Here is a 57,671-nt window from a genome sequence, read left to right on the forward strand (position 1 = left end):
GCGCCGATGGTACTGCACTCGACAGGGTGTGGGAGAGTAGGACACCGCCGAACACCCGTTGTAAGAAGGGGACCCACTTGGTGGGTCCCCTTTTTGCGTTTGTACCCGAAAATCCGAAAGGACGCCCGTGTCGGAAGACAACAACGATCGTCGCCCCTCCCGAGCAGAAGGTGGCAATCGCCCCAACGAGTCCCGAGATCGCAACCCCCGCGCTCAGGACCGTCGCGCCGACCCGCGTCGTTCGGACGGTCCTCCCCGCAGGCGTGGTGGTGAAGGTGGGTTCTCCGGCGATCGTCGCGGTAACAGCGCGTCGTCCGACCGTCGACCCCCGCGGCCCGACGAGCCGGATCTGCCCGACGAGGTCGAAGCCGGCCAGCTCGAGCCGGCGGTGCGTCGGGATCTGCTGAGCTTGGACAAGAACAATGCCACTGCTGTGGCCCGTCACCTCGTGATGACCAGCCGGCTGCTCGACGACGATCCGCAGTTGGCGCTGCTGCACGCGCGCGCTGCTCGTCAGCGAGCCGGCCGCATTGCCGTCGTACGTGAGACGGCCGGAATCGCGGCGTATCACGCGGGCGAATGGGCCGAGGCTCTGTCGGAACTGCGGGCGGCACGTCGAATGGCCGGCGGACCCGGCCTCATCGCGGTCATGGCCGACTGCGAACGCGGACTGGGACGCCCCGAGCGGGCCATCGAACTGGGTCGCAGCGACGAAGCGCGAGAGCTTACCGGCGAGGAAGCGTCGGAGCTCCGTATCGTCGTGGCCGGTGCCCGTATGGATCTCAACCAGTACGACCAGGCCGTCGTCACCCTCCAGACCCCGGACCTCGACGCATCTCGCTCGGGTACAGCGGCGGCTCGTCTGTTCTACGTCTATGCCGATGCGCTCGTTGCTGCCGGTCGCGTCGACGAAGGTGTGAAGTGGTTCCTCAACGCTGCCGCGGCAGATGTCGATGGAGAAACCGACGCAGAAGAGCGGGTCGAGGAGTTGTCCGGGGGCAGTCGGTGACATTGCTCCGCGACGCCCACGACGTTCTGCTGCTCGACCTCGACGGCACCGTCTACGCAGGCAAGGACCCCATTCCGGGTGCAGTGGAAGCGCTCTCGGGTGGTTCCGAGAAGCAGTACTTCGTCACCAACAACGCCAGTCGCGCACCGATCGATGTAGCCGAGCATCTCCGCGAACTCGGTTTCGACACCACAGCAGAATTTGTCGTCACCAGTTCCGAAGCAGCAGCCCGAGTACTCGCGGACAGACTCGATCCCGGCTCACGCGTTCTCGTCGTCGGTACCGACGCCTTGTCGCACGAGATCGAGAAGGTCGGATTGACGCCCGTGCGCTCTGCCGACGACCAGCCGGTTGCGGTGGTTCAGGGCCATTCGGTCGATACGGGGTGGCCCATGTTGGCCGAGGCGGTGCTGGCGGTGCGTGCGGGCGCACTGTGGGTGGCGACCAACGTCGATGCGACTCTTCCGACCGAGCGCGGCCTCGTTCTCGGCAACGGTTCGATGGTGGCGGCAGTGCGCAATGCCACCGACGTCGAGCCCCTCGTTGCAGGCAAGCCCGCGGCTCCCATCATGCGTGATGCCGTCGAGCGAAGTGGTGCCAATTCGGCGCTCGTGGTCGGAGACCGGCTCGATACCGACATAGCAGGCGCGAACGAAGCTGCCCTCCCGTCGTTGCTGGTCCTCACGGGTGTCAGTACCACTCCCGAGTTGCTTCGTGCTCCGAAGCACCTGCGACCCACGCACATCGGTATCGATCTCGGGGTGCTGAACAAAGACGAGTCGGCGTCCGAGGTCGCCGGCAAGGATGGCTGGACGGTCGGCATCGACGACGAGGTCCTGACCGTGCGGTTCGAGGGTGCTGCCGAGATTGATTCCTTCGAGGGTCTGCTCGCCGTCCTCGATGTTGCGTGGTCGGGTTCGGAATTCTCGGACGTTCGCTTCGACGGGGATGGACTCGCTGATCTGCGCTCGCTGTTGGGTTGCTGACACGGGTTCGTGCAGGCGGCCGCGGGCGGGCGTCCGTCGGACCCATCCGATAGCGTGAGAGGCGATGAGCGCGTCGATTCCACTCCCAGGACAACACCGGCCGAACGCGGCCGGCGATGAGTCGTCCGCAGATCCGGACAGCATCAGAGCCGAGGTGTCGTCGCTGCTTGCGCAGCTCACCATCGGGTCGGAGGCGGACCTCGAGTCCGAGGCCGTCGAGTCGGACGCCCTGGCGCGTGATGCGAGTGTGCTGGACCGGGCCCATGAAGTGCTGGTTCGGGCCTTGACCACCGTCGACAAGACCTGACGTGGCCCGTCGCGCACGTGTCGACGCAGAACTGGTCCGTCGCGGACTGGCCAGATCTCGCGAACACGCCTCCGAACTCATCGAGGCAGGCCGGGTGAAGATTGCCGGCACCGTGGCCTCCAAGCCTGCCACCGCCGTCGAGCCGGGCACTCCGCTGTTGGTGGCCGAGGAAGACAACGAAATCAGCTGGGCATCCCGCGGCGCACACAAACTGCTCGGTGCTCTCGACGCGTTCGAGCCACTCGGTCTGACCGTCGACAACGCGCGGTGTCTCGACGCCGGTGCCTCCACGGGAGGCTTCACCGACGTTCTGCTCAGTCGCGGTGTGCGTGAGGTCGTTGCGGTCGACGTGGGTTACGGCCAGCTCGTATGGCGACTGCAATCCGACGAACGCGTACACGTCATAGATCGCACCAATGTGCGCTCGATAGATGCCGACACGATCGGCGGCCCTGTCGACGTCATCGTTGCAGACCTGTCGTTCATCTCCCTGAAGCTCGTTCTTCCCGCGTTCGTCGCATGCTCAACGTCGGGCACCGACATGGTGTTGATGGTCAAGCCTCAATTCGAGGTAGGCAAGGATCGGGTCGGTTCCGGCGGCGTCGTGCGAGACCCGGCGCTGAGGGCAGAAGCCGTGGAGGACGTCGCGAACGCCGCGCTTGCGTTGAACCTGCGCGTCGAGGCGGTCGCCGCAAGCCCACTGCCGGGACCTTCGGGCAACGTCGAGTACTTTTTGTGGCTGAAGGCGGGCGCAGGTGACGGTTCGCCGCGTACCGACGTAGACGTCGCCGAGTTGGTCCGTCACGCGATCGAGGAAGGACCACAGTGACTCCGTCCCATGCAGCACCGACACAGGAGTCCGTTCGGGAGATTCTTCTCGTCGCACACCCCGGCCGGCCGGACATTGCCGAGACCGCGCGTCGAGTGGGCAAAGTGTTCGACGAAGCGGGCATCTGTCTGCGGGTTCTCGTCGACGAAGTGGAACCGTCCAGGATCGAGGCCTCGGACACCGAGGAACACGACCATGTGTTCGTGGCGGACATGAGGCTCAACGTCGTCGAGTTCGGTCCCGATGCGGCCGCCGGGTGCGAGATGGTTCTGGTTCTCGGTGGTGACGGAACGTTCCTGCGAGCGGCCGAGCTCGCGCAAGCGGCCGACATCCCGGTTCTCGGTATCAACCTCGGCCATGTGGGGTTTCTCGCCGAGGCCGAGGCCGACCATCTCGAGGACGCTCTGGCTCGGGTCATGGCCGGCGACTACCGCATCGAGCAGCGGATGACATTGGACATTGCCATCCGAGTAGGCGACCAAGTCGTCGAACGTGGATGGGCCCTGAACGAGGCGAGCATCGAGAACGGATCCAGGCTCGGGGTCCTCGAGGTCGTTCTCGAAGTGGACGGGCGCCCGGTCTCCGCGTTCGGCTGTGACGGAGTGCTCGTGTCGACACCCACCGGGTCGACGGCATATGCGTTCTCTGCCGGCGGGCCGGTGGTGTGGCCGGAACTCGAAGCCATACTGGTCATTCCGAGCAACGCCCACGCCCTCTTCGCGCGTCCGCTCGTCACCAGCCCCGAGTCGATCATCGCCGTCGAGATCGATGCCGGCGGCCACGATGGTTTCGTGTTCTGCGACGGCCGCCGCACGTTGGGCTTGCCGGCCGGCGCACGTGTCGAGGTCGTACGGGGAGCACTCCCGATAAAGTGGGTTCGCCTCGATTCGGCACCGTTCGCCGATCGCATGGTCAAGAAATTCGAACTGCCCGTGACCGGGTGGCGGGGGAGAGCGAGGTAGGGATGCTCGAAGAGATTCGGATCGACAGCCTCGGAGTCATCTCCGGTGCCAGCGCACAGTTTCACGAGGGGTTGACGGTCCTCACCGGCGAGACCGGTGCAGGCAAGACGATGGTGGTCACCAGCTTGCATTTGCTGTCGGGTGCACGCGCCGATGCAGGCCGGGTGCGCCTCGGTGCCCAGCGCGCGGTGGTCGAGGGTCGATTCAGCACCGACACCGCCTCGGAACAGGTGATCGAGGACGTCGAGAAGGTGCTCGAATCCTCGGGAGGTCAACGCGACGAAGACAATTCGATCATCGCCGTGCGAACGGTCAATTCGGATGGCCGCTCGCGTGCGCATCTGGGTGGGCGAAGCGTGCCCGCATCGGTGCTGTCGAACTTCACCGATTCGCTGCTGACAGTCCACGGTCAGAACGACCAGTTGCGGTTGCTGCGCCCCGATCAGCAGCTCGGGGCTCTCGACAGATTCGCCGGTGATTCGGTGGCCACCCTGCTGGGCAAGTATCGCGCCGCTCGTAGGACGTGGCTCGACGCACGCAACGAACTGATCGACCGCACCGAACGCAGCCGTGAACTGGCACAGGAAGCAGACCGCCTGCAATTCGGCCTGCAAGAAATCGATTCGCTTGCCCCGGAACCGGGCGAGGATCGTGCCGTCGCCGAGGATGTGCGCAGGCTCGGCGACCTCGATTCGCTGCGGGAAACCGCCGAGGGTGCCGCGGCGGCTCTCGTCGGGAGTACCGAGGAGGCGTCGGACACCACGTCTGCGCTGTATCTGTTGGGCGAGGCGCGATCGCGTCTCGAACATGCCGACGATGCTGCGCTCACAGAACTGCTGCCCCGGTTGAACGACGCGATGGCCGTCGTCGGCGACATCGGTGCCGATCTGACCTCGTATCTGTCGGACCTCCCGTCGGATCCGGGAGCTCTCGACGCAATTCTGAACAGGCAGGCCGAGCTCAAGTCCCTGACGCGCAAGTATGCCGCCGACGTCGACGGTGTCATCGCATGGGCCGAGGATGCTCGCGAACGTTTGTCTCGGATCGATACCTCTGCCGACGCGCTCGCGGAGCTGAGCGCGCGTGTCGAGTCGGCAGCGGTCGACGTCGCGGCGGCGGCGTCCAAGCTCAGCGCTGCCCGGTCGAAAGCGGCGACCAAGCTGTCCAAAGCCGTCAGCGTCGAGCTGGCCGGACTGGCGATGGGAAAAGCCAAGCTGCAGATAGATGTTCGATCGCTGCCGGCCGGACCGTCGGACTCGGCACCGATCGTCGTCGACGGCGCGGAGTTGCATGCGGGTAGCACCGGCGTCGACGAGGTCGAGTTCCGGTTGTCCGCGCACGACGGAGCCCAGGCGTTGCCGATCAGCAAGAGCGCCTCGGGCGGTGAGCTGTCGCGGGTCATGTTGGCGCTCGAGGTGGTGCTGGCGGGCTCGGACAAGGGAGCGACAATGGTGTTCGACGAGGTCGACGCCGGAGTCGGTGGTCGTGCGGCCGTCGAGGTCGGTCGTCGGCTCGGTCGGCTGGCTCGTACCCATCAGGTCATCGTCGTCACCCACCTGCCGCAGGTAGCCGCGTTCGCGGACACGCATCTGGTGGTGGACAAGACCGACGCCAAGAAGGGCGCGGCGAACAGCGGAGTCCGGACGCTGTCGTCCTCGGAACGCGTCGTCGAACTGGCCCGGATGCTCGCGGGGCTCGACGACACCGAGACCGGTCGGGCGCACGCCGAGGAGCTGCTGGCCACCGCAAACGCAGATAGAGCCGCCCTGTAATTTTTGGTGCTGATGTGATCAGTGTGGTAGTTGTTTCGGCGCGCCTCCATGGCCGGGCTTGTCGATCGGGTCATCATGGTGGGCATGAAGATGCCGGCACTGCTGTCACGTAGCCAGGATTCGCTGCCCGGAATCACCGGGATCGCGCGAGTCGATCGCAACACGGCCAAGCTGCTCAAGCGGGTCGGCCCCGGCGACATCGTCGTTCTGGACGAGCTCGATCTGGACCGGTTGACGGCGGATGCGCTCGTCGAGGCCGGGGTGCTCGCGGTCGTCAACGCTTCGCCGTCGATCTCCGGCCGCTATCCCAACCTCGGCCCCGAGGTGATCGTCGCCAACGGGATCACCTTGATCGACTCGGCCGGCACCGAGATCTTCAAGAAGATCAAGGACGGCACCAAGATCCGGCTCAACGACGGTGGCGTCTACACCGGCGATCGTCGGCTCGCCAAGGGCGAGGAGCAGAGCGAAGCCGAGATCTCGGACAAGATGATCGAGGCCAAGACCGGGCTGGTGGACCATCTGGAAGCGTTCTCGGGCAACACGATCGAGTTCATTCGGACCGAGAGTCCGTTGCTGATCGACGGCGTCGGGGTGCCGGACATCGACATCGACCTCAAGGGTCGTCACGTCGTGATCGTTGCCGACGGGCCGGGGCACGCGGAGGACCTGAAGAATCTGAAGCCGTTCATCAAGGAGTACTCGCCCGTCATCATCGGCGTCGGTGCTGGCGCGGACACAGCGATGAAAGCGGGACACCGCCCGGATCTGATCGTCGGCGACCCCGAGGACGTCACGGCGCAGACACTCAAATGTGGTGCAGAAGTGGTACTTCCGGCCGATTCGGACGGCCACGCCCAAGGTCTCGAACGCATCCAGGATCTCGGTATCGGTGCCATGACCTTCCCGGCGACCGGTGCTGCTGCGGACCTCGCACTACTGTTGGCCGACCACCACGGTGCGTCGCTGATCGTGTCGGTCGGTAGCCCGGCCAGCCTGGACGAATTCTTCGATCGCGGACGACGCAACACCAACCCGGCCGCGTTCATGACGCGTCTGAAAGTCGGGGCCAAGTTGGTCGACGCCAAGGCGGTGGCGACGCTGTATCGAAGCCGCGTGTCGGGCGGTGCAATTGCCCTGCTCATTCTCGCTGCGCTCGTTGCGGTGATCGTGGCGTTGGCAGTTTCCAACATCGGCGGCGAATCCTTGGATTGGGCGATCGATCTGTGGAATCGATTCGCACTGTGGTTCCAGGGGTTGCTTTCGTGATTTCGCTTCGCCAACATGCCATTTCGTTGGCCGCCGTGTTCGTTGCGCTGGCCATCGGCATCGTCCTCGGCTCGGGTCTGCTGTCCAGCGGACTGGTCTCGGGTCTGCGAGACGACAAGACGGGCCTCGAGAATCAGGTCGACGATTTGCAGTCGACCAACAACCAGCTCGGCGAGCAGCTGAACTCGGCCGACGGTTTCGATGCGGCGGTGTCGGGTCGAGTACTTCGGGACACCCTCGTCGATCGCAGTGTCGTGGTCATCACCACACCCGACGCAGATCCCGGCGATGTCGACGGCGTCACGCGGTCGATCGGAGCGTCCGGGGCCACGGTCACGGGTCGGGTATCGCTCACGGATTCGTTCGTGTCCGCGGCGAACGGCGACGATCTGCGCACCCGACTGACCAATGTCATTCCGGCCGGGGTGCAGTTGCGGACCGGGGCGGTCGACCAGGGCAGTCTGGCGGGCGACCTGCTGGGTTCGGTGTTGCTGCTCAATGCGCAGACGGCACAGCCGCAATCGACCCCCGAGGAGCTGTCTCTCGCTCTCGAGACGTTGCGCAGCGGCGGATTCATCGCTTATGACAACGGGGCGGTCGCACCGGCGCAGTTGGCCGTGGTGGTCACCGGTTCGGGTGCCTCGGATGTCGAGGACGGCAACCGAGGTGCCATCGTCGCTCGCTTCGCAGGAGCTCTCGATTCACGCGGAGCAGGTGCGGTATTGGCAGGTCGTTCCGGCGCGGCAGAGGGCAACGGCTCGATCGCAGTGGTGCGAGCCGACTCGGCGTTGTCGTCGGCGCTCAGCACGGTGGACAACGTCGACCGTGAAGCTGGCCGGATCACCACGGTTCTTGCCCTGGCGGAGCAGCTGGACGGTGCTTCGGGCCGCTACGGCACCGGAGCGAACGCGAACGCCGTCACCGTCGGAGCGCCGGTGAGTTGATCGGCGCTCGCGTCGAATACGCGTGTCGTTGGCGGTGAGGTACGTACTGGTGTTACCGTGAAGTCCCGTGGGTAGCAGGCCCAATTTTCACGCTTTACCTCTCTTATCAGCCCCCTGATAGGAGCAAGCCCTGCAGACTCGTCACGGGAGCCTCATTGTCACGCCTTCAGTCGCGTTCCGACACCAAGCACATCTTCGTCAGCGGAGGCGTCGCGTCTTCGCTCGGAAAAGGTCTGACGGCGTCCAGCCTCGGCCAGCTACTGACCGCACGCGGTTTGCGCGTGACCATGCAGAAGCTCGATCCGTATCTCAACGTCGATCCCGGCACGATGAACCCGTTCCAGCACGGTGAAGTCTTCGTCACCGAGGACGGCTCGGAAACAGACCTCGACGTCGGCCATTACGAGCGCTTCCTCGACCGTGATCTGTCCGGATTCGCCAATGTGACCACCGGCCAGGTCTATTCGACGGTCATCGCCAAGGAGCGTCGCGGCGAGTACCTCGGCGACACCGTGCAGGTCATTCCGCACATCACCGACGAGATCAAACGTCGCATCCTGGCCATGAACGGTCCCGACCTCCAGGGCCACCAGCCTGATGTCGTCATCACCGAAATCGGTGGCACCGTCGGCGATATCGAATCGCAGCCGTTCCTCGAAGCGGCGCGGCAGGTCCGCCACGACGTCGGCCGAAACAACGTCTTCTTCCTGCACGTGTCGTTGGTTCCGTTCCTGGCGCCGTCCGGTGAACTCAAGACCAAGCCCACCCAGCACTCAGTCGCAGCACTGCGCAGCATCGGCATTCAGCCCGACGCGTTGATCCTGCGGTGCGACCGCGACGTGCCGCCGGGGCTCAAGAACAAGATCGCGCTGATGTGCGACGTCGACGTCGACGGCTGCATCTCCACACCCGACGCCCCGTCGATCTACGACATCCCCAAGGTGCTGCACAAGGAAGGCCTCGACGCCTACGTCGTCCGGCAGCTCGGTCTGCCGTTCCGTGACGTCGACTGGACCATCTGGGGCGGACTGCTCGAGCGCGTCCACCAGCCCCGCGAAACCGTGCGCGTCGGCCTCGTCGGCAAGTACGTGGACCTGCCCGACGCCTACCTCTCGGTCACCGAGGCGCTGCGTGCGGGCGGATTCGCTCATCGCGCCAAGGTCGAGATCAAGTGGGTTCCGTCCGACGAGTGCTCGACGCCCGCGGGGGCTCAGGCTGCGCTCGGCGATGTCGATGCCGTGCTCATTCCCGGCGGATTCGGCATTCGCGGTATCGAAGGCAAGCTCGGTGCCATCGAGTTCGCGCGTACCCGCAAGATTCCACTGTTGGGGTTGTGTCTCGGTTTGCAGTGCGTCGTCATCGAGGCGGCTCGTTCGGTCGGACTGACCGATGCCAATTCCGCCGAGTTCGATCCGGATACCAAGGATCCGGTGATCTCCACGATGGCCGACCAGGAGGACGCCGTCGCCGGCGATGCCGACCTCGGAGGCACGATGCGTCTCGGTGCCTACCCAGCGACGCTGCAGAAGGGTTCGGTCGTCGCTGCGTCGTACGGCACCGAGAACGTCTCGGAGCGTCACCGTCACCGCTACGAGGTCAACAATGTCTACCGCGATCGAATTGCCAAGAGCGGCTTGGTCTTCAGCGGTACGTCCCCGGACGGTCATCTGGTCGAGTTCGTGGAGTTGCCGGCATCGGTGCACCCGTTCTTCGTTGCTACCCAGGCGCATCCGGAGCTCAAGAGCCGACCGACCCGTCCGCATCCGCTGTTCGCATCACTGATCAACGCGGCGTTGAAGTACAAGGCTGCCGAGCGGCTGCCGGTCGACATTCACGGTGACACCGCTGCGGCTGAAAAATCGGACGCCGAGGCCGAGACCGTCGGATGAGCGAGAACTCCAGACACGAATTCACCACGCTCGGTTCGACGGTTCCGTACTCCGGCGCGATTCTCGCGTTGCGGCTCGATCAGGTGGCGATGCCGAACGGGCGTCGCGCCGAGCGAGAGGTGATCGAACATCACGGCGCAGTCGGCATTCTTGCCGTCGACGATCAGGACCGCGTGGCGATGATCGAGCAGTACCGGCACCCCATCGGACGTCGTCTCTGGGAGCTGCCCGCAGGTCTGCTCGACGAGCCGGGGGAGCAGCCCGTGCTGGCGGCGCAGCGCGAACTGGCCGAGGAGACCGGTCTCGCGGCCGCCAAATGGTCGGTGTTGGTGGACGTGTTGGCCTCGCCCGGATTCACCGACGAAGCGGTCCGCATTTTCCTCGCCGAGGATCTGAGTGAGGTCGATCGCCCGGAGGCACACGACGAGGAAGCAGACATCGAGCTGTCCTTCGTGCCGATGGACGAGGCCGTCCGTCGTGCGTTGGCCGGGGAGATCGTCAACGCCTCCGCCGTGTCGGGAGTGCTCGCGTTGGCGGCAGCTCGTGCCACCGGTACCGAGTTGCGTCCGGCCGACGCCCCGTGGGCGGATCGACCCACGGCATTCGAGTCTCGGAAGAGTTCACGAAAGTAGCCACCGTGATCGTCGATCAGATTGCGACGTATCTCGATCATCTGGTGGTCGAGCGCGGTTCGGCACCGAACACGGTGTCGTCGTACCGTCGCGATCTGGTGCGGTACGAGCGGTTTCTCAGCGGGTACGGAATCACCGATCTGGCCAAGGTGACCGAGAACGACATCACCGAGTTCGTGCTGTATCTCCGGCGCGGCGACGACGAATTCCCGGCTCTCGCAGCCAGTTCGGCGGCTCGAACGTTGATCGCCGTGCGTGGTCTGCACCGCTTTGCCCTGGCCGAGGGCATGGTGGAGCGCAACGTCGCGAGCGAGGTGAAGCCGCCGCAGCCGGCCAAACGACTACCGAAGTCGCTGCCCGTCGACCAGGTCGTGGCGCTGCTGGAATCGGCGTCCATCGCCGGTCCCGATGCGCCGCGTGGTCTGCGAGATCGGGCACTGCTCGAACTGCTCTACTCCACCGGTGCGCGCATCTCCGAGGCCGTCGGTCTGGATGTGGACGACATCGACACCGAGGCTCGCTCGGTGCTCCTGCGCGGTAAGGGCGGGAAACATCGAGTCGTCCCGGTGGGGAGGCCGGCCATCGAGGCGGTCGACGCATACCTCGTGCGCGGTCGGCCGGGCCTCGTCGCCCGCTCGAATCCGGCGCTGTTCCTCAATGTGCGCGGTGGTCGACTGTCGCGGCAGAGCGCCTGGCAAGTGCTGCAGGACTCCGCGCAGCGGGCCGGAATCACGGCCGGGGTCTCGCCGCACGTGCTCCGGCACTCGTTTGCGACGCACCTGCTCGACGGCGGTGCCGACGTTCGTGTCGTACAGGAGTTGCTCGGCCACGCGTCGGTGACCACGACACAGATCTACACCCTCGTCACCGTCACGACGTTGCGTGAAGTGTGGGCGGGTGCGCACCCGCGAGCGCGCTAGCACGCGGTCGGCAATCGTGTGTCAGCGTGTCCGACGACAATGCCGTCGCGTCAAGCGGTAGCGTTTGCGTGAACTACTCGAAGACGAACGGGACAGGGGAGCGCTGGAACGTGTCGACACCGCAGCCGCCAGCGGCGGAGTCAGCCTCGGAACCGTCGTGGGGCGTGCAGCCCGCCGTCACCCCCGATACCGGCGAAACGCATCCGTCTCATCCGCACAGCGATGGCGCTCTTTTCCATACACGTCAACCGGAATCCAGTCGGGAGACACGCGACATCATTCCTGCTCCGAACGAGCTCGGGCCCACCGGTCGCAAGACGAGGCCGGTTCCCGATCCGCAGCCGCTGGCCAGTCACGGCCCGGCCAAGATCATCGCGATGTGCAACCAGAAGGGCGGCGTCGGCAAGACGACGTCGACCATCAATCTCGGTGCCTCGCTGGCCGGTTACGGCCGTCGCGTGCTGCTCGTCGACCTGGACCCGCAGGGCGCACTGTCCGCGGGATTGGGCGTCGCACATCACGAACTCGATCTGACGGTCTACAACCTCCTCGTGGAGGCGAAGGTGTCGGCCGACGACATCATCATGCGGACTCGCGTCGACAATCTCGATCTGATGCCGAGCAACATCGATCTCTCAGCCGCCGAGATACAGCTGGTCACCGAGGTGGGGCGTGAGCAGACGCTCGGACGGGTACTGCACCCCATTCTCGACCGCTACGACTACGTGCTCATCGACTGCCAGCCCTCGCTCGGCCTGCTGACGGTCAATGCGCTGACGTGCGCCGACGAAGTCCTCATTCCAATGGAGTGCGAGTACTTCAGTCTGCGCGGTTTGGCATTGCTCAACGACACCGTCGAGAAGGTCCGCGACCGCCTCAATCCGCGGCTGAAGTTGGCGGGCATCGTGGTCACGATGTTCGACGCTCGGACGCTGCACTCGCGCGAAGTGATGACGCGGGTGGTCGAGGTGTTCGGCGACGTCGTCTACGACACCGTGATCACACGCACGGTTCGGTTCCCCGAGACCAGCGTTGCCGGTGAGCCGATCACAACGTGGGCTCCCAAATCCGGCGGCGCGCAGGCGTACCGCGCTCTTGCGCGCGAGGTGATCTACCGGTCGGGTCCGTGACGGTCGACGCTGCCGACGAGGCCCCGATCGAGGTTCCCGCCGACGCGGACCCGGCGAAATTTCGGGTTCGGTTGCTCAACTTCGAGGGCCCGTTCGATCTGCTGCTGTCGCTGATCAGTCAGCACCGCATGGATGTCACCGAGGTGGCGCTGCACACCGTCACCGACGATTTCATCTCGTTCACCAAATCGCTCGGGGCCGATGTCGGACTCGATCAGACGACGGAGTTTCTCGTCGTGGCGGCGACGTTGCTCGATCTGAAGGCGGCTCGTCTGCTGCCGTCGGGTGATGTGGAGGACGCCGAGGATCTCGCGTTGCTCGAGGTGCGCGATCTCCTGTTCGCCCGGTTGCTGCAGTACCGCGCGTACAAGCAGGTGGCCCTGCTGTTCGGTGAGCTGGAAGCTGCTGCGCTGCGGCGTTATCCGCGCTCGGTGTCGGTGGAAGATCGATTCGCCGATCTGATTCCCGAGGTGTTGTTGGGTGTTGACCCGGCCAGATTCGCAGACATCGCGGCAGCAGCGTTTCGGCCCAAGCCGATCCCGCAAGTGGGTCTGGACCACATTCACCAGCATGCGGTCTCGATTCCCGAGCAGGCAGAGTGGTTGCTCGAGAACCTGCAGGGCCGGGGACTCAACGAGTGGGCGTCGTTCTCGGAACTCGTGCAGGACTGTGAGGTGCAGGTCGAAATAATTGCGCGCTTCCTCGCGTTGCTGGAACTGTTCCGGCAACAAGTGATCGCCTTCGAGCAACCCGAACCGCTCGGCGATCTTCGAGTGAGCTGGACCGGCAAGGACGAAGGACCCATCGTGGTCACGGAAGAGGACTACGCATGAACGCCGACCCGGAACTCGAGCTCGAGGATGTCGACGAGTCAGGCGAACTCGACGACGCCACGCTCGCGTCGGCACTCGAGGCGGTTCTGCTCATCGTCGACACTCCGGCCTCCGACGAGCAACTGGCATCGGCCGTCGGTTCTTCGGTGGCCCGCGTACGTGCCGCGCTGAAGCGGATGGCCGCGGAACTGACAGAACGCCGCAGCGGAATCGACCTCCGCTACGCCGGTGACGGGTGGCGTTTCTACACCCGAACCGCCTATGCGCCGTACGTCGAACGGCTGCTTCTCGACGGCGCTCGGTCCAAGCTCACACGCGCAGCATTGGAAACCCTGGCCGTGATCGCCTATCGTCAACCGTTGACCCGCGCACGAGTCAGCGCCGTACGTGGAGTCAATGTCGATGGAGTGATGCGTACGTTGCTCGCCCGTGGACTGATCTCCGAAGCAGGAACGGACCCGGAGACGAACGGCACGATGTACTGCACCACCGAGCTGTTCCTCGAACGGCTCGGGCTCGCATCGCTCGGTGATCTACCCGAACTGGCACCGCTGTTGCCGGGAGTGGACCTGATCGACGAGATCAGTGACAGCATGGACACCGACCCCAGAACGACCCGCTCCACCAAGAACCGCGGATCGAAACCCGATCCGGCAGCCGAGCTCGACTCGGACGACTGATAGGTAAGACAAGTGAACAAGCCCGCTCGCCGTGATGGCACACCGGACCGTAACAAGAGACAAGACCCACGCAGGAAGCCCACCGCAGGTCGGTCGGACACCCCGCGTGACGCACGCCGCGGAGATCGCACCCGCGACGCCGCACCCCGGGACGGCGCTCCCCGCGCTGGTGCACCCCGAACCGGTGCCCCTCGCACCGGGGGACCACGCGCAGGCGCTCCCCGCACCGGTGGCCGACCGGCCCCGCGCAGAGGCGTCGAGCAGGGGGAATCGTTCGAGAACAAGCCCGTCGAGACGGGCATCAACGACCGCAGCAACGACGCGGTGCCCCGCAAGAAGCCGTCGCGCCCCAAGCCGCCGAAGCCGCAGAAGAAGCAGGCTCCGGCAACCACCATCAGCAACGCCAAGCCGGCGAAGCATCAGTACACCGATTCGTCCCCGCGCAAGCACGTGCCTGCCGGTGAGGGTGTTCGGTTGCAGAAGGTGCTCGCGCAGGCCGGGGTCGCGTCGCGTCGGGCCGCGGAGGAGCTGATCGCCGACGGCCGCGTCGAGGTGGACGGACGCATCGTCACCGAGCAGGGCATCCGCATCGACCCGAACATCGCCGTCGTTCGCGTCGACGGCACCCGCGTCGTCGTGAAGGAAGAACTGGTTCATCTGGCGATGAACAAGCCGCGCGGATGGCAGTGCACCATGTCGGACGATCTGGGTCGTCCGTGCGTCGGCGATATCGTCGCCGAGCGCGTGCAGGCGGGCCAGCGACTGTTCCACGTCGGGCGACTCGATGCCGACACCGAGGGACTGTTGTTGTTCACCAACGACGGTGACCTTGCTCACCGGCTGATGCACCCGTCGTACGAGGTGTCCAAGACCTATCTCGCGACTCTGTTCGGCACCATTCCCCGCACGCTCGGCAAGCAGCTGCGCGAAGGCGTCACCCTCGACGACGGCCCGGTGAAGGTCGACGGCTTCCAGCTGCTCGATATCTCGGACGGTAAGTCGCTCGTCAAGGTGACGTTGCACGAGGGCCGCAAGCACATCGTGCGCCGGTTGTTCGACAAGGTCGGATTTCCGGTGGGACGCCTCGTGCGTACCGACGTCGGCAACATCGTGCTCGGCGATCAGCGCCCCGGAACACTGCGTGTTCTCGGCCGCGGCGAGATCGGCAAGCTCTACGAATCCGTAGGCCTGTGATGAGTGCGCTCGTCGTGGCGATGGACGGGCCGTCGGGCACCGGTAAGTCGTCGGTATCGCGCCGGCTCGCATCGGCACTCGAAGCAAGCTACCTCGACACCGGTGCGATGTACCGCGTCGCAACGGTATGGGTGCTGCGTTCGGGCGTCGAGCCCACCGATGCAGACGCAGTCGCGAAAGCTGTTGCAGCCCTTCCCCTCGAGATCGGGAAGGATCCACTGTCGGAGACCGTCTTGCTCGACGGAGAGGACGTCAGCGGCGAAATCCGCGGCGACGCAGTGACCAAAGCCGTCTCGGCTGTGTCCGCGGTGCCTGCGGTGCGTGAGCTCTTGGTGCAGATGCAGCGCGACCTCGCCAGCTCGTCGACGCGAATTGTGGTGGAGGGTCGCGACATCGGCACCGTCGTACTTCCCGACGCCGACGTGAAGGTGTTCCTGACGGCCTCACCGGAGGCGCGCGCGGAACGGCGGAACAAACAGAACATCGAACAAGGTCGCGGCGACGACTACGAATCCGTGCTCGCGGACGTGCAACGCCGCGATCACGCAGATTCGACGAGGGCAGTGTCACCGCTTCGTCCCGCCGAGGATTCGGTGATCGTCGATACCAGCGAGCTGGATCTCGACGGCGTGATCGAGCGTTTGCTGCTCGTGGTGAACGACAGAAGTGGAGCAGTCCAGTGAGTGAAGAATTCTTCTCCGGCGCAGCGGAAACCGCGGGCGACGGAACGTGGAGCGATGAGGGCGAGTGGGAGTACGTCGACCTCAACGAGGGTGAGGACGGCGAAGATGCCGTTGCCGTACCGACTCTCGCCGTGGTGGGCCGCCCGAACGTCGGTAAATCGACGCTCGTCAACCGCATCATCGGACGACGTGAGGCCGTGGTCGAGGACGTCCCGGGCGTCACTCGCGATCGCGTGTCGTACGAGGCGAACTGGAGTGGTCGTCGCTTCCTGGTGCAGGACACCGGCGGTTGGGAGCCCGACGCCAAGGGTCTGCAACAGTCCGTTGCGCGCCAGGCCGAGTTGGCAATGAACACCGCCGACGCGATCCTGTTGGTCGTCGATGCCCGCGTTGGTTCGACGACGACGGACGAGGCAGTGGCACGAGTGCTGCGTCGGTCGAAGACTCCGGTTCTGTTGGTGGCCAACAAGGTCGACGACGGTCGCACCGAGTCCGAGGTCGCCGCACTGTGGTCTCTGGGTCTGGGGGAACCGTTGTCGGTGTCCGCCACCCACGGCCGCGGTACCGGTGATCTGCTCGACCGTGTGCTCGAGGCCCTGCCGGAGACTCCGCGCGAAGGTATCCCCGGTGGGGGACCGAGACGTGTCGCTCTGGTCGGTAAGCCGAATGTCGGCAAGTCGTCCCTGATCAACAAGCTCTCGGGTGACGAGCGTTCGGTGGTGCACGATGTTGCCGGCACCACCGTCGACCCGGTCGACTCGTTGGTCGAATTGGGCGGCAAGACATGGCGATTCGTCGATACCGCTGGACTGCGCAAGCGCGTGAGCCATGCCAGCGGCGCCGAGTTCTATGCGTCGCTGCGCACCAAGTCCGCGATCGAGGCAGCGGAGGTTGCGGTTCTGCTTCTCGATGCCTCACAGGTGATCTCGGAGCAGGATCTGCGCGTGCTCAGCATGGTCTCCGATGCCGGCCGCGCATTGGTGTTGGCGTTCAACAAGTGGGATCTGGTGGACGACGACCGTCGTCAGCAGCTCGAGAAAGAGATCGACCGCGATCTCGCGCGCGTGCCGTGGGCCCAGCGGGTGAACATCTCGGCGCACACCGGCCGTGCTGTGCAGAAGCTGGTTCCCGCACTGGAAACGGCTCTCGAGTCGTGGGACAAGCGTGTCCCCACCGGACGCCTCAACACGTGGCTCAAAGAGGTCGTGGCGGCCACTCCGCCGCCGATGCGAGGCGGACGCCTGCCGCGCATCATGTTCGCGACGCAGGCCAGCACACGGCCGCCGACGTTCGTACTGTTCACCACCGGCTTCCTCGAGGCCGGCTACCGCCGATTCATCGAGCGGCGTCTGCGTGAAGAGTTCAACTTCGACGGCAGCCCCGTGCGCGTCTCGGTACGTATCCGCGAGAAGCGGGAACGGCCGGGCAAGGGCAACAACCGCTGACCTAGTTCAACCCCGCCCCTGAGCAGGCGATTTCCTCTCAGGGGTAGGGCTGGGGTAATCTCAGCAAGCGCCTTTCGAGGTGCGGCGGGCTGTGGCGCAGCTTGGTAGCGCACTTGACTGGGGGTCAAGTGGTCGCAGGTTCAAATCCTGTCAGCCCGACACAGAGCAGTTCAAAGACGGTTCCGGAGCAATTCGGAGCCGTCTTTTCCGTTCGAAAACAGGGCTCCGTGTCGCTCAGTGTCACTACTCGTTCCCTGGTGACTTCGGAGTCCACAGACGTCCGCCTCGACCGCCATAGCTGAGTCGAAGATGCGGACAGTTCTATAGCGCGAGTCTGGCATGCCGGATCAATCACTCGTAAGTATCGATCGAGCCCTGGCAGCGGTCAGCCAGGCGCGTCCGCACCAGCGATCCAGACGCTAAAGTCGAGTAATTCAGTCGGCAGGGCGATGGCTGATGTCAACCCTGCAAATCGCATGCTTCGCAGGCCAAGACGGGTCGCATCGATGACGCTCGACCAGTGAAGCGCGTCATCGAATGTTCACCAATGCAGTCGGGCTGGCGTAGCGACTGCGACGGTGAACTGCGTTGTCTCGAGTTTCTCGCGTGTGATTCGGATACCGGTGAGTCGTTCCGCGAGTGCGAACGATCCCGCTACGTGGTGGAATTCTCTTCCTTGCGTCTCGTCGAGATCGATTCCGCCCACCTCACCTATGAGGGCGATGATCTGGGCGCGTGCATCAGGTGCCTGGCGGTCGGCGAGTACTCCGACGAGGTCCGACTGCGGCAACAGTGGCTCGAACGTGATTCTCTTGACACCCCGCGACCACCACTCGAATCTGTCCGCCCCGTGGCACACCACGTCGTGGGTCGTGACGATCTCGGACATAGCCGCCGAGATGACGAGGCTCAGCGAAATTCCCCAACCGCGCTCACCGAAATTCCCCACTCGTGAGCGGTCTTCACTGTAGTGGTTGGCGGGTTCCGGTGGTGGCTTTGCGGAGCTTCTCCGATCTGGCGTTGTGGTCCCGTAACCGGTAGGAATCGCCGTCGAGGTTGAGCACGACGGAGCGATGCAGGAGCCGGTCGAGCATGGCTGCGGCGACGGTGTTGTCACCGAGCACTTCACCCCAGGATCCGACACCGCGGTTGGTGGTCATCACGATCGATGTCTTCATATACCGTTGCGAGACAACCTGAAACAGCGCCGACGCTGCCTCACCGGGTAGCGGTAGGTAGCCGAGCTCGTCGATCACCAGCAGCGTCGGGCCGGCATAGAACCGCATCGTCGTGGCCCACCGACCCTCCAGTGCTGCCCGGTGGCAGCGGGCAGCGAGATCGGCAGCGGTGGTGAAATACGTTCGATACCCGGCATGCGCCGCCGCCCTCGCGAGCCCGACCGACAGATGCGTCTTGCCGACCCCGGGAGGGCCGATGAGCAGCACATTCGTCGCCGTCTCCAAGTAGCGGCAGGTCGCGAGCTCGTCGATGAGCTTGCGGTCGATACCGGCCGCGGCGTCGTAGTCGAAGTCCTCGAGCGATGCCGGCGTCGGCAAACACGCGAACCGCAACCTGCCGGTCAAACGGCGTGCCTCGGTGGCCTCGACTTCGATCGAGAGCAGCCGATCCAACGCGGCGGTCATCGTCAGCTCCTCGGCCGCTGCTTGGTCGAGGACCGAGGGCAACGCTTCGGCGGCGTCGTGGAGTTTGAGGACCGCGAGATGCCCACGCAGGCGTTGATAGAGACTGGCCGCTTCGGTCGTGTTCGGTGCCGGCATCCGGTCACCTGTTTTCTTGTCGGCCATCAGAGGGTGTTCCTTCCGTGTGCGGCCCGTTCGTAGATCGACAGGTCGTAGATGACCGCGCCGGTGTCAGCGGATTTTGTTGCATGACTGCCGATTTCGCGCTGACCATCCCCGGAGGACAGTGTCGATTCGGCCGAAGCTCGGAGCTTCTCGGCGGCAGCGAGAGCGTCGGGTCCGGGTGGGATCCGTTCTTTGCGGCGGTGCGGGCGACCGGTGTTCGCACCCGACATCGCTGCTTGTTCGAGGGCGTAGATGTGTCCGTGGTCGCGGACCATCGCCCCGGTGCCATCGGCTGCGAGATTGTGTCGGGCGATGGTGATGCCGGATGGGGTGACGATGTCGATGACATCGGTGCCCAGAACGTGGGTCACTGTCACTGCGGTACAGGCAAGTTCGGGTGGCACCGAGTACCGGTTACCGCGATAGGACACCAACGCTTGGCGGGAGACGACCCGGTCGGTGGTCAGGATCGCTGGATACGCAGCCGTCGGCATCGGATGCAACCCTTCGGTGGTGGCGATCGTCGCCACCGACGTCTTCCCGTTTCTGGTGGGCCGCAGCCGGGTGTCGCCGCGCAGGCTGCAGAACCGGTCGAGGCTTGCTTGGGCTTGTTCGACGGTCAGGTCATCGGCGACTGTGCGCCACTACCGTTGCGCTGCAGTGTGATTGGACTTCTCCACCGCGCCTTTGCGGTTGCCTCGGCGGGGTGGGCAGATGGCGACCGAGACACCGTAATATTTCGCGACGCCGGCGAAGCTGGCCGTGACCCGGCCCGACTCGGGGTGGCAGACTGTCGCCATCCGATCGAACCGCCACACCCGGCTGACGCCGCCGAGGCCTCGGCAGATGCGGTCGAGTCCGTCGACGACATGGGGTTGGGTCATGTCCGGGGCGAGGACCCCGCGCCATTTGCCCGAACAGGCCAGCGTTCCGACGAACAGGTGCGCCATCGAGCCCCACCCCCAGGAGTCGGGTGGGTTCGGTAGATCGACCCAATCCCATTGTGTCTCTTCACCGGGCGGGTGATCGATGACTGCGTTCGGCCGTTCGGTTGCGGTGAGGCAGGCTTTGCAGATCGGGCGAAGTTTCAGTTCTCGGATCTTGCGGTGCAACGTTTGGTACGACATCGAATATCCGAGGTCTTCGAGCTCGTCGCACAGGGTACGGACCCACAGGTGCGGGTCTTCGGACAGGCGTGCGGTGACGTAGGCGAGGAACACCTCGAAGGGGTCCGGGATGCTGCGTTTACGCACTCCGGGTGTGGTGGTCCCGTTGAGGTAGGACCGGATGGTCTTGCGGTCGCGGCCGGTGTGCCGTGCGATGTCGGCGATCTTCCAGCCTCGTTGATGCAGGGCGTGTATTTCCACGTCTTCCTCCCGTGTAAGCATGAGGAGCGGGTCTCCTTCGGGTAGCTGGTGTGTGGTCAGAGACCATCAGCATCCGGGGAGACCCGCCCTCGTTGGCGGTGCCACACGGGTGGGGAATTTCAGTGAGCGTCAGTGGGGAATTTCGATGAGCGCCGTCAGAGTCGCCGAGGTCAGCAAGGCCACTGGTTTACGCGTCGCACATACACCCTGCGAACACGGCTTCCTGATCAAGATGGAAGCGAACAAGCGTTATCGTGTGGGGCCGGCGGCGATATCGGTGGGACTGGCAACAGTTGCATCCATGACCCTGCCGTCGATCGCAGAACCATTCCTCACCCGACTCCGGGACATCACCGGGGAGACTGTGCAGCTGGCCGTACCGGACGGGGACGATGTGGTCATCGTCGGAAGAACCCCGTCGCGACAGTTCCCACCGAACACCATCTACATCGGCCATCGAGTACCGATTCATGCCGGATCACTGGGACGTGCGATGTTGTCCACGCTCACCCCGAAAGAGTTGTCGACGCTTCTCGCACGCATCTACATCAACGGTGCGACGCAGCGTTCCCGAACGACGGTGGACGAGATCGCAGCGTCGGTCGCAGACGCGGCGAAACGAGGCTGGGCACTCAACGACCAGGAGACCACCCTCGAACACCGATCCCTTGCCGCGCCTGTGTGTACCCCCTCAGGCCGCGCAGTTGGCGCAATCAATATCACCGTCTCGGCCCAGCGTCTGTCCGCACGCGAACTGGCCCGCAAACACGCCGCGACTGTCGTAGGCATCGCGCAGGAGGTCACGGCTTTGCTGCCCGACACCTTCGCGGGGCGTCAATACGTTATGTGACCCAATAACCAAATACCCTGTCCGGCAACGATTCCTTCGTCGGTCATGACCTCTGCCTGAATACCTTCACCCGACTGGAGTACTCCCATGCTCACGCTCATCACAGTTCTCATGCTGGCGGTGTTCCTCGCCGTCATCCTGAGCAAGAAGACATCCGTCCTCGTTGCGCTCGTCCTTGTACCGATCATCTTCGCGGTCATCGCCGGATTCGGCGGGTCGATCGATACGATCGTGACCGAGGGCATCGCCAAAGTTGCGCCGACCGCGGCTTTGATCTTCTTCGCGATACTTTTTTCGCGGTGTTGCTCGACGCGGGAATTTTCGATCCTCTGATCAATCTGCTCCGCAGGATCATGAAGGCGGATCCACTTCGAATCGTGGTCTGTACCGCGGTACTGACGCTCTTGGTTGCCATCGATGGTGACGGCTCGTCGACATACATCATCGTCGTCTCCGCGTTGCTGGGTGTCTACCGCAAGTTCGGCTTGCGGCTCGAGGTTCTGGCCACTGTCGCGGTGATGTCCGCGGAAACATCGACGTTGCTGCCGTGGGGCGGACCGGTCATCAAGGCTGCAGTGTCGTTGGATGTCGACGTCAGTGAGTTGTACTTTCCTCTCATTGTGCCTCAGCTCGCCGGAGTGGCCGCTGTGATCGGGTTCAGCTATCTCCTGGGCCGCTCCGAACGCAAACGCCTCGGCGGCAAGGTAGCCACGGAAATCGAAGGCGTCGAGCACGACGGTCTCGACACCGACGATCAAAGCTTGAAGCGTCCGAAGTTGTTCTGGATCAACGTGGTTCTCGCACTCGCGGTGATGGTTCCTCTGGTCGCAGGCTGGGTTGCGCCTGTGTTCCTGTTCATCACCGGCGCAGCTGTGGCACTTGTTCTCAATTACCCAAATCTCGCAATCCAGCGTGATCTCCTCGCACGCCACGCGCCGAACATGATTCCTGTGACCTCGCTGATCTTTGCCGCCGGCGTCTTCACCGGTGTCCTCGCCCAGACCGGAATGGCCGAAAGTCTTGCACTGAGCATGACCTCGTTGGTGCCCGAGAGTGCAGGAAGTTTCATTCCGCTGGCCACCGCGCTGCTCGCGTTCCCGCTCACATTCATCATTCAGCAGGACACCTTCTATTTCGCAGTGTTGCCGGTGCTGTCCAGCGCCGCAGCAGAGTTCGGTATCGCACCGGAAGCGATTGCGCGAGCGTCGGTCGTCGCGCAACCCCTGCATGCGTTCAGTCCCACGGTTGCCGCACTGTTCGTACTACTGGGCCTGATGCGCATGGACTACGGCGTCATATTCAGATACGGAGCAAAATATGGTTTCGGGGTATCGGTGGTGATTCTGTTGACTGCACTGGCGACGGGTGCCGTTCCGCTCTGACACCAGAGAAGGCAGCTCGTGTTCGCGACCCACTCGAGTTCCCTCGAGGCTTCGACCGGACAATGCTCGACCACGTGGATGCGTCGTTCTTCCGCTGCGGGTAACTGCATCTTCGCCGATGGGGGTAATGGGCCGATTGCAGTGAGCAGGTACGCGCGCGACGTTCTCCACCGAGAGGGAGGTAACCGATGACATCTTCTACAGCGGTCTTACCGTCGATGAACTAGTTTCTGCCACAACGACTCTCATCGAGCAGACTCACTCGCGGTATCGCAATTGTCGGTGCAACGCTGATCCCACGTGGACGTCCGGCTCCCACATCGCCCACATTCACCGCTCGTACGGACGGACCGTCTTGAACTCGCCACCGCCGCAGAAGAATCACTCAGGTCGTTCAGCGGTGCGACGTTCTGCGTCGGTGCCTGTCGAACCGTAGAGCCGTCTGATGATGAGCGGTGCGCCGAGGCCGTGTAGGAGCAGGCTGCTCAGGACGATGATGCAGGTCGCGGCGAGGACGGCCTCACCGTCGGCGCTGGGCAGCGCGTTGTAGGCAATCAGACCGAACACGATCGACGCGAGGCCGCGCGGGCCCATGACCGCCATGAAAACGCGATCTCGTCGGTCGGTCTCGGTACCGACGAGTGAGATCAGCACGGGCACGATCCGTCCGATCGTGACCACGAACGCGGCGAGGAACAGCGCAGACCACCAATTGAAATGTCCAACGACCACGATGACGCCGGCGATGCCGAAGACGAGCCACAGGATCAGGTTGACCAGCTCCGCGATGTCCTGCGCGAAAGAGAACTGGGTGGGGGGCTCGTGGCGGTCGGGGTCGCCCTTCGCGGCCAGAGCGATGCGGAACGCAACCCCACAGACGAACGCGGCGACGAACCCGTTGCCGTGCAGCGCAAGTGCGACGGCGAAGGTGAACAACGGGAGGACTGCGATCCCAACCCGTGTCCCGTGTGTGTCCGTCCACGACGCCGGTCAGCTTGTCGAAAGAGCCATCCGGCCGCGAACCCGACTACGGCTCCGGTGCCAACCGCGATGATCCCGGCCGGGGCCGCTTTTCCGAATGCTGCGAGCGCGTGCTCGCCGGGGTCGCCGCTGGTGGTGGCCAGCGCGATGGAGGCGAGCAGAAGGGGGGCGACCAGTCCGTCGTTGTATCCGCTCTCCACGGCAAGCCAATGCCGAACCCGCTCGGCAATACGGCGATCACGGATGATCGAAAGCTCGGGAGAGAAGTCGACCGGCACCGCGAGACAGGTGATCGCGAGGACCGCGACCACCGACAGGCCCATCGGTAGGGCGAGACCGACCGAAAAGACCTGGATCAGCGAGAGCGGAAGCGCCACAGCGAGCAGCCGGACGGGAATCTTCGTCGCGTGCGAGCCCAGCGATCCCCGTAGTTCGACTGCGTCGACGAACAGCAGCACTGCCAGGATGACCTCGGCCAGCTGTAGTGCGAGCTCCGAGTCGAAGAAGATGGTGGTCTCATCGGTGATGAACCACCCGACAACCGCACCGGCGGCGACCATCAGCAGCGGGCCGGTGACCGACAGCCGTTGAACCACCTGATGGCACAGTGCCCACAGCAGGATCGGACCCGCCATGACTATCAGAACCGCGGTCATCTCTTCTGGATGCTCCTCGTTTGCCGACGCGGTCGCGACGACGACCCCGATTGTTCAACCCCCGCACCGTACGTACTGCCAGGACGTCCGAAATGACTCACTGACCCGTCAGTAGCGTGACCGACCGCCGTACGCGGCCGATCTTGTATCCGGGACTACGAGTCTGTGGTGGAAATACCGTTCCAGATGATTTCCGCAGAGCGGATCGCATCCGCCCGACGTGCGGTGTCTACACCCGCCAGCGACAGGGCGATGTCTGCCGCAATCGTTGCGGTGATCGTGCCGTCGACTCTGTGGGTGTCGTCGAGCAGCGCGAGGGAGGCCGCTTCGGACACTGCGACGATCGTGTCTGCAGTCACGCGGCGGTTGAACAGTGCTCGGGCTTGGCCGCGTTCGACCACGTCGAGGGTCAATTGCCTTGCTCCGGAGATCATGTCGAGTATGCGTTGGTCGCCCAGCTCGCGCCGCCCTACTCCAAGTAGCGCGCGATATCGATCGCCCACCGGCCAATTGCACAGTTCCAGGAGCGCGAGCGCGACATCCGGCTCGTCTGGAATGTCCTCCGGTGAGGGGAGTGCGTCGATCAATTCCTGGGCCGCACGTTCGACGATGCCGATGATCAGATCGTGTCGAGTGGGGAAGTGTCCGTAGACAGTTCGGCGCACGATGCCTGCGGCTTCGGCTATCTCGGCCACTGTTGCCTCGGGGTTGACGGCGAACGCCGCGATGGCCGCGTCGGTGATCTTGTCGCGGTTGAGGTTCTTGGTCTTGCTCCCAGTGTGTACCACGACACAATTATTGCACGTCAATGTGCAAAAGGCTAGATTTGCACACGAACGTGAAAATATTGAGGAGGTTCGAATGTCCCTGGTACTCGACAGGCCCGTCTCGGAAATGACAGGCCCTTATCGCTACCGCTGGTACGCATTGACGGTTTTGTGCGCCAGTCTCCTGGTCGTCGTTATGGCCAATACGTCACTGATCGTTGCTGTTCCTTCGATGACCGAGGATTTGCGACTCACCAGTTCTCAGCTTCAATGGGTCATCGACGGCTACACGGTCCCGTACGCGGCCTTGATGCTGCTTTTCGGTGCACTCGGTGACCGGTTCGGTCGACGCCGCGCGCTGATCCTCGGACTCGTGATCTTCGGAGCCGGGTCTATCCTGGGTAGCCTCGCCACATCCACCGAACAGGTCATTGCCTGGCGCCTGGTCATGGGAATTGGTGCCGCCGTCATCATGCCGGCCACCTTGTCTTTACTCGTCGTGACCTTTCCCCGGGCCGAGAGAGCCCGAGCAATCGCAATCTGGGCGGCAACGTCAGGTTTGGGAATTGCTCTCGGACCACTTCTGGCAGGCGCAATGCTCCAGAAATGGTCCTGGCATTCGACGTTCCTCGTCAACGTTGCGGTCGTCGCCGTCGCTGTCGTCGCCGCGCTGGTCGTCGTGCCGCCCAGTCGGGTTGCCACCGATGGCAGAATCGATTGGATCGGCGGGTTGTTGTCGATCGTGACGGTCGGCGGTTCGGTTTACGCCATCATCGATGGCCTGCATGCGGGGTGGACATTCGGTCCTGTTTCTGTCGGTGTCACGGCGCTCACTGCCGCACTCGTGTTCGTGTGGTGGGAACGACGCCATCCACGGCCTCTGCTTAATGTACGCAGGCTGGGAGAGAGGAAGATCGGCGGATCGCTCCTGTCGGTGGCGCTGCTCTTTCTGGCTGCCTTCGGCACGATATATTTCGTTGCGCAATACTTCCAGTTCGTTTTCGGATACGGACCGCTCGAGGCTGGAATTCGTCTGCTGCCGTTGGCATTGGCCGTGACTGTCGGTTCCATCGTGTCCGGGCGACTGCTGCCACGATTCGGTGAACGCGTCCTCATAGCCTCGGGCATTGCAATCGCAGCTGTTGGAATTCTCATGCTGACCATGATCGGTGATGCACCTGATTACAGCTGGTTTGCCATCGCCATTTCTGTACTCGGCGTTGGGATGGGGGTGGCCGAACCACCCGCAACCGACGCGATCATGGGTGGCTTCTCCGAGTCTGAGCTCGGATCTGCAGGCGGAATCAACGACACTGCAATCGAATTCGGGGGAGCGCTGGGTATCGCAGTGCTCGGATCAGTCCTGTCGTCGTCCTACTCGTCCAGTTTCGACGACAGCGTTGCAAACGTCGATCCGTCGAATCCAGTCGTTGCGACAACACCGGATGTTGCGAACGCCTTGGATATCGGTCGCGAATCTGTTGGGTCCGCGTCAGTGCTTGCCCAGCACCTCGGTAACGATCCTGCGACGGCCCCACTGGCGGAACCACTGACCAGGTTGGCGCAGCACGCCTTCACCTCAGCGGTGGAGTCGACGAGTTCGATTGCCGCAGCGATACTCGTTGCCGGTGCTATCGCCTTGACGGTCATACTGCCGCGGCACCGGACTGCCGGGTAGGGGGGCACGACGAAGGTCCGGTCGGCTTAGCATATCGGCCGGACCTTTCTCTGGTCGAGTATGTCAGCGAGCCGACTCGATCCGAAGAACCCCACTTCGCCGACGAAGGCGAGGATCGGCGGTTTCGTTTGATTGGGAGGCCAAGTATGCGAACACATTTCCGCCTCACAATTGTTCCAGCGCAACAAGTTTGTGTAGTACGTTACGAAGCGCTGGATTGCAGTCGTCACGCCGCGCGCATATCGACGTCCGGAGCGACGCTGTCGAGTGGAACGAACGCGACATGAGGGTCGGTGACGTTGCGCGCGACGGACGCCAATGTGAGATGGCATCCGACTTCTGCTCCCACCAGTGCCAAAGCAGTCTGGGTGTCCGGCGCGACCTGAACGATGTTCGCGACGAACCCGTGCGCCTCAGCGAGACGTCGCAGTCGGTCCGGGAGTACCGAACCTTCGTGCGGCGGTGGCGATACGAACTGCCCTCGACTGAGTTGACCAACCCCCAGGTGACGCGTATAGCACGACCGTCAGGACGCACGGTGATGATCGCCGGCGCAGACCCAGGGAAGCGACTCTGCTCGGGCCATTGTGGCCGGCATGATCGAAACGGGCGGGAAGCTTTCGGTTCGGTCGTACGTCACCGCACCGAGCGAACCCGCAGGACCGCGAGGCCACCCAGCAGAGTGAGCAGGCCGGACGCTGCGAACAGTTCGACGAAACTCCCATCGAACAGATCTACCAGTCCCGCTCCGATCAAAGGGCACAGCGCGGGCGGCACTATGAGCGCGACGTTCATGATACCGAGTTCCTTGCCACTGTTCTCGGCATCGGGCAAAACGTCTGCGCCGAGAGCCTGGTCCACGCCCATGTAACACCCGTAGCCGGCTCCGATGACGGCGAGCGCTAGAACTGCCGACCACAAGCTTTCCGAGAACATCAACAAGACTGCGGCAATGGACTGCAGTACTGCCGAGCCTACGATGAATGGCTTGCGGCGGCCGATGCGATCGGAAAGCCAACCACACACCATCGACACCGACAGCACGCTGACGATGTACGCGATCGTCAGCAGTAGCAATGCCGAACTCGGGTCCGAAATCTTCAGGTCGTACTGCAGGAAGTAGATGAGCAGGCAAGTGCACAAAGCGTTTCCGAAGTTCACGGTGACTCGGCCGATCAAGGCCCAACGGAAGTCGTGAAGCCGGACCAAAGCAAAGGGCGACGGAGACTCCGAATCCGCAGTCATGGATCGAGGCTCCGCTGCGGGTTCGGTCCGCGCCGACAGGACGAACGGAGCAGCGAGGGCGCAGAGTCCCACCGCGAGAAACACATACGACGAAGTGGTAGTCAGGGCCAGCACCGACACCGTACCCAAACCGACGATCAGCCCGACGGCTTGTGACATCGACATCGCGCCGGCCACGGTTCCACGCTGCTCGTGTGGCACTCGATCCTTGATCAGTGCAGTCAAAGCTGCAGCAACAGCGCAGAACCCGAACATTGCGGTGCACCACCACACCGCGATGCCTGCGGTCGTGTTCTGAAAACCGAGGCCCACCAATGAACCCGCAAACACGAGCGTTCCCAGCGCGATCCAAGGACGTCGTCTGCCGAAGCGGCCGGACGTGCGATCGCTGAGAGCGCCCGCCAGAGGCAGACCAATTGCCATGCATACTGCTGAGAGGCCGGAAATGACCCCGAAGTCGATCACACTGTCCCGCCAACCAGCGTCGCCCGCGGGAGCGGTATCACCGAGTGCGGCTGTCAACTGAACCGGCAGAAGATACTGAAACGGCGCAAGTTGCGCCATCCACACTCCGGTCCACGCCAGTCCGAACAGGAGCGTCCACCGCGTACTGACCCGGTTCGGACGGCCGAAAGGACTCGAGGTCGGCTGGCTCATCGACAGCCGGATGGGGTCACTCATCGCTGCACGTCGGCAGGCCGCCGGATCGTCGAGTCACGCAGATCGCCAATGGCCTCGATGAGCAAAGCTCTCGCTTCGGACGCGCTTGGAATTGCTTCCGCCAATTCGAGCCAGCCGTGGATCAGGTGCGGGAATGGAAGGTAAGCGACTGGGACATCGGCGTCGACTAGTCGGGCGACGTAGTCCACCCCGTCGACACGAAGCGGATCGCAGCCGGCCGTGGTCACCAGGGTGGGCGGGGCGGGAATCGGGTCGGAATGCATCAGGGGGGCCAGCCGGGCGTCGGGCTCGCTGTCGCCGCGATACGACGACCAGAAGTAGTCGATATCCGATCGATCCAAGCCCAATCCGTCGAGCGATCGGTCGGGTACCTCCGACGGGACACTCAGGCCCGGATAGATCAATACTTGAGCGTCGACAGGCACTGTCGAGTCGACCGCGCGTCGAGCGCTGATTGCTGCCGCGAGGTTCGCGCCGGCGCTGTCCCCGCACAGTCCGACCCAGCTGGCAGTGCGGGACAGATTGTCGACGACAGTGGAGCAGTCCACGAACGCGGCAGGGAACGGGTTCTCCGGTGCGAGCCGGTATTCCACGGATACGACCGCGAGTTGGAGCTGTTGGGCGATGGCTCGTGGGAATCGATCGTGAGTGTCCAGGTTGCCCAGAACCCAACCGCCACCATGAAAGTAGATGAGGACGTCGCTCGGACGGGGCGAAGTAGCGGGGACATACCGTCGAACGACGATGTCCGGGTTGCCCGGCGCGCCGGGCAGCTGCTCGTCGACGACTGATCCTGCGAAGGGCACTTCGGGCCCACGCAGCATATCGACGAAGCCGTTGTATTCCGCACGCTGTTGTTCCGGAGTCACCTCGGAGCGATCGGACGGCATCAGTTGGCCCAACAATGCCGCCAGGTCCGGTGCCGGCTCCGGCCGGCGACCCGCGGTCATCGATTCGCTCCGGACACGACAGTTGTTGCGGGGGCAATAGATTCGCGCCGAGACGACAGCGCGCCGAGCAACGATTCGAGCGAATTCACTACTTGGTGGTAGTGCGTAGGAAACAGTCGGGCGACCACATCGGGGATTTTGGCGCTCATTCCGATCAGAACACGCGGCCGGCGTCGTTCGATGCCTGCCATGATCGTCGATGCCGCCTGGTCGGCGGTGATGGACAGGACCTTGTCGAATTCGATGTTGCTCTGGGCGGCCTGTGTTCGCTCCGTCTCTGTCATTTCCGAACCGATCCGTGCTGTCAACGCGATTGCAGTCTTGATTCCGCCCGGATGCACGCATGTCACTCCGATGCCTGTAGGAGCGAGCTCGGCGCGCAGCGCCTCGGTGAAGCCCCGAACACCGAACTTGCTCGTCGAGTATGCGACGTTGCCTGCGGGCGCCACCAATCCGAAGACACTCGACACGTTGACGATGTGAGGGGTGCGATTGGTTCGGAGTACGGGCAGCAGAGCCCGGACCAGATCGATCGGCGCAAGAAGATTGACGGAGACAAGCCAGTCGAAATCGTCGGCACCACACTGCTCGAACGATCCACTCAGTGCTACTCCGGCGTTGTTGACCAACAGTCGGGTGTCGGGGTGCGCCGTGGCGAGTGTGACGCCCAGCGACCGAACCACAGATCGATCGGACAGGTCGGCCACATAGGTCGTGAAGGTCTGGTGCGGATACCGGGCCCAGAGTTCTGCACGAATCGAGTCCAGGCCCGACTCGTCGCGGTCGACCAACGCGATATCGCAACCCCGACTGGCGAGCTGGCGAACGAGCGATCGACCGATTCCGCCGGCGGATCCGGTGACGATCGCAGTACCGGAAAAATCGAAGTCAGACATTGATGGCTCCTCGGCGTTCGGTGAGTGGTGATGGATCGGAGACAGTGGCGTGCTTGCCGCGGAATTCCAGGGCAGGGTCGGAGGCGAAGTCCCGCCGGAACAGGCCGACGTCGAACAGATAGTTCTGGTGCAGGCGCCACGGTGTTCGAGTGCCCTGGCGGGGAAAAGTCGCGATGGTGCGCTGAACGTAACCGGACCGAAGGTCGACGAACGGTAGCGATCCGAGGCCCTCGCCTGCGAGCGGCGTCACGGTGTCGAAGCCGTGGTGGTCCAGGTGCACGAGCAACCGTCCAACGGTGCGGCTGACGAGGTCGGCCTTGAGCGTCCAGGAGTTGTTGGTGTAGCCGATGACCAGGTTGAAGTTGGGTACGCCCGACAGCATCATGCCCTTGTAGACGTAGGTGTCGGGAAGGTCGACCGGTCGCCCATCGACAACGAGGTCGATTCCTCCGATGGGCAACATCTGCAGACCAGTGGCGGCAATGATGATGTCCGATTCGATGACTCTGCCCGACGTCGTCTCGATCCCGCGCTCGACGAACTTTCCGATCGTGTCTGTAACGACCTCTGCACGACCGTCTTTCAGGGCCGTGAACAGATCGCCATCCGGTACTGCGCACACGCGCTGGTCCCACGGGTTATACGGGGGACTGAAGTGTGTGTCGACGTCCAGGTGGTTTCCCAGTTCTCGTTCGATGTCGCGTCGGATGAGGCGTCGTGCCAGCTTGGGAAATTTCTGTGCCGTTTCGTAGGACACGACGTTTCCGATGACGTTCTTCCAGAAAATGATTCGGCTGACCAAAGCTGATGGGAGAGGTAGTCGTTCGAGTCGTCGTGCAACTGCGTCCTCGCCGGGCAGCGACACGATGTAGGTAGGTGTGCGCTGCAGCATCGTCACGTGCGCTGCTGTCGAGGCAAGGGTCGGAACCAGAGTCACCGCCGTTGCCCCACTGCCGATGACCGTCACTCGTTTGTTCGTCCAGTCGAGATCCGCCGGCCAGTGTTGGGGCGAGATGATGCGGCCGCGGAAGTCCTTCTCGTCGGGAAAGGTGGGACGATGACTGTGGTCGTATCGGTAGTAGCCTGCGCACACCGACAGCCACCGGCATCGGATACGAGCTGACCGGGGCTCTCCGGTGTCGGAGTCGACGGTCTCGGCGGTGACGGTCCAACATCCCTGCGCTGTGTCCCACGAGGCACTCGATACTCTGTGGCCGTAGCGGATTCGGGACGACACGTCGTATTCGGCTGCGGTGTCTCGCAGATAGCTCAAGATGGCGCTGCCGTCCGCGATTGCGCGCCGTTCGCGCCATGGCCGGAACGAGTAACCGAGTGTGTACATGTCGGAGTCGGATCGGATCCCAGGGTATCGAAACAGGTCCCAGGTTCCACCCAGGTCTTCGCGGGATTCCAGGACTGCGTACGTACTGCCCGGTCGTTCACGGACGAGGTGACATGCGGCTCCGATACCGGACAGGCCGGCGCCGATGATGACCACATCGAGGATGCTGTCGTCACCATACTGATTCTGTGGTTCAGCATCTGTCGAGTGCTGGTTCGTTCCGGTCATGTTCGTCTCCTGATACTCGTCGTTGGTGTTGCTCGATGCGGTTGTCACCAGACGTCGCAGACGTAGCGGCGTTCGCGGCGAAGTTGGGCCAGCCATTGCTCGGCATCGACCCCGATGTCGGCGGGGGCGCAGAGATCGAAGATTGTGCGCAGCGCTTGTTCGACACCGACACCGAGTCGGGCGGCATCCCCGCAGACCCGGATGTGGGCACCCGCCCGAACCAGAGCCCAGATCTCGTGTGCTTCGTCGATCATTCGTTCTTGGACGAATCGGTGCCCATCGACTGGATCGAACGCGAATGTCGTTCTCAGGGAAACGAACCCGTCGCGTTCCGCTGCTTCCAATTCACTTCGATGGAGATAGTCGACATCGGGATGATCGCACCCGAAGTAAGTGATCAGCGGAGCCGCAGTGCCGGCAGCTCGCCGATCGGCGATCATTGCTCGGAACGGGGCCAGGCCCGTTCCTGCCGCAATGACGATCGCGGGCTGCGTAGGAGTAAGCCGAAAGTGGTCGTTGCAGGGGACGACTCGGGCATCGACACTATCGCCGGCTACCGTGCGAGAAATGAAACTGGACGTAATCCCGCGATACCTGCGTGATTCGTCCACGGCCGAGTATCGGTGAGGGGCGTCGACCACGGACACCATCAGGTCCACGGTGCCCGCGTCCGCAGTGGCCGACGACGATATCGAATAGCGACGCGGTTCCAAGGCCGGGAGCATTGCCAGGAATCGGTCCAGCGTCAGCTCGACCGACCGATGACGCTCGAGTAGGTCGAGCACACTCGCACCCCCACCGGTGGCTGTGTGCTCGGTATCGGAGGCGAGTGCGGCGGCGAGGTCTTCGAGCGGGCGGCGCTCCGGTGGGCACGGGCACGACTCGGCCAGCAATGCCACATCTTCTGCAGTGGCGGGGCGCTGCAATTCGACATAGTCACGCAGCAACTCTCGAATGCTGACGGGCCGGTCGGTAGGAAGGGCCGAGTTCCACCAACCACTCAGGCGAACCCGAACCGGGGTGTCGAGCTCGATGTCGAAGCGAGCAGCGACGCGGTCGATCAGTTCCTTCGGGTTGCTCGGAAGGACGGCAAGGTGGTCTCCGGTTCGATACGAAGCGCCATCGGGAAGACGCAAACGGACGAAGCGCTTCGACCGGCCGAGCGGATGATCGATATCGACCAACTCGTACGATTCCACCACTGTCATCGGTGACAATCCATGGTGTTCGACTCGCTGGGCGGCCAAGGGGGCGACGGGCTCGAGTGTCAGGGTGGGCTCGGACGTGTCGTCGCGTTGCGCGTCGTTGCGGGCGATCTCACCTGTCGTGTGCCAGAGTTCCGCACTCCAGTCCTGTACCGCGCCTGCATAGTTGCCGCCCACGTCTGCGGCCCCGCGCGGAGCGACTCTGGTTGCGCCGGCAGCTTCGAGCGCCTGATCTATGACTGTGGGTACGTGTTGGTACGTGTCGGCATAGCTTCGGTCGCCGATACCGAGAACCGCGTAGAACAACCCGTCCAGCGAACCGCGCTCGAGTGACTGCACCCAACGGAAGAATTCGGACGCGTCGTCGGTCGGGCGACCGTTGTAGGACGATGCGACCACCACCATCAACTCACTCGTGGTGAAGTCGTCGATTCGACCGATCGCTGCGTCGAGGGGAGCGACTGCTGTCGTGAAACCCTTGGTCGTTCCCGCTGCTGCCAGTTCTCGGGCGACCGAGGCCGATGTGCCGAGGTTGGACCCATGGAACACAGACACCCTGGTAAAGCTGTTCGACGAGGTACCCGAGTCGGCTCGACCTCTTTCGGGTGACGCGGTGGGTACCGTCGGCGAAGCGTGGCGATCGTCGGCCGTCCGCGTGCGTGGAGCCAAGAAGAATGCGTCCGGTTTGATCGTCAAGGTCATACTCAGGGACAGTTGATAATTCGTTCGGTCGTCGAGGTGGAAACGGTGGATCAGCATCGCCAGCACCAGAGTGGCCTCGTGTAGAGCGAATTGACGGCCGATGCAGGCGCGTTCGCCATGCCCGAAGGGCTTGTACACATGCCCTGGCCGGGCTGCGATCGCTTCGGGCGAGAAGCGGTCGGGGTCGAAGCCGTGAACGTTCGCGCCCCACTCGGGTTGGCGATGCAGCGCTGGAATGAAGACCTGAAGTACGTCACCCTTCTTGATCTCGAAGCCGTCACCGACGGTGGTGTCGCGGTTGGGGCTGAGCGCGAAGCCCGGGGCGGTAGGCCAAAGACGAAGTGCTTCGTCGAGGATCTGGCGCACGTACGTCAGCCGACCGACGTCCTCGAAAGTGGGATCGGGTCGGTCGTCGCGTCCCCAGAGTCGGTCCACCTCACGCTGGGCTCTGACCAGAACCGCCGGATGTTTGGTGAGGTAGTGCAGAGCGAACGACATGGCTGCGCCTGTTGTCTCGTGTCCGGCAATCAGGAATGTGACGACTTGATTGCGAATGTTCGCGTCGTCGAGAAGCTCGCCGGTGTCGGGATCGGCTGTATTCAGCATTCGACCGAGCAGATCGTCGTTGCGGGTCGGGTCTTCGCGTCGTCGGCGGTCGATCACCTCGGTGATCAATGTCTGCATCGAGGCCAGGTCCTCGGCGTACTGCCGATTTCCCCGCAATCGCAGTCGGTTCAACAGTGGGGGTGTCTGACTCAGATGTTGTGCGTGAGTAAGAGTGCGGATCATCGAGGCCACGAATGGATGAACTTCGTTGTCGGTGAACGAATCGAAATCTTGACCGAAGCCGCACATTCCGATGGTGTCGAAGGTCAACCGAGTCATATCTCGTGAGACGTCGACATCGTCGTCTGTGGCTGCGCTGCGTTCCCAAGAATTGATCAGGTTTCGAGCAGCGGCGACCATCTTGGAGTGGTACTGCCGCATAGCGTCTCTCGTGAAGGACGGCATCAGAATGTTGTGAGCTTTGCGCCAGTTCGGTTCGTCACCGTAGGCCGTGAACAAACCGTCGCCGCCGATATCGCGCAATCGAACGAGATCGGAGTGCACACACTTCGAGTAGATGTCGGGGTCGGACAGTTCCGACACCAGATCGGATCCGGAGACCACCAGCTGTTCGTCGCCGAAGATTCGCAGCCGGAAGATCGGGCCGAGCTGTTCGCACTCTCGCAGTAGATGGTCGACGATCTTGTTCCCGAGTGGGAGTCCGAGGGCGTGCCCGACATAGGGGAGTGCAGTGCGTTCCGGGATCGGCCGAGACGCGATTGTGGGCACCCGGTCGGGTGTGTGCAATCGATTCATGAGTGGCTTCCTAACCGAGGTTGCTTCGCTGTCGAGACGAACGCTAACACCGATTAGGTCAGTCGACTATGTCAATCGAACAAGTCTTATAGATTACTCAGAGGTGCGCCAAAGTCGCTGTTCAGAGCCAACTAGACTGGCCTCATGGCACATGTACCCGCACATGAACGGCGCGAGCAGCTCGTGCAGGCTGCAATAGACCTCCTCATGCGCAGTGGGCCGGCGGCCGGGAGTACTCGTGCGATCGCGAAGGAGCTGGGGGTCCCGCAGGCGACACTGCATTACGTATTCGGGTCCAAGGAGGAGCTCTATCGCGCGGTGATCGTCGAGTTGACCGACGAGTTCGTCGGTCACGTCCGCGCGGTGGAGGTGCCGGCAGGAACAGATTTCGAATCCAGTATCGCGGCGCTGACGGCGCGGTTGTGGCAGACGGTGATAGACCAGCCCCAGAAGCATCAACTACTGGGTGAGCTCGAATTGGTGGCCTTACGTTCGCCGAAGATGCGCGAGATCACCGCGGAGCACAGAGTGGAGATCGACCGCCTCACGTCCGCCCTGATCGAGGACACCGCAGCTCACTTCGGAATAGTGCCCGAGACCGACACGACTAAGATCGCGCGCTTTTATTTCGCGGCTCTCGACGGCTTGATCACCCAGCATCTGACAACGCCGAATCCTGACGTCGAGCTATGGTGCTTGGCAAGAATTGTCGACAACGTTCGGACGATGGTTCTGACAGGTGTCGATACGGTGCCGGTGCCGGTGCCGGTGTCGAGCTGAGCCGCCGGCGTGGGGGTGTGCCACGCGGCCGCTCGGGCACGCCCCGCCCTCGAAATGCGAGCTCGCGGGAACTACACAACATTATTTCGAAACAAATAGTGGCGGTACGGTTTCCAGAAATTTCTGATAGTCGTCGGTGGCTGCAGTATCACCCGAGTCCGAGATCGTGATTCCGCCACGCGTTTTTACCGCGGCGCATATCGGCTGAAGATGACAATCGGGGAGTGCGAACTACCTGAATGCCAAGTAGGACTTGCTGATGACGGCTCGGGTGCCTCGGATGCTCATGCACGTTCTGTTGCCCGAATCCCGGCTTCCATGCCCAAAGCGCCTGCTTCGCCGCGGGTCCTGACGTCGAGCTTTTTGAGGATGCTCGCAACGTGGTACTTCACGGTGCTCTCGCCGATGTTGAGGTACGCAGCGATGTCTTTGTTGCGCTTACCTGTTGCGAGGTATCCGAGGACGTCTCGTTCGCGACGGTTGAGTCCGGCGAGCAGCTGCTCGTCGGGGCGCGCCGGAGGCGGGTCGAGCGGAATCGTGATGCTGACTCGAGATCCCCATCCGGAGATGGATTCGAACGACAGCTCCCCGCGAAGAGTATGGACGCGTCCGGAGAGTTGTTGGGCGAGTGCATCGGTATCGAGAACCTGTCGAGCGTCGTTGCGGACTTCGAGCAACAGGTTCGCGCCGTCGCAGTCCCACGCGATGCGCAACCGTTGTGCATCCGATTGCGCGACACAGGCGAGTGCGACGGTACGAACCACTGCCCGTGCTGCGCGCGCGATTTCGCCCGGGACAGGCCGACCGTCGGCCGGAGGGTCGACGTACTCGACGTCGACACCGGATCGTCCCAGAAGAGGGGTGAGCTCGCCGCGCAGCCGAGCGAACGCGGTGGTAACAGCCTCCTGTGCCAGTTCGCGATTGGCTTCTTCGATGGTGCGTAGCTCGATCAACGCTGCCGACGCTGTGTTGCTGGCGGTATCGCGTGCTCGTCGGTCGTCGAGGTCTTTCGAGCGCAAGGTCGACAGTAGTGACGTGAGGGTGTCGACATGCACGTCGACCATTTCGGTTATCGCTCGAGCGCGCTCACTCGAGGCTGCCAATGATTCGGCAAGATAGGCCGGGCTTGCCTGCACCACCTGTTGGCGGATGGAGGTGGCGACAACGCCGAATGCGGCACCGACGGCATTGCACGGGTCGAACTGGGGTGCGTTCGTTCGCGGTACGAGCACCAGCAAGGTGTCGGTCTCGTCGTCGAGCAGTACGGCTAGGCGGCGCTCTGCTCCGGCGAGCCGGTGGCCGATCTCGTCGAATCCTCGGCGTTCGCTATTTTGCACATGGTTCTTCAGTGCGTCGAGTTCCCTGATGCTCACGTGTCCGACGATGGATTCGTCGCCACTGACTTTTCTCGGGCGTCCAGTGCATTCTCTGGTGAAGATGATCATCGCCGAGTGCGAGAAATAGGGAGTTGCCCAGGCCGAGAACCGGGCGGCGATCTCGATCAGTGGCCCGGACAGTACGTCCCGAAGCGCGGCCATGGAGTCGGTCGGCCAGGGCGTAGTGGCGGGCGTCTGTTCGGAACGGGACATGTGGGCAGCGTAGCTACCGCAGCCACTGCCGGTGGTCGCCGTTCGGGTAGTGAGAACTAGTCGTTGTGTGGGGTTCTTTCCTGGCGGGATCGCGGGACCCTAGACCTCGGATTCATCGAGAGAGGAAAATCGTTGACTTCGACCATCGCCGAAGCCTGCCAGGACTTCGGGTCCGCCCGAAAATTGAGATCGCCGAGACTGCATGCCTACCGGGTGCACTGGACGCGGCCGAGTGGGATGCAGCGGCGCAGTCGATCGTCGACGCCCGTGCCCTTTTCGTGATCGGGAACGGTGGCAGCGGCGTCAGGACTCCGAGTCCACGTGTCAGTGAGGTGACCGCCCCCCGCAGTCGCCGAGGGCACGTCGTGACCGGCGTGTCGGCTCCCTGCCGAGTGGACCGAAAAACAATCCAACAAGCATCAGCTGAAAGAGAATCCGAACGCCATGCCGCAAACCGTTCAAGCCGTCGTCGCCAAGAGCAAGGGTGAGCCGGTCTCGATCGAGACGATCACCATTCCCGATCCCGGCCCGAACGATGTCGTGGTCGCCATCGCCGCGTGCGGGGTGTGTCATACCGATCTGCATTACCGCGAGGGCGGCATCAACGACGAGTTCCCGTTCCTGCTCGGCCACGAAGCCGCCGGCACCGTCGAAACCATCGGGGATGCCGTCACCCATGTCGAGGTCGGCGACTTCGTCGTCCTGAACTGGCGGGCGGTGTGCGGGGAATGCCGGGCCTGCAAGAAAGGCACCCCCTGGTACTGCTTCGACACCCACAACGCCTCGACGAAGATGACTCTCGACGACGGCACCGAACTGTCCCCGGCGCTGGGGATCGGTGCGTTCGCCGACAAGACGTTGGTCCACGAAGGCCAATGCACCAAGGTGAACCCCGATTCCGATCCCGCGGTCGTGGGGTTGCTCGGCTGCGGGGTGATGGCCGGGCTCGGTGCCGCGATGAACACCGGCCACGTCTCGCGCGGCGACTCGGTCGCGGTGATCGGCTGCGGCGGAGTCGGGGACGCCGCGATCGCCGGAGCACGCCTGGCCGGGGCGTCGACGATCATCGCCGTCGACCGCGACAAGGGCAAACTCGACTGGGCTCTCGACCTCGGTGCCACGCACACCGTCGACGCCTCCCAGGTCGACGCGATCGAGGCCATCCAAGAGCTCACCGGCGGATTCGGGGCGGATGTGGTCATCGATGCCGTCGGCCGTCCGGAAACGTGGAAGCAGGCGTTCTACGCCCGCGACCTGGCCGGAACGGTTGTGCTGGTGGGGGTGCCGACCCCGGAGATGACCCTCGAGATGCCGCTCATCGACTTCTTCTCCCGCGGCGGATCACTGAAATCGTCCTGGTACGGCGACTGCCTGCCGGAGCGGGATTTCCCGATGCTCGTCGACCTGTACGAGCAGGGCCGGTTGCCGCTCGAGAAGTTCGTCACCGAACGTATCGGTCTGGGCGAGATCGAGGCGGCGTTCACCGCGATGCACGAGGGCAAGGTCCTGCGTTCGGTCGTGGTCCTGTGAGTGTCGAAACACTCGTCACAGCAGGCGGACTGCGAATCGAACGCGTCGTCACCTCAGGCGTGTTCGCTCTCGACGGCGGCACCTGGGAGGTGGAGAACAACATCTACCTCATCGGTGACGACACCGACGTCGTCGTCATCGACGCCGCCCACACCGCCGCCTCTATCATCGACGCCGTCGGCGGACGGCACGTCAACGCCGTCCTGTGCACCCACGGCCACAACGACCACGTCACCGTTGCCCCCGAACTCGGCCACGAACTCCACGCCCCGATCCTGCTGCATCCCGGCGACGACGTCCTGTGGAAGCAGACCCACCCAGACGCCACACACTGGACTCTCGACGATCATCAACGAATTGCCATTGCCGGCACCGATATTCAGGTCATACATACCCCCGGGCACTCTCCGGGATCGGTGTGCTTGTATCTCCCGGAGGTTGGTGTCCTCGTTTCCGGGGACACCCTGTTCTCCGGGGGTCCCGGTGCCACCGGGCGGTCGTACTCCGATTTCCCGACCATCATCGGATCCATTCGCGACCGTCTTTTCGCCCTTCCTGATGACACCATCGTTTTGACAGGTCACGGCGACTCCACGACCATCGGCGTCGAATCGCCCCACCTGTCGGACTGGATTATCCGCGGGAGCTGAACCGGTGGGTGGGTGGCGATCGTCGCCACCGATGCCTTTCGGTCTTCTTCGGGCGTAATCGGGTGCCGCTGCGCAAACTGTGGAGCCTGTCCAGGCTCGCTTGGGCTTACTCCACGGTCAGTTTGTCGGTGAGTGTCCGCGCCTCCGACAGTTCCAAAGGGATGTCATGCGCAACGTCGACCTGTCGGAAAACGCGTCTGGAAAGTTGCTGCGCGCGTACGTGCGGACGGTCAGCGCCCAGTGCTCGATGCGTTGGCGACCACCACCGGCGACAGTCAGTGGGGTGTCTTGTCATTGATGCCGGAAGTTCGGGTGTTGCTCGACGCCGATGCCCGACGGTGGCGCACCGAGTTTCAGGAAGATGGACTCCATCTCGACCGTATTCTTGTGGTGACTCGGGCTGCGGACGGTCTGGGAGCGGCGGCACGTGACGAGGCCAGTCTCACCACCGAGGAGGTCGAGCGCACCACCGCGCTCCTGCTCGGTATGACTTTCGATGACGGACCACTCTAGTTGGAGAGCATGATCCGATCGATACCGCTGTGAGGGGAGTGGCCGCCGTCTCGGGGACGGTGTTCGGTGCGTCGGAGACCGATGACGTCGCGGACCAAAAAGCGGCGCAACCCGAGTCTCGACTTAACGTCGACGTCGATCAGCTGACGACGACGAGGCTGGGCATCGTGGTCTGTGTTTCTGTCGGCTTCTTCGGTACCGATGGATACAGCGAAAATCCCGGGCCGGAGTTGCGGCCCGGGATTTCGTAGAATCAGCGCGTCGCCAGTTCGTAGATCAGTAGTCCGGAGAGCGAGAGGATGGACAAGAAGCCGAGCCCGCCGATGATGTTCTTCCACCAGGTGTTGCGCAGATCGCCCATCAGTTGGCGGTTGTTGCTCATGACGTAGAGCAGGAAGCCGAGGAACGGCGCGATCAACACGGTGAGCGCTTGGGCGATAATAATCAGCTGCACAGGCGATTTGGTGAAAATCAGCGTGATGGCGAATCCCCAGGCGAGGATGCATGCGCTGGTGCGTTTGGCGGTCAGCGTGCTGGGCGACGGGCCCTTGCCGAGCGCGTCCGAGAGCATCGTGCCGCCGGCGGTGGCGTTGGCGACCATGGCGGAGAAGGCGGCGCCGGACAGGCCGAGGGCAAAGATGGTCGATCCGACGGGTCCGGCGATGGGCTCGAAGATCTTGGCGAGGCCGACGAGTGTCTGCGCTTCTGCATTCTGTCGACCGAGCACGGCCGCGGCGACGATGATCACCAGGGACGTCATGATTCCGGGAGCGATGATGCCGGGGATGGTGTCTGCGATGGTCGTCTGCTTGTACTGCACGCGGGTGCGGCCGCGTTCGTGGGTGCCGTACGAGGTGAAGAAGGCGGCGTTGAGCGAGAAGTTGGTGCCCACCAAGGCCACGACGAGCAGCGCTCCTCCCGGGGGGATGCTGGGGACGACGCCGCTGACCGCTTCGTACCAATCGGGCTTGGAGATGACGGCGCTGATGATGAACGTGGCACCGAGCAACCCGACGATGACCAACAGGACGCGCTCGACGGTGCGATAGACGTTGCGGAACAACAGGATCAAACCGACGAACGCAGTACACACTGCTGACCAGATCAGTGGTGATCCGCCGAACACCATCGAGAGCCCGAGGCCGGAGCCGACGGCGTTACCCACCGAGAAGCACAGGGTGATGATGAAGACGCCGAATCCCGCAGCGACGCCGACCTTCTGGCCGAGGACGTCTTTGACGGAGCTGATCATCGATTTCGGGGTGCGGATTCCGAGCCGCACACTCATGTCCGCGAACACCAGCATGAACACCGTCGAGAGCACGATGACCCAGATCAGGCTGTAGCTGTACTTGCTGCCGGCTTCCACGGCGCTGGCGAGGTTGCCGGGGCCGAATTGCCATGCACCGGCGATGAATGCCGGCCCGGCCATGGCGATGGTGCTCAGGAAGGTTTTCCACTTTCCTGAGCCGGGCGTGGGGGTTTCCGAGGCTCGCGCGGCTGTGGGCGGTATCACCGGTGTTGCGTGGTCTTGACTCATGGCGAGCCCTTTCTGGATGCACGGTCAGCCGGCGACATGGGTTGAGTCTGCTCTCGGCCTGGTGTGACATGGGGCGAAACGTGGGATGGATCAGATGCAGAGCTCGGCAATCCAACCGAACGGACTCGTCCGCGTGGTGTTGTGCGTGCCGAAAAGGAGGTGGTACTCGGTGCCCTTCCGGGCCGTAGCGGCTACGACGGAAGGGCACCGAGAGCAAGGAGGTCGACCCGGGGCGCGGGTCAGACCAGCGCGGGCACTACCGAGCCGAGGTTCGCGGAATCCAGTGCCGCTGCGATCTCCTCGTGGGCACCGGCAGCGAGCGGAAGCAATGGTGAACGCACGGTGGCATGTTCGAGGATGCCGCGGTGCACGAGGCCTTCCTTGAGGGCGACGGTGCCTTCCATGTGGGATCCGCGGTGATAGACGTTCGCGGTGACGGGCAGCAGACGGTCGTGAATGGCGCGCGCTGCCGGGTAGTCCTTGGCCTTGCCTGCCGCGATGAGCTCGACGAGCGGCTCGGGTGCGAGGCCGCCGTAACCCACCAACAGGCCGTCGACGTCGAACATGGTGTGCAGCAGGTACTCGTCGTGGCAGCTGAGGATTTGCAGTTCGGGGTTCTCCTTGCGCAGCACCGGGATCTCACGATCCCAACGGCGCATGTTGCGGACACCGTTCTTGGTGGCGAAAACGCCTTCCTGAGCGGCAATTTCGAGCTGGGTGTCGAGGTTGTACGTCGCCTTGGTGACGTCGGGGTACTGGAACAGGATCAAGGGCAGGCCCGAGCCTTCGTAGAGTGCCTTGTAGCGGCCCTGCGGCGCGCCGTCCTGGTATCCGAATCGCAGCCATCCGTGCGAGGGGTAGACCAGGCCGGCGGATGCACCGGCGTCGACTGCCCGCTTGGCTTCCTCGACGGATACGGCCGTGCCCTCACCGGTGATGCCGGCGACGATCGGGAGCTTGCCGTCCACCGAATCGCGGAACGCACCGATCACCTTGGCCTGCTCGGCCTGGGTGAGGAACGTGCCCTCGCCGGCATGGCCGAGGACGACCAAGCTCTTGACCCCGTCGACACTGCCGAGCCAGGACCCGAGTCGCTGGATTGCGTCGTAGTCGACCTCGCCGTCGCGGGTGAAGGGCGTGATCGGTGCCGGGCTGAGTCCGCGGAGATCGAGTGAATTCATGGTGACGTCCTTTTCGAGAGGCGGTTGGGAACGTTGTCGGGAACGTTTGCATAACGCTAAACCCGTGCCGTCAAATGTGTCAACCATCACTTTCGGATGCCCAGGTGGCAGGGCCCGCAAAGTCGGAAAACTGAGTCATTCCTGCCCATGCAAACGTTCCTGAAACGTTTGCATGCGCCCTAGGCTGGAGATCTGTAAGTTCGGCCGTAGCAAGAGATCCACCGACGAGTCAGGAACCCCCATGCGTCCCACCCGAAGCGGGCTCCAGTCGGAGCGCACGGATGCCATCACGTTGCGCGACGTCGCCAAGGCCGCTGGGGTCAGCATTTCCACCGTCAGTCGTGTGCTCGACGACCGCGTCGCGCCCTCTCGGTCCGCGACGGCGGTCCGGGTGCGTGAGATTGCCGAGCAACTCGGCTACCGACGCAACACGTTCGCGTCTAATTTGCGACGGGGTGCCACGGCCACCATCGGCGTCTTGGTGCCGCGGCTCTCGGACACCGTGATGGCGTTGATGTTCGAGGCAATCGACAGGGCCGCCGGCAAGGAGAACTATCATGCCATTGTCGCGACCAGTGGCGACGACCCCAAGGACGAGTGGAACGCCGCGCAGTCACTTCTCGAACGCAATGTCGACGGGATCGTTCTGGCCACGAGTCGCACCGACGATCCGCTCCCCAGCCACCTCCGCGAGAACGGCATTCCTCACGTTCTGGTTCTCCGAACCGACGGCAAGAGCCCGTCCTCGATCGGCGACGACGAGACAGGCGGGTATCTGGCGGTTCGTCACCTCATCGATCTCGGCCATACCGATATCGCGGTTCTGACCGGACCACTGTTCACGTCCAGTGCTGTCGGGCGACTGGCCGGCGCTCGAAAGGCGTTCGACGAAGCCGGCGTGTCACCGAGGTCGGCGTGGACGGTCGAGACTGGCTACGGAATCGAAGCGGGCGCGCATGCAGGACACGAATTGTTCGACGCCACAGACCGTCCCACTGCCGTGTTCGCCGCCAACGACAACCTAGCTCTCGGCGTCTTGTCCGCGGCGCACCGTCACAACCTGTCTGTCGGGAAGGACATTTCGTTGGTCGGCTACAACGATATTCCGCTCTCGCAATTGCTTCCGGTCCCGCTGACCTCGGTTCGCACTGCGTTCGATCAGATTGCAGGCACTGCAATGGACTTGCTGCTCAGCGGTGCTGATGGGCCGAACCCACTCCGAATGGCGCTGCCTACATTGATTCCACGACAATCGTCGATCGCCGCCGCCCGCTGAACCCTGGCGCACAACGCTATTGGTGCGGCTACCTCGTACGCCCGATCGTAACTAGTCGAGCCACGCCTGCCTCACGGCTGAACCCCGCCACCCAGGCTTTTGCACTAGGACTGCGGCTAGCTCGTTATGACGGTGGGCAACGGAGCAGGTGAAGCATCCGGGCAACCCTTCTCCGCGAGTGGGGGAGGGACTGGTTTGCGAGGATGGGCACCGTTGAATCCCATGACACCCGCTTAACTTGTTTGTTCAGAAAGCAAAACAAGCCAGACGTGTCACGGATCCAAGGTGGCTCGCCGAACAGCTCCCGAATGCAGTCTCGCATGGCTGAACTACAGCGTGCGGCGCACACGGTCGCTCTATGCGGGCGGGCCACATCCCGCGCCCGTCAAGGGCCAAGACTGCTACTGCGTCGAGATGCCCGTGCGCGATCCGAGCCCCAAAGTTGATATTACGGTACGGTAACTGCCGTTTTCCGTGCGATGTCGTCGGCGGGATCGTGTCTGTCGTTGGCAACTCGGCAACTGTTCGCTTCGGTCAGCATCATCGCCGGATGGCTAACGCCTCGCCCGGAAGGGCATTTGTCCAGCAAGCCGTTGGACCAATGCGGTGGGGTTCGCCGTTTCACCTTTCGACTAAATCAAGGGCGATATGGGTTCGCGACTAATAAGTCTCGTTGTCACGAGTCCGCACAGAGCGTCGATCGCCAGGACACTATCCGTCCCCTGACACCGTGGCTGTCCGACGCCGATCAGGACAATCCGGTGTCGGAGAATCGGCGGCAGTTTGGTGTCACGAGAGTGTCACAAGTCGGTACGATCGGTGATGGACCGACCTGGACCCTGATGCACGAAAAGCGTTGCTAATAAACGAATGCCGCGTCCAGATACGTTCAGGTGAAACCGCTTTCAGGGACTGAAAATCCGTTACTTTACGAGTCAGACGGGTCCGCCAGGTTTTTTGTCCGGGCTTCAAGCCAAATACCTCCTTGTAAGAGGGTTACTCTTCCGCGAGGGTGTCCCTGCTGTCTGGGTGTCAGGCCGTCGCGGGGCGATTTGTTCAGTCGCTTTGTCGCGGCGATGGACGTTCGTGGTGATTAGAGCACGTAGGTGGATTTGCAAGGATCAGTCGGCGTTCGAGCGTGCCGCGAGCGTGTCACTACTCGGTGCAACTGGGGGTGGACCAGCGTGAACCGGTTCGGACAGAAACGCCTGGTCAAGGTCTGTGCGGTGCGTCCGGGTGGGACCATCGAAGTATGGCCGATCTAGCTGGGGGTCAAGGGGTCGCAGGTTCAATTCCTGTCAGCCCGACAGATAGTTGCAGGTCAGAGGCGGTTCCGGAGAAATCCGGAGCCGCCTTTTTTGTGCGCGTGCCGCGGGAGTGTCACTACTCGTTTCTTACACGGTCGAACTGGGCGCTGAGGCGGTGTCCAGGTGTATCCACTGGTGTCCGGCGATCCGCATGTGTTGATCAATTGGACCTGCGTGGACGGAGCCACTTGATTCAGCTGTTTCGCTGTCAAGTAGCTCTGGAGTCCGTAGGGGTCCGGGCAAAGTCGGAAACCTGGGGGTTGTTCACCAGCGCTTTGAACCATTGCCGAACCTTGCATATCAAGACTGGTCGTGTTGCTCCGCTGGCTCACGTGATATTTGTTGGCCGATATATACGCGTACATGGCGGGCGAACATCTTTGGATGCATCCATGAAAACCGCCATGAAGGGCTACGCAGTCTCCGTCGGTTCGCAGCTCGACCGATTGACGTCCTGCATCGGCTCGTGCACGGAGGATTAGCGTCGGCTATTGAACTGCTGTTCGTGATCGCGGCGACCATGGTTGCCAGCGTCCGTCACCTGGTGGTTGTGTCGAGTGGGCTTGAAGTTCGCCTTTTCTTGTTGCGGACAGCGGCGTCGCGGTACTGCCCGCCCAAGTCGGTGGTGATTCGTTCGATTAGATGTCGTGCGGCAGTGGACTCGCAGTATCGAGACAGGCTTCCCAGGGTGTAGATCGCGTCCTCGTCGCATGCGTCGCATCCGCAACGTGTCGCCGTGCTGGAGATGGGCCCGGCGCCCCGGCCGCTGGCGTTCTAGAGTCTCTGTCCAACCTGTTTCGTTAGTTGTTACTGATCTGGCCGCGATCCAGCGGTTCGCGACAACCTTCTGAGCTGCATATATAAAAAATCAGCGTCCGACGATCAACTGGGGCTTTCTTTGTAGCCCGACAACTGGCATGCTAGTTGCAGTGATGCCGATCACCTACGGAGGCCGATATGGCCTCGAGTCCATCAATTTGTTCTGAGAAGGTGCCATGCAGACTTCAGACTTGCCTGCCCCAGGATTCCTGCCGTTCCCCGACGACGGTAGTGGTTACGACACCGACGTCGTCATCGTCGGGCTGGGCCCGGCCGGCGGCACGGCCGCTCTTGCGCTCGCTACCTACGGAATTCGCGTTCATGCTGTGTCGATGTTCCCGTGGGTGGCGAATTCGCCCCGCGCGCACATCACCAATCAGCGCGCCGCCGAGGTCCTCCGCGACCTGGGCGTAGAGGAGGAAGCGCGCCGCTACGCAACGCCGTGGGATCAAATGGGCGACACGCTCTTCACCACCAGTTTGGCCGGGGAAGAAATTGTTCGCCTTCAAACCTGGGGGACCGGTGACCTGCGCTACGGCGACTACCTCAACGGCAGCCCCTGCGCCATGTTGGACATTCCGCAGCCGCTCATGGAGCCGGTGATGGTCAAGAATGCCGCGGAACGCGGAGCGATCATCAGCTTCCACACCGAATACATCGACCACGTGCAGGACGAGGACGGGGTGACGGTCCGACTTCGAGACGTGCGATCCGGCCACGTCTTCGAGCAGCGGGCCCGCTACCTGCTCGGCTTCGACGGTGCCCGCTCGAAGATTGCCGAAGAACTCGAACTACCCTTCCAAGGCGAACTCGCGCGGGCGGGAACTGCATACATTCTGTTCAACGCCGACCTGAGCAAGTATGTCGCCCACCGTCCCAGCATTCTGCACTGGATCATGAACTCCAAAGCCGGATTCGGAGAAATCGGCATGGGTCTCTTGCGAGCGATCAAGCCCTGGAACCAATGGATCGCAGGCTGGGGCTTCGATATGGCCGATGGCCAACCCGACGTATCCGACGAGACGGTCATCGAACAGATCCGGACCCTGGTCGGTGATCCGGAACTCGACATCGAGATCGAGTCACGGTCGTTCTGGTACGTCAACCAGCAGTACGCAGAGCACTACCAGTCCGGCCGAGTGATCTGTGGCGGCGATGCCGTTCACCGCCACCCGCCGAGCAGCGGCCTGGGCTCGAACACCTCGGTCCAGGACGCCTTCAACATTGCCTGGAAGCTGGCCTTCGTCATCAAGGGCTACGCCGGTACGGACCTGGTCGAAACCTACTCACCGGAACGAGTGCCGGTGGGCAAGCAGATAGTCGCCCGCGCCAACCAGTCGCGCAAAGACTATGCCGGCCTACGGGAATGGTTCGACAACGACAGCGCGGACCCTGTGCTCGACGGACTGGCGAAGCTCAAGGACCCATCGCCCGAAGGGGTCGCGCGCCGCGAACGTCTCTACGAGGCGCTCGAGCACAAGAACACCGAGTTCAACGCCCACGGCGTGGAACTGAACCAGCGGTACGAGTCCACGGCTGTCGTAGGCGACCCGAACCTCGCCGACGAGCAGTGGCCACGCGATCGAGAACTGTTCCTGCAAGCGACAACTCGCCCCGGTGCCAAGCTGCCACACGCATGGTTGGTCGGAGACGACGGTTGCCGAATCTCCACCCTCGACGTGGTCGGCAAGGGCATGATGACCCTGCTGACAGGAATCGGCGGACAAGCCTGGAAGCATGCCGCAGCGTCTCTCGATCTGCCGTACCTGCGCACCGTCGTGGTCGGCGAATCGGGCACCATCGACCCGTACGGGTACTGGCGCCGGGTTCGAGAGGTCCACGAAGCAGGGGCAATTCTGGTCCGTCCCGACGGATACGTGGCATGGCGACACGCCGAGCCCGTCTGGGACGACGCCGAGGCGCTCGCAAGTCTGCAGAGCGCGCTGAGCGGCATTCTGAGTAGCCCTGTCGAACCTGCCGATATCAGCGAACCGTCGGACGGCTCAGGCTCGGGCGCTCCGCAGTACAGCACCGCTCCCGCACCGATCACTGTTCCTCAGGCACAACCCGAGGATGCTCTGGCCAGCGCGCAAGCACACTGAGTCACGCAGCGTCGCAATACAATCGAAGGAAGGCGCACATCCATGACGCATCCGTACACCAGCGTGTGGAACGACCTCAATCAGGTCGAATTCTCACAGGGCTTTCTTCAGGCCGGGCCCTACCGCACCCGCTACCTGCATGCAGGCGACAGCTCGAAGCCCACGCTGCTTCTGCTGCATGGCATTACCGGTCACACCGAAGCGTATGTCCGGAATCTTGCGGTGCATGCCGAGCATTTCGATGTCTGGGCTATCGATTTCATCGGCCACGGCTACTCGAGCAAGCCGGATCATCCTCTCGAGATCGAGCACTACATCGATCAGGTGCAGCATGTGCTCGACGAGCTGGGCACGCAGAAGGCCTACTTCAGTGGGGAATCGCTCGGCGGCTGGGTCACCGCGCGGCTCGCGGCCTCCCATCCCGATCGGGTGGAACGCATCGCCCTGAACACCATGGGCGGCACCATGGCCAACCCCAAGGTCATGGAGCGGCTCTACACACTGTCGATGGAAGCAGCGAAGGACCCGAGTTGGGAGCGAGTCAAGGCCCGGCTCGAATGGCTGATGGCCGACCCGACGATGGTGACGGACGACCTGATCAGGACCAGGCAGGCAATCTTCCAGCGGCCGGACTGGCTCGAAGCCTGCAAGATGAACATGGCACTGCAAGATCCCGAGGTGCGCGCCCGCAACATGATCACCGATGACGAGTTGCGGTCGATTCAGGCTGAGGCACTGGTCATCTGGACCACGAAAGACCCCTCCGGTCCGGTGGACGAGGGCAAGAGAATCGCCTCGCTGATCCCCAACGGCCGTCTTGCCGTCATCGAGAACTGCGGCCACTGGCCGCAATACGAAGACGCAGCGACGTTCAATCGGATCCACCTCGATTTCCTCCTCGGACGTGACGAGAGCACCTCCGGTGAAACCCGCGTCACGGCCGGACAGGAGTAGACGATGCCCCTCGCACTGCTTGCCATGAGCCACAGTCCACTTCTCGAGCACGCCGAACTCCCAGCCGACGTATCTGCGGAACTGGAAGCGGCGTTCGACAAGGCTCGTACGTTCGTCCACGACTTCGACCCGGACGTCATCGTCAACTTCGCACCCGACCACTACAACGGCTTCTTCTACACTCTGATGCCCGCGTTCTGCATCGGATACGCAGCCGAGAGCATCGGCGATTACGGAAGCCAGGCCGGCCGTCTCGATGTGCCCGAAGATCTCGCCCGCAGCATCGCCGAACACGTCCTGAGCGAGGGGATCGACCTGACCGTTTCACTCGACATGCAGGTCGATCACGGCGCAGTTCAGCCAATGGAGTTGATGTACAAGAACATTGCGGCCAAGCCCGTGGTCCCGGTGTTCATCAATTCCGTCGCGCCCCCGTTCACTCCCGTCAAGCGAATCCGTCTGCTGGGTGAATCCATCGGACGGTATCTGTCGACTGTGGACAAGAAGGTCTTGCTCATTTCCTCGGGCGGTCTCTCGCACGATCCACCGGTACCCAGGCTGGCGACCGCAACACCCGAGCAGCGACAGGCGTTGTTGGGTAAGGGGGGTCCGATTTCCGCGGAGGCCCGTGATGCTCGGCAGCAACGAGTGATCGACGCAGCGAAGAATTTCGCCGCCGGCACTGCCGATATCCAGGATCTCGCACCCGAATGGGACCGAGACCTCATGCGCATCCTGGCATCCGGTGACCTGACACCACTCGACGAGTGGTCACCGACGGAGATGACCGAGATCGCCGGCAACTCCTCGCACGAAGTGCGCACGTGGATCGCCGGCTACGCAGCACTCTCGGCCGCGGGCGGGTACGAGGTCGACTACAGCTACTACCGGCCCATCAGAGAACTCATCGCAGGATTCGGTCTGACCACCGTGGTTCAACGCTGATCTGACACCGAGGTCGAGGGCCAGTGCAGAACGGGCCGCGTGGCAACGCGGCCCGTTCGAGCGCCCCGGGCCGACAGGAAGCCGGTCCTGCTCACACGGCCAGGTCACGCGTCCGTGATTCGTCGCGGATGACCTCGACCGTCCCGACGATGTGGTGCTCCATCGCTTCGCGGGCCCAGCGTTCGTTGCCTGCTCGGATCGCCTCGGCGATACTGCGGTGATCGTGCTGTCGATCGTCCAGCGCACTCGACAGCGGATTGTCAACTCCAGTGGTGTTGATCAGGAAGTCGGACAGGTCCCACATCCGCTGCGAGGTCTCGGCCATGATGCGCGAGTGGGCCATTCGGTGAATCACCGCGTGGAATTCTCGGTTCTGCACTCGGTAGCCGTGAGCTCGCACCGCCGCGTCGTCGGACGAGATCAGGCCGTCGACGTTTGCGGAGACGGCGTCGAGGTCGCGGAGCTGGGCGTCGGTGCGGCGCAGGGCAGCGACGCCGGCAATGGTCCCCTCGAATCCGCCGAACAAGGTGAAGAAGTCCTCGACTTCCTGGCGCGTGTACGAGACGACCTGCACGCCGACCTGCGGAACGATATCGACCAGCTTGTCACTCGACAGACGTCGGAGTGCATCCATGACCGGTTGCTTGCTGACACCGAATTCGTGCCGGATCGACTCCACGACAATCTTCTCCCCGGCTGCATACTTGCCTTCGAGGAGACGTCCCTTGAGCGTGTCGTACAGAACCGCGGACAGCCGTGCCCCGGTCAGTCGAACATCGGCGCGTCCTTCGGTACCGACTCGGTCGGTCCGATCCCGTGTGGGGTCCGACTCTTGAGTCCTGACCTGATCAGTCATCGATACGACCTTCTTCCTTCCGGCCGGTGCCGAACTGGAATTCTAGCCGTTGTGGCATGAGTCACGATCGGCTAGGTTCACTGACAGGCTAGCATTCCAGAACTTTTGATTGGGTGCACCTTCACGCCTTCTCCGGACCATTCGTCCTCGACTATTTCCTAGGAGCCGCACATGCGCACAAGTACCGTCCTGCAGGCGCTGTCGCGCCGAGAGATGCTGGTCCGAGCCGGCCTCGTGCCGGCCGCACTTGCACTCGGAGGTCTCACCGCCGCCTGCGCGACGACGCAGGATCCGAACTCCCCGGGGCAGGACTCTTCGCAACCACAACCGGGCGGCGTAATCGAGGAGCAGGACTTCGACGACACCATGATCGATGCGGCCTTCGTTCGTAACGGCGGTTGGGGACCGTCGCGTTACGGCTCGGACGACGAGCGCGGCACGCTCAACGAGGTGACCGCAGAGAAGACTGCTGCCGCACTCGCGCTGCTCGGCGGATCGCCGGTGCGCACCTACGATCTGTCGGAGCGACTGTTCAATGGGTTTCCGGCACTGGCCACACCCGAAGCGCCTCGCATCTACGAGCAACGCTTGTTCGTCAGTGGGTTCGACCCCGGCCCGGGCTTCGATGGGATCCTCGGCCCGACGACACCGCGCGCTTCGAACGAATTCAGTTCGGTGGAAGAACGTTTCCCTCTGGGTGGCACCTACCAGATCGGTACGCAGCTCGACAACCTGAACCACATCGCGGTCGGTGACTACTTCTACAACGGATTCCGCGGTGCCGACATCGCCGTCACGTCCGGCACCACCAAACTGGGCGCGGAGCATATCGGGCCGATCGTCACCCGCGGAATTCTGCTCGACGTCCTGTCCGACAAGCAGGAAGGACCGAACAGCGCGGACCTGGTCCAAGCGCCCAACGGCCGATATGCGCTCCGTGAGGACTATCGCATCACCGTCGAGGACCTCAAGGCAGCGTTGGAGCGCGCCGGGGTGGCTCGGATCGAACCCGGTGACGTGGTGCTCATCCGCACCGGGTGGAATCAGATGCTCTACAGCGATCCGAAGCGTTTCACGGGCTTCTATCCCGGGGTGTACCTCCGCGAAGCGCGCTGGTTGGCGCAGTTCCGGCCCGCGATCGTCGGAGCCGACACGTGGGGTGTGGAACTGCTGGCGGGTGCAGATGTCGAGGGCTTCGCGCAGTGCCATCAGGAGTTCATCGTGCGCAACGGCATTCGGTTGCAGGAGAGCGTGATGCTGGACGACCTCGCACGCGATGGTGTCTACGAGTTCGTCTACGTTCTGACCCCGCCGAAGGCATCCGGTGCCACGGCCATCAACGCGGGCCCGGCTGCACTGGTGCCCGCCTGACCTGACCGGCCGGGTCCGCCGACTGTGTGTCGAAGGCTGCTCACATTCGTACTTGTGGTCCACATCACCGTCAGTTAGTGTGATCTGGAACGCTAGCATTCCAGCCGAAGTGCGGAATGGCTCGAACAACCTGAGCGGCGTGTCCATCTCGACCCATCTCGACGACATCTGCGCTGTCGCCCGAGTCGCAAAGGAGTGCTCATGGAATTCAGCATCGGAACCTGCGCCAAGATCGATCAAGTCTCGATGGTCAAGCAGGCCGAGGACCTCGGCGTCACCCACTTCGGCGTCGGCGAAGGACCGCTGCTCTTCAGCGACCCCTACCAATTCCTGGCGTTGGCAGCCCGTGAAACGAGCACCATCCAGCTCGGCACCATGGTCACCAACCCACTCACCAGGATCGCCCCGGTTACCGCGAACTCGATGGCAACCCTCAACGCGCTGGCCCCGGGCAGGACCTACCTCGGCATCGGCACCGCCAACAACGCACTGCGGTCGATGGGTAATCGCACCGCCAAGATCGCCGAACTCATGCACGCGATCGAGGTATCACGCGATCTCATGGCCGGAAAGCGAACAGTCCACAAGTGGCTGGGACAGGAACGCGAAGTCGAGTTCCTCGACAAGGAAAGCGGCTTCTACAACGTCAAGGACCACATCCCGATCTGGGTTGCCGCCGGCGGCCCGAGGGGCTTGGCCGAGGCCGTCAAATACGCCGACGCCATCGTCTACTGCCTCGGCCCCAACCCCGACATGATCAAACTGATCCGGACCCGTCTCGACGAGGCAGTCGCCAACGCGGGCCGCGCGCCGGGCTCGGTCAAACTGGTGTCCCTGTCGTGGTTCTACCAACTGGAGAACGGTGAGACCTGGGAAGACGGTGTCACCAACGGCTTCGGCTCCGGACCCATCAGCTCGTGTATCACCAACTCCGGCTTGATGAACGAACACCGCGACGTGCTCGGCGACTCCATCGTCGACGCCTCCATCACCGCAGCCCAGCAGTACCTCGGCGACCCGACTGCTGTGGATCAGCCGCACTACCTCGACACCTGGGCGAAGTATCTGCGCGGTCTCGACCCCAAACACCGCCCGATCATCACCAAGGAACTCGTCGACTACTGGTGCCTCTACGGCTCACCCGCCGAACTGCGCGAGAAAACCGCGCTGATGCTCGAATCCGGAGTCGACATCACTCAGGTGTTCCTGTCGAACCCCTTCACCGCGCAACGCGACATCGACAACATCGGCCATTCCATCCTCGCTCACGCCTGAACCCGTTCTCGCTCAAACACTGTCAGGAGACATCCATGGAGCTCGACCCCCGCACCACCGCCCTGATCGTCGTACACACCCAAGGCGACGTCGTCGGACCCGACGGCGCATTCGCGGACTTCTTCTACAACCAGGTCGTCGAGCGTGATGTCATCGCCAAGATCGCCGGTCTGGCCGAGAGCGTCCGCTCCGCAGGAGGCACCGTCATCTTCACCCGAGTCGCCTGGAAGCCGGATCTGTCCGACCTCGAGGTCAATTCGCCGATCCTCGGCATCGTGGCGCAGTCCGGATGCCTTCAGCAAGGTGCCCCGCTCGCCGAGATCGTCGAGCCGTTGACGCCTAAGGACGGCGACGTCGTCGTCACACATCAGCGCGTCGGAGGCTTCCAGAACAGCACCCTCGAGGAGACCCTCCACGCGAAGGGCATCACGACGACACTGTTCGCCGGCGTCGCAACCAACTTCTCCGTCGAAGGAACCGCCCGCACCGCAAGCGATCTCGGGTATCGCACCGTCGTCGTCGACGACGCCTGCTCGGCCGCGACCCCCGAATCACACTCCGCCAGTATCGAATCGCTCGGACTCCTGGCGGAAATCGTCACCATCGAGGACGTCACCTCCGCGCTGACCACCTCCGTCGGCGATCCCGCATGACAGTCACCACGAACCCCGCCACCGCAGTATCCACCGACGACACAGGAGACGCCCCCGTGAGCACCAACATGCTCGTAGCTCGGCTGCACGAAATCGATCAGCCGATGAAACTCGAGTACCTACCGATACCGACCCCTCGGCCCACCGACGTCGTCGTCCAGGTCAAGGCGTGCAACGTCGTTCCCAACCTGCGCAACGTCCTTGCCACCTACGCCGAATGGTTCCCCTACCTACCGCTGCCGAAGCTGCCCGCAGTGTTCGGCCTCGACTCCTCCGGAGTGGTCTCCGCAGTAGGGGAGCACGTCACCGACATCGCCGTCGGCGACCGCGTCTACGTCAACCCCGGCCTGTCCTGTGGTGCCTGCCGCGCATGCCGCGACGGCCAGGACCAGAACTGCGACAAATACACGTTCATGGGGTACTTCGCGTTCGGCCCCGAAGGGCAGAAACTGTTCGACGCCTACCCCTACGGCGGATTGGGCGAATACCTGACAGCACCGCAGCGCAACCTGGTCAAGCTGCCGGACTCGGTCAGCTTCGAGGAAGGCGCACGATTCGGCTACCTCGGCACCTCGTTCTCCGCACTCCGCAAAGCGAACGCCGGACCAGGGAAGACTGTCCTCATCGATGGGATTTCGGGAACCCTCGGACTGGGCGCGTGCTTGAACGCTCTCGCGCTCGGCGTCACCAAGATCTTCGGGACCGGCCGCAACGCCGAACTGTTGGCCGATGTCAGGGCCATCGCACCCGACCGAATCGAAGTACTCCCCATCGGTGAAGGAAACCTCAGCGACTGGCTGCGCGGGCACAACGACGGCGAGGGTGCCGACATCGTCATCAGCTCGGTCGGCCCCGGAGCACCGGCAGAATCGATCACCGACGCACTCGCAACCCTGCGTCGCGGAGGAATCGCAGTCGACATCGGCGGAATGATGGAAAAGCCTGCACTGGACCTCTTTTCGATGATGTGCTCCCAGATATCCGTACTCGGCAGCCTGTGGTTCTCGACCGGAGAAGCGCAGGACATGGCAGACCTCGCCGCCACCGGCATGCTCGACCTGTCTGTGCTCGAACACCATTCCTTCCCACTGGAGAAGATCAACGAAGCCCTCGACAGCCTCCCCGAAAGGCACGGCGGGTTCACCAACTTCATCAGCGTCCCTTGAGGCCTGACCCGCTACCACAGCTCACGCCCACGCCGCGCTCACCTCGGTATGCCCACCACTAACCGGCTAGAAGGTCAGGCCGGTATCAGTAGAAAGAACCGACAATGACCACACGGTCGACAGCCCCCGCGGGAAAGCCGAAGGCGAACTCGCCGCTTCGCGTCGCGATGGCCAGCTTCATCGGTACCACCGTCGAGTACTACGACTTCTTCATCTACGGCACTGCCGCCGCTCTCGTTTTCCCGAAGTTGTTCTTCCCCGACGCATCCCCACTGATGGGGGTGTTGCTGTCGTTCGCCACGTTCGGCGTCGGGTTCCTCGCCCGCCCCCTCGGCGGGGTGGTGTTCGGCCACTACGGTGACCGTCTCGGGCGCAAGAAGATGCTGGTTCTGTCCCTGGTCGGGATGGGAGTCGCCACCTTCCTGATGGGCTTGCTCCCTGGGTACGCCAGCATCGGAATCGCCGCGCCCATCCTGCTCACGCTGCTGCGACTGCTCCAAGGATTCGCAGTGGGCGGCGAGTGGGGTGGTGCCACGCTGATGGCCGTCGAGCACGCCCCGAAAGCACGAAAGGGCTTCTTCGGCTCGTTCTCGCAGATGGGCGCACCGGCCGGCGTCAGCCTGGCGACCCTGGCGTTCTTCGCGGTCTCGCAGCTGCCCGACGATCAATTCCTCAGCTGGGGTTGGCGAATCCCGTTCCTGGTCAGCTCGATTCTGATCGTCGTCGGACTAGTCATCAGGCTCACCCTCGAAGAAAGCCCTGATTTCGAGAAAGTCAAAGACACCAATGCCGTCACACGCATGCCGATCGTCGAAGCATTTCGCAAGCACCGCAAGGAAATACTCCTGATCGCAGGCACCTACCTCAGTCAGGGAGTGTTCGCCTACATCTGCATGGCGTACCTCGTCTCGTACGGAACGAGCGTCGCCGAGATCACCCGTACGCAGGCACTGGCGGGCGTCTTCGTCGCGGGAATTGTTGCCGTGGTGCTGTATCCGGTCTTCGGATCGATGTCAGACACGTTCGGCCGTAAGACGATGTATCTGATCGGTGCCGTGGCCATGGGCGTCGTCATCGGACCCGCATTCATGCTCATCAACACCGGCAACCCATGGTTGTTCATGACAGCGCTGGTACTGGTGTTCGGTATCGCTATGGCACCGGCGGCCGGTGTGACAGGGTCGCTGTTCTCGATGATCTTCGACGCCGACGTGCGCTACTCGGGGGTATCGATCGGTTACACCATCTCCCAGGTCGTGGGCTCTGCGTTCGCACCGACCATCGCAACAGCGCTATACGCTGCGACCGGTTCGAGCGTGTCGATCGTCATCTACCTCGTGGTTGTCTCGCTCATCTCCATCGTCTCGGTGATCCTCCTTCCCGGAGGATGGGGCCGCAACGGTGCCGCGATGCAGCTTGTGTCAGACGGCGGGCATTCCAACGACACCACCGCGACGAAGTCCTCGTCTGCCCAGTCGTCGGAGCTTGACACGGTATGACAGAAAGGGGTGGCGGCGTAGCTGATGGTCTATGCCGCCACCGCTTTGCGCTCAGCACCGTGCGTGCGCCACATCTCCGGTCCG

Annotated in this window: 48 protein-coding genes, 1 tRNA gene and 1 pseudogene; 36 read left to right on the plus strand and 14 right to left on the minus strand. The window is 63.2% G+C overall.

Annotated elements, in window-relative coordinates; genetic code table 11:
• Nucleotides 1–127 precede the first annotated feature (127 nt).
• The 18 genes from QM588_RS09815 to QM588_RS09900 all read left to right on the plus strand — a co-directional run bounded on the left by QM588_RS09815 (nt 128) and on the right by QM588_RS09900 (nt 17,643).
• Complete coding sequence (locus QM588_RS09815) at nt 128–1,009, plus strand: tetratricopeptide repeat protein (protein WP_222088851.1); 882 nt, start codon at nt 128–130, stop codon at nt 1,007–1,009.
• The gene (locus QM588_RS09820; protein WP_283312896.1) at nt 1,006–1,995 is read left to right on the plus strand and encodes an HAD-IIA family hydrolase; all 990 of its coding nucleotides are present in this window, start codon (nt 1,006–1,008) and stop codon (nt 1,993–1,995) included. Before QM588_RS09815 ends, QM588_RS09820 begins: the two co-directional genes overlap by 4 nt.
• A gap of 64 nt (nt 1,996–2,059) precedes the next feature.
• Nucleotides 2,060–2,302, plus strand: coding sequence for a hypothetical protein (locus QM588_RS09825; protein ID WP_283312897.1), 243 nt, complete (start codon nt 2,060–2,062; stop codon nt 2,300–2,302).
• Nucleotide 2,303: 1 nt separating this feature from the next.
• Nucleotides 2,304–3,131 carry a TlyA family RNA methyltransferase gene (locus QM588_RS09830; protein ID WP_283312899.1) on the plus strand — a complete coding sequence of 276 codons (828 nt, stop codon included), beginning with the start codon at nt 2,304–2,306 and terminating at the stop codon, nt 3,129–3,131.
• On the plus strand, nt 3,128–4,093 hold the full coding sequence (locus QM588_RS09835) for an NAD kinase (RefSeq protein ID WP_283312901.1): 966 nt from the start codon (nt 3,128–3,130) through the stop codon (nt 4,091–4,093). The genes QM588_RS09830 and QM588_RS09835 overlap by 4 nt, the downstream gene beginning before the upstream one ends.
• Before the next feature lie 2 nt (nt 4,094–4,095).
• The gene (gene recN, locus QM588_RS09840; protein ID WP_283312902.1) at nt 4,096–5,865 is read left to right on the plus strand and encodes a DNA repair protein RecN; all 1,770 of its coding nucleotides are present in this window, start codon (nt 4,096–4,098) and stop codon (nt 5,863–5,865) included.
• 84 nt (nt 5,866–5,949) lie between these two features.
• Nucleotides 5,950–7,134 (plus strand): putative cytokinetic ring protein SteA, encoded by a 1,185-nt coding sequence (gene steA / locus QM588_RS09845; RefSeq protein WP_032366203.1) that lies wholly within the window; start codon nt 5,950–5,952, stop codon nt 7,132–7,134.
• A complete protein-coding gene (locus QM588_RS09850) occupies nt 7,131–8,078 on the plus strand; it encodes a copper transporter (protein ID WP_032370606.1) in 948 nt (315 codons plus the stop codon). The genes steA and QM588_RS09850 overlap by 4 nt, the downstream gene beginning before the upstream one ends.
• 155 nt (nt 8,079–8,233) lie before the next feature.
• On the plus strand, nt 8,234–9,967 hold the full coding sequence (locus tag QM588_RS09855) for a CTP synthase (protein ID WP_027497215.1): 1,734 nt from the start codon (nt 8,234–8,236) through the stop codon (nt 9,965–9,967).
• Nucleotides 9,964–10,599: an NUDIX domain-containing protein gene (locus tag QM588_RS09860; protein ID WP_032400674.1), complete on the plus strand. Its 636-nt coding sequence runs from the start codon at nt 9,964–9,966 to the stop codon at nt 10,597–10,599. The genes QM588_RS09855 and QM588_RS09860 overlap by 4 nt, the downstream gene beginning before the upstream one ends.
• Before the next feature lie 5 nt (nt 10,600–10,604).
• Nucleotides 10,605–11,519, plus strand: a complete 915-nt coding sequence (xerD, locus tag QM588_RS09865) for a site-specific tyrosine recombinase XerD (RefSeq protein ID WP_032372369.1) — start codon at nt 10,605–10,607, stop codon at nt 11,517–11,519.
• Between the two features lie 110 nt (nt 11,520–11,629).
• The gene (locus QM588_RS09870; RefSeq protein WP_027497212.1) at nt 11,630–12,649 is read left to right on the plus strand and encodes a ParA family protein; all 1,020 of its coding nucleotides are present in this window, start codon (nt 11,630–11,632) and stop codon (nt 12,647–12,649) included.
• Nucleotides 12,646–13,482, plus strand: a complete 837-nt coding sequence (locus QM588_RS09875) for a segregation and condensation protein A (protein ID WP_032400675.1) — start codon at nt 12,646–12,648, stop codon at nt 13,480–13,482. Before QM588_RS09870 ends, QM588_RS09875 begins: the two co-directional genes overlap by 4 nt.
• Nucleotides 13,479–14,162, plus strand: coding sequence for an SMC-Scp complex subunit ScpB (gene scpB / locus QM588_RS09880; protein WP_032372371.1), 684 nt, complete (start codon nt 13,479–13,481; stop codon nt 14,160–14,162). Before QM588_RS09875 ends, scpB begins: the two co-directional genes overlap by 4 nt.
• Nucleotides 14,163–14,174: 12 nt before the next feature.
• Nucleotides 14,175–15,356, plus strand: coding sequence for a pseudouridine synthase (locus QM588_RS09885; RefSeq protein ID WP_080729250.1), 1,182 nt, complete (start codon nt 14,175–14,177; stop codon nt 15,354–15,356).
• The gene (gene cmk / locus QM588_RS09890) at nt 15,356–16,039 is read left to right on the plus strand and encodes a (d)CMP kinase (protein ID WP_032372372.1); all 684 of its coding nucleotides are present in this window, start codon (nt 15,356–15,358) and stop codon (nt 16,037–16,039) included. The genes QM588_RS09885 and cmk overlap by 1 nt, the downstream gene beginning before the upstream one ends.
• Nucleotides 16,036–17,484 (plus strand): ribosome biogenesis GTPase Der, encoded by a 1,449-nt coding sequence (gene der, locus QM588_RS09895; RefSeq protein ID WP_032372373.1) that lies wholly within the window; start codon nt 16,036–16,038, stop codon nt 17,482–17,484. The genes cmk and der overlap by 4 nt, the downstream gene beginning before the upstream one ends.
• A gap of 85 nt (nt 17,485–17,569) precedes the next feature.
• Nucleotides 17,570–17,643 (plus strand) — tRNA-Pro (locus tag QM588_RS09900).
• Between the two features lie 382 nt (nt 17,644–18,025).
• Here the strand turns inward: QM588_RS09900 and QM588_RS09905 are convergent.
• The 3 genes and pseudogenes from QM588_RS09905 to QM588_RS09915 all read right to left on the minus strand — a co-directional run bounded on the left by QM588_RS09905 (nt 18,026) and on the right by QM588_RS09915 (nt 20,677).
• Entirely contained in the window at nt 18,026–18,433 is a 408-nt protein-coding gene (locus QM588_RS09905) for a DUF6461 domain-containing protein (protein WP_283312914.1), read from the minus strand.
• Between the two features lie 13 nt (nt 18,434–18,446).
• Nucleotides 18,447–19,289 carry an IS21-like element helper ATPase IstB gene (gene istB / locus QM588_RS09910; protein ID WP_283312915.1) on the minus strand — a complete coding sequence of 281 codons (843 nt, stop codon included), beginning with the start codon at nt 19,287–19,289 and terminating at the stop codon, nt 18,447–18,449.
• Nucleotides 19,289–20,677: pseudogene (locus QM588_RS09915) on the minus strand (IS21/IS408/IS1162 family transposase). Before QM588_RS09915 ends, istB begins: the two are co-directional and overlap by 1 nt.
• Nucleotides 20,678–20,801: 124 nt before the next feature.
• Here QM588_RS09915 and QM588_RS09920 point away from each other — a divergent pair.
• The 3 genes from QM588_RS09920 to QM588_RS09930 all read left to right on the plus strand — a co-directional run bounded on the left by QM588_RS09920 (nt 20,802) and on the right by QM588_RS09930 (nt 22,888).
• Nucleotides 20,802–21,506 carry an IclR family transcriptional regulator gene (locus QM588_RS09920; protein WP_283312916.1) on the plus strand — a complete coding sequence of 235 codons (705 nt, stop codon included), beginning with the start codon at nt 20,802–20,804 and terminating at the stop codon, nt 21,504–21,506.
• An 87-nt stretch (nt 21,507–21,593) separates the two neighbouring features.
• Nucleotides 21,594–21,839 carry a hypothetical protein gene (locus QM588_RS09925; protein ID WP_283312918.1) on the plus strand — a complete coding sequence of 82 codons (246 nt, stop codon included), beginning with the start codon at nt 21,594–21,596 and terminating at the stop codon, nt 21,837–21,839.
• On the plus strand, nt 21,806–22,888 hold the full coding sequence (locus QM588_RS09930; protein WP_283312920.1) for a citrate:proton symporter: 1,083 nt from the start codon (nt 21,806–21,808) through the stop codon (nt 22,886–22,888). Before QM588_RS09925 ends, QM588_RS09930 begins: the two co-directional genes overlap by 34 nt.
• A 381-nt stretch (nt 22,889–23,269) precedes the next feature.
• Here the strand turns inward: QM588_RS09930 and QM588_RS09935 are convergent, their stop codons facing one another.
• Complete coding sequence (locus tag QM588_RS09935) at nt 23,270–23,824, minus strand: cation:proton antiporter domain-containing protein (protein ID WP_283312921.1); 555 nt, start codon at nt 23,822–23,824, stop codon at nt 23,270–23,272.
• A gap of 856 nt (nt 23,825–24,680) precedes the next feature.
• The gene (locus QM588_RS09945) at nt 24,681–25,313 is read right to left on the minus strand and encodes a TetR/AcrR family transcriptional regulator (protein WP_283312922.1); all 633 of its coding nucleotides are present in this window, start codon (nt 25,311–25,313) and stop codon (nt 24,681–24,683) included.
• A 106-nt stretch (nt 25,314–25,419) separates the two neighbouring features.
• On the opposite strand from QM588_RS09945, the gene QM588_RS09950 reads away from it, so the two are divergent.
• On the plus strand, nt 25,420–26,970 hold the full coding sequence (locus QM588_RS09950; RefSeq protein ID WP_336620071.1) for an MFS transporter: 1,551 nt from the start codon (nt 25,420–25,422) through the stop codon (nt 26,968–26,970).
• Between the two features lie 636 nt (nt 26,971–27,606).
• Here QM588_RS09950 and QM588_RS09955 read toward each other — a convergent pair.
• From QM588_RS09955 to QM588_RS09975, 5 genes are read right to left on the minus strand one after another with little or no spacing between them, the layout of a single operon-like run.
• Nucleotides 27,607–28,896 carry an MFS transporter gene (locus QM588_RS09955; RefSeq protein WP_283312924.1) on the minus strand — a complete coding sequence of 430 codons (1,290 nt, stop codon included), beginning with the start codon at nt 28,894–28,896 and terminating at the stop codon, nt 27,607–27,609.
• Nucleotides 28,893–29,846 (minus strand): alpha/beta hydrolase, encoded by a 954-nt coding sequence (locus tag QM588_RS09960; RefSeq protein WP_283312927.1) that lies wholly within the window; start codon nt 29,844–29,846, stop codon nt 28,893–28,895. The genes QM588_RS09955 and QM588_RS09960 overlap by 4 nt, the downstream gene beginning before the upstream one ends.
• Nucleotides 29,843–30,742 carry an SDR family NAD(P)-dependent oxidoreductase gene (locus QM588_RS09965; RefSeq protein WP_283312928.1) on the minus strand — a complete coding sequence of 300 codons (900 nt, stop codon included), beginning with the start codon at nt 30,740–30,742 and terminating at the stop codon, nt 29,843–29,845. Before QM588_RS09965 ends, QM588_RS09960 begins: the two co-directional genes overlap by 4 nt.
• The gene (locus QM588_RS09970; protein WP_283312929.1) at nt 30,735–32,312 is read right to left on the minus strand and encodes a flavin-containing monooxygenase; all 1,578 of its coding nucleotides are present in this window, start codon (nt 32,310–32,312) and stop codon (nt 30,735–30,737) included. The genes QM588_RS09965 and QM588_RS09970 overlap by 8 nt, the downstream gene beginning before the upstream one ends.
• 44 nt (nt 32,313–32,356) lie before the next feature.
• The gene (locus QM588_RS09975; RefSeq protein ID WP_283312930.1) at nt 32,357–35,581 is read right to left on the minus strand and encodes a cytochrome P450; all 3,225 of its coding nucleotides are present in this window, start codon (nt 35,579–35,581) and stop codon (nt 32,357–32,359) included.
• 144 nt (nt 35,582–35,725) lie between these two features.
• On the opposite strand from QM588_RS09975, the gene QM588_RS09980 reads away from it, so the two are divergent.
• Nucleotides 35,726–36,361 carry a TetR/AcrR family transcriptional regulator gene (locus tag QM588_RS09980; protein WP_283312932.1) on the plus strand — a complete coding sequence of 212 codons (636 nt, stop codon included), beginning with the start codon at nt 35,726–35,728 and terminating at the stop codon, nt 36,359–36,361.
• Between the two features lie 284 nt (nt 36,362–36,645).
• Here the strand turns inward: QM588_RS09980 and QM588_RS09985 are convergent, their stop codons facing one another.
• Nucleotides 36,646–37,950: a helix-turn-helix transcriptional regulator gene (locus QM588_RS09985; RefSeq protein WP_283312934.1), complete on the minus strand. Its 1,305-nt coding sequence runs from the start codon at nt 37,948–37,950 to the stop codon at nt 36,646–36,648.
• 444 nt (nt 37,951–38,394) lie between these two features.
• On the opposite strand from QM588_RS09985, the gene QM588_RS09990 reads away from it, so the two are divergent.
• The 4 genes from QM588_RS09990 (at nt 38,395) to QM588_RS10005 (ending at nt 40,894) form a co-directional block, all read left to right on the plus strand.
• Nucleotides 38,395–39,480, plus strand: a complete 1,086-nt coding sequence (locus QM588_RS09990) for an S-(hydroxymethyl)mycothiol dehydrogenase (protein ID WP_283312935.1) — start codon at nt 38,395–38,397, stop codon at nt 39,478–39,480.
• Nucleotides 39,477–40,130: an MBL fold metallo-hydrolase gene (locus QM588_RS09995; RefSeq protein ID WP_283312936.1), complete on the plus strand. Its 654-nt coding sequence runs from the start codon at nt 39,477–39,479 to the stop codon at nt 40,128–40,130. Before QM588_RS09990 ends, QM588_RS09995 begins: the two co-directional genes overlap by 4 nt.
• Before the next feature lie 240 nt (nt 40,131–40,370).
• Nucleotides 40,371–40,643: a hypothetical protein gene (locus QM588_RS10000; RefSeq protein ID WP_283312938.1), complete on the plus strand. Its 273-nt coding sequence runs from the start codon at nt 40,371–40,373 to the stop codon at nt 40,641–40,643.
• A gap of 29 nt (nt 40,644–40,672) precedes the next feature.
• Nucleotides 40,673–40,894 carry a hypothetical protein gene (locus QM588_RS10005; RefSeq protein WP_283312939.1) on the plus strand — a complete coding sequence of 74 codons (222 nt, stop codon included), beginning with the start codon at nt 40,673–40,675 and terminating at the stop codon, nt 40,892–40,894.
• A 2-nt stretch (nt 40,895–40,896) separates the two neighbouring features.
• Here the strand turns inward: QM588_RS10005 and QM588_RS10010 are convergent, their stop codons facing one another.
• Entirely contained in the window at nt 40,897–42,075 is a 1,179-nt protein-coding gene (locus QM588_RS10010) for an Nramp family divalent metal transporter (RefSeq protein ID WP_283313511.1), read from the minus strand.
• A 347-nt stretch (nt 42,076–42,422) separates the two neighbouring features.
• Complete coding sequence (locus QM588_RS10015) at nt 42,423–43,364, minus strand: dihydrodipicolinate synthase family protein (protein ID WP_283312941.1); 942 nt, start codon at nt 43,362–43,364, stop codon at nt 42,423–42,425.
• A 241-nt stretch (nt 43,365–43,605) separates the two neighbouring features.
• On the opposite strand from QM588_RS10015, the gene QM588_RS10020 reads away from it, so the two are divergent.
• From QM588_RS10020 to QM588_RS10035, 4 genes are all read left to right on the plus strand, one after another.
• Nucleotides 43,606–44,640, plus strand: coding sequence for a LacI family DNA-binding transcriptional regulator (locus QM588_RS10020; protein WP_283312942.1), 1,035 nt, complete (start codon nt 43,606–43,608; stop codon nt 44,638–44,640).
• Between the two features lie 2,302 nt (nt 44,641–46,942).
• On the plus strand, nt 46,943–48,868 hold the full coding sequence (locus tag QM588_RS10025; protein WP_283312943.1) for an FAD-dependent monooxygenase: 1,926 nt from the start codon (nt 46,943–46,945) through the stop codon (nt 48,866–48,868).
• 42 nt (nt 48,869–48,910) lie between these two features.
• Entirely contained in the window at nt 48,911–49,822 is a 912-nt protein-coding gene (locus tag QM588_RS10030) for an alpha/beta fold hydrolase (protein ID WP_283312945.1), read from the plus strand.
• Between the two features lie 3 nt (nt 49,823–49,825).
• Nucleotides 49,826–50,767, plus strand: a complete 942-nt coding sequence (locus QM588_RS10035; RefSeq protein ID WP_283312948.1) for a 3-carboxyethylcatechol 2,3-dioxygenase — start codon at nt 49,826–49,828, stop codon at nt 50,765–50,767.
• A gap of 91 nt (nt 50,768–50,858) precedes the next feature.
• Here QM588_RS10035 and QM588_RS10040 read toward each other — a convergent pair whose 3' ends face one another.
• Nucleotides 50,859–51,623 (minus strand): GntR family transcriptional regulator, encoded by a 765-nt coding sequence (locus QM588_RS10040; RefSeq protein ID WP_283312951.1) that lies wholly within the window; start codon nt 51,621–51,623, stop codon nt 50,859–50,861.
• A gap of 171 nt (nt 51,624–51,794) precedes the next feature.
• On the opposite strand from QM588_RS10040, the gene QM588_RS10045 reads away from it, so the two are divergent.
• From QM588_RS10045 to QM588_RS10065, 5 genes are all read left to right on the plus strand, one after another.
• Nucleotides 51,795–52,994, plus strand: coding sequence for a cyclase family protein (locus tag QM588_RS10045; protein WP_283312952.1), 1,200 nt, complete (start codon nt 51,795–51,797; stop codon nt 52,992–52,994).
• Between the two features lie 201 nt (nt 52,995–53,195).
• Nucleotides 53,196–54,269, plus strand: coding sequence for an LLM class flavin-dependent oxidoreductase (locus tag QM588_RS10050; protein ID WP_283312953.1), 1,074 nt, complete (start codon nt 53,196–53,198; stop codon nt 54,267–54,269).
• 35 nt (nt 54,270–54,304) lie between these two features.
• Nucleotides 54,305–54,922, plus strand: coding sequence for a cysteine hydrolase family protein (locus QM588_RS10055; protein WP_283312954.1), 618 nt, complete (start codon nt 54,305–54,307; stop codon nt 54,920–54,922).
• A 68-nt stretch (nt 54,923–54,990) separates the two neighbouring features.
• Nucleotides 54,991–56,088 carry an alcohol dehydrogenase catalytic domain-containing protein gene (locus tag QM588_RS10060; protein ID WP_442972898.1) on the plus strand — a complete coding sequence of 366 codons (1,098 nt, stop codon included), beginning with the start codon at nt 54,991–54,993 and terminating at the stop codon, nt 56,086–56,088.
• A 104-nt stretch (nt 56,089–56,192) separates the two neighbouring features.
• Nucleotides 56,193–57,587, plus strand: a complete 1,395-nt coding sequence (locus QM588_RS10065) for an MFS transporter (protein WP_283312955.1) — start codon at nt 56,193–56,195, stop codon at nt 57,585–57,587.
• The last annotated feature ends 84 nt before the right edge of the window (nt 57,588–57,671 follow it).

The sequence above is a fragment of the Rhodococcus sp. IEGM 1354 genome (assembly GCF_030056855.1).
In the GTDB taxonomy this organism is placed as follows: domain Bacteria; phylum Actinomycetota; class Actinomycetes; order Mycobacteriales; family Mycobacteriaceae; genus Rhodococcoides.

Coding starts and splice junctions, on each gene's coding strand:
- QM588_RS09825 (WP_283312897.1), top strand. CDS start 2,060: ATGAGCGCGTCGATTCCACTCCCAGGACAACACCGGCCGAACGCGGCC.
- recN (WP_283312902.1), top strand. CDS start 4,096: ATGCTCGAAGAGATTCGGATCGACAGCCTCGGAGTCATCTCCGGTGCC.
- steA (WP_032366203.1), top strand. CDS start 5,950: ATGAAGATGCCGGCACTGCTGTCACGTAGCCAGGATTCGCTGCCCGGA.
- QM588_RS09860 (WP_032400674.1), top strand. CDS start 9,964: ATGAGCGAGAACTCCAGACACGAATTCACCACGCTCGGTTCGACGGTT.
- scpB (WP_032372371.1), top strand. CDS start 13,479: ATGAACGCCGACCCGGAACTCGAGCTCGAGGATGTCGACGAGTCAGGC.
- cmk (WP_032372372.1), top strand. CDS start 15,356: ATGAGTGCGCTCGTCGTGGCGATGGACGGGCCGTCGGGCACCGGTAAG.
- istB (WP_283312915.1), bottom strand. CDS start 19,289: ATGGCCGACAAGAAAACAGGTGACCGGATGCCGGCACCGAACACGACC.
- QM588_RS09920 (WP_283312916.1), top strand. CDS start 20,802: ATGAGCGCCGTCAGAGTCGCCGAGGTCAGCAAGGCCACTGGTTTACGC.
- QM588_RS09925 (WP_283312918.1), top strand. CDS start 21,594: ATGCTCACGCTCATCACAGTTCTCATGCTGGCGGTGTTCCTCGCCGTC.
- QM588_RS09950 (WP_336620071.1), top strand. CDS start 25,420: ATGACAGGCCCTTATCGCTACCGCTGGTACGCATTGACGGTTTTGTGC.
- QM588_RS09955 (WP_283312924.1), bottom strand. CDS start 28,896: ATGAGTGACCCCATCCGGCTGTCGATGAGCCAGCCGACCTCGAGTCCT.
- QM588_RS09960 (WP_283312927.1), bottom strand. CDS start 29,846: ATGACCGCGGGTCGCCGGCCGGAGCCGGCACCGGACCTGGCGGCATTG.
- QM588_RS09965 (WP_283312928.1), bottom strand. CDS start 30,742: ATGTCTGACTTCGATTTTTCCGGTACTGCGATCGTCACCGGATCCGCC.
- QM588_RS09970 (WP_283312929.1), bottom strand. CDS start 32,312: ATGACCGGAACGAACCAGCACTCGACAGATGCTGAACCACAGAATCAG.
- QM588_RS09975 (WP_283312930.1), bottom strand. CDS start 35,581: ATGAATCGATTGCACACACCCGACCGGGTGCCCACAATCGCGTCTCGG.
- QM588_RS09980 (WP_283312932.1), top strand. CDS start 35,726: ATGGCACATGTACCCGCACATGAACGGCGCGAGCAGCTCGTGCAGGCT.
- QM588_RS09985 (WP_283312934.1), bottom strand. CDS start 37,950: ATGTCCCGTTCCGAACAGACGCCCGCCACTACGCCCTGGCCGACCGAC.
- QM588_RS09990 (WP_283312935.1), top strand. CDS start 38,395: ATGCCGCAAACCGTTCAAGCCGTCGTCGCCAAGAGCAAGGGTGAGCCG.
- QM588_RS10010 (WP_283313511.1), bottom strand. CDS start 42,075: ATGGCCGGGCCGGCATTCATCGCCGGTGCATGGCAATTCGGCCCCGGC.
- QM588_RS10015 (WP_283312941.1), bottom strand. CDS start 43,364: ATGAATTCACTCGATCTCCGCGGACTCAGCCCGGCACCGATCACGCCC.
- QM588_RS10020 (WP_283312942.1), top strand. CDS start 43,606: ATGCGTCCCACCCGAAGCGGGCTCCAGTCGGAGCGCACGGATGCCATC.
- QM588_RS10025 (WP_283312943.1), top strand. CDS start 46,943: ATGCAGACTTCAGACTTGCCTGCCCCAGGATTCCTGCCGTTCCCCGAC.
- QM588_RS10030 (WP_283312945.1), top strand. CDS start 48,911: ATGACGCATCCGTACACCAGCGTGTGGAACGACCTCAATCAGGTCGAA.
- QM588_RS10035 (WP_283312948.1), top strand. CDS start 49,826: ATGCCCCTCGCACTGCTTGCCATGAGCCACAGTCCACTTCTCGAGCAC.
- QM588_RS10040 (WP_283312951.1), bottom strand. CDS start 51,623: ATGACTGATCAGGTCAGGACTCAAGAGTCGGACCCCACACGGGATCGG.
- QM588_RS10045 (WP_283312952.1), top strand. CDS start 51,795: ATGCGCACAAGTACCGTCCTGCAGGCGCTGTCGCGCCGAGAGATGCTG.
- QM588_RS10050 (WP_283312953.1), top strand. CDS start 53,196: ATGGAATTCAGCATCGGAACCTGCGCCAAGATCGATCAAGTCTCGATG.
- QM588_RS10055 (WP_283312954.1), top strand. CDS start 54,305: ATGGAGCTCGACCCCCGCACCACCGCCCTGATCGTCGTACACACCCAA.
- QM588_RS10060 (WP_442972898.1), top strand. CDS start 54,991: ATGCTCGTAGCTCGGCTGCACGAAATCGATCAGCCGATGAAACTCGAG.
- QM588_RS10065 (WP_283312955.1), top strand. CDS start 56,193: ATGACCACACGGTCGACAGCCCCCGCGGGAAAGCCGAAGGCGAACTCG.